The organism is Enterobacter cloacae complex sp. P38RS, assembly GCF_014930775.1.
GTDB lineage: Bacteria > Pseudomonadota > Gammaproteobacteria > Enterobacterales > Enterobacteriaceae > Enterobacter > Enterobacter bugandensis.
Genome location: NZ_JADBRS010000008.1, coordinates 172645 through 225438, shown reverse-complemented (window position 1 = coordinate 225438; position 52794 = coordinate 172645). Strand labels below are relative to the sequence as shown.

At 55.0% G+C, this 52794-nt stretch carries 49 protein-coding genes (1 of these 49 only partly in view); 18 read left to right on the top strand and 31 right to left on the bottom strand.

Annotation, left to right across the window (positions count from 1 at the left end; all coding sequences use genetic code 11):
• Positions 1–176 precede the first annotated feature (176 nt).
• Entirely contained in the window at positions 177–743 is a 567-nt protein-coding gene (gmhB, locus tag IM303_RS13185) for a D-glycero-beta-D-manno-heptose 1,7-bisphosphate 7-phosphatase (protein WP_028015601.1), read from the bottom strand.
• Positions 744–931: 188 nt separating this feature from the next.
• Between gmhB and metN the strand changes: the two genes are divergently transcribed.
• The 6 genes from metN to proS all read left to right on the top strand — a co-directional run bounded on the left by metN (position 932) and on the right by proS (position 6511).
• Positions 932–1963: a methionine ABC transporter ATP-binding protein MetN gene (gene metN, locus IM303_RS13180; protein ID WP_028015600.1), complete on the top strand. Its 1032-nt coding sequence runs from the start codon at positions 932–934 to the stop codon at positions 1961–1963.
• On the top strand, positions 1956–2609 hold the full coding sequence (locus tag IM303_RS13175; protein ID WP_003856130.1) for a methionine ABC transporter permease MetI: 654 nt from the start codon (positions 1956–1958) through the stop codon (positions 2607–2609). The genes metN and IM303_RS13175 overlap by 8 nt, the downstream gene beginning before the upstream one ends.
• Before the next feature lie 40 nt (positions 2610–2649).
• Entirely contained in the window at positions 2650–3465 is an 816-nt protein-coding gene (gene metQ, locus IM303_RS13170) for a methionine ABC transporter substrate-binding lipoprotein MetQ (RefSeq protein WP_014168729.1), read from the top strand.
• A gap of 106 nt (positions 3466–3571) precedes the next feature.
• Positions 3572–3976 (top strand): Rcs stress response system protein RcsF, encoded by a 405-nt coding sequence (gene rcsF / locus IM303_RS13165; protein WP_008501883.1) that lies wholly within the window; start codon positions 3572–3574, stop codon positions 3974–3976.
• Entirely contained in the window at positions 3973–4680 is a 708-nt protein-coding gene (gene tsaA, locus IM303_RS13160) for a tRNA (N6-threonylcarbamoyladenosine(37)-N6)-methyltransferase TrmO (protein ID WP_136343985.1), read from the top strand. Before rcsF ends, tsaA begins: the two co-directional genes overlap by 4 nt.
• Positions 4681–4792: 112 nt before the next feature.
• Positions 4793–6511: a proline--tRNA ligase gene (gene proS / locus IM303_RS13155; RefSeq protein ID WP_028015597.1), complete on the top strand. Its 1719-nt coding sequence runs from the start codon at positions 4793–4795 to the stop codon at positions 6509–6511.
• Between the two features lie 47 nt (positions 6512–6558).
• Here the strand turns inward: proS and nlpE are convergent, their stop codons facing one another.
• The 3 genes from nlpE to IM303_RS13140 are packed head-to-tail and all read right to left on the bottom strand — an operon-like array spanning position 6559 to position 8256.
• Entirely contained in the window at positions 6559–7257 is a 699-nt protein-coding gene (gene nlpE, locus IM303_RS13150; RefSeq protein WP_048960338.1) for an envelope stress response activation lipoprotein NlpE, read from the bottom strand.
• Between the two features lie 34 nt (positions 7258–7291).
• Positions 7292–7714, bottom strand: coding sequence for an alternative ribosome rescue aminoacyl-tRNA hydrolase ArfB (arfB, locus tag IM303_RS13145; protein WP_028015595.1), 423 nt, complete (start codon positions 7712–7714; stop codon positions 7292–7294).
• Positions 7711–8256 (bottom strand): YaeQ family protein, encoded by a 546-nt coding sequence (locus tag IM303_RS13140; protein WP_049000573.1) that lies wholly within the window; start codon positions 8254–8256, stop codon positions 7711–7713. The genes arfB and IM303_RS13140 overlap by 4 nt, the downstream gene beginning before the upstream one ends.
• 196 nt (positions 8257–8452) lie before the next feature.
• On the opposite strand from IM303_RS13140, the gene IM303_RS13135 reads away from it, so the two are divergent.
• Together IM303_RS13135 and rof are read left to right on the top strand one after the other, a co-directional pair.
• Positions 8453–8653: a YaeP family protein gene (locus IM303_RS13135; RefSeq protein ID WP_008501889.1), complete on the top strand. Its 201-nt coding sequence runs from the start codon at positions 8453–8455 to the stop codon at positions 8651–8653.
• Positions 8640–8900 carry a Rho-binding antiterminator gene (rof, locus tag IM303_RS13130; protein ID WP_028015593.1) on the top strand — a complete coding sequence of 87 codons (261 nt, stop codon included), beginning with the start codon at positions 8640–8642 and terminating at the stop codon, positions 8898–8900. Before IM303_RS13135 ends, rof begins: the two co-directional genes overlap by 14 nt.
• A gap of 28 nt (positions 8901–8928) precedes the next feature.
• Here the strand turns inward: rof and tilS are convergent, their stop codons facing one another.
• The 20 genes from tilS to rpsB form a co-directional block, all read right to left on the bottom strand.
• Positions 8929–10218 (bottom strand): tRNA lysidine(34) synthetase TilS, encoded by a 1290-nt coding sequence (gene tilS, locus IM303_RS13125; protein WP_049000572.1) that lies wholly within the window; start codon positions 10216–10218, stop codon positions 8929–8931.
• 58 nt (positions 10219–10276) lie between these two features.
• The gene (locus IM303_RS13120; protein WP_049000570.1) at positions 10277–10666 is read right to left on the bottom strand and encodes a VOC family protein; all 390 of its coding nucleotides are present in this window, start codon (positions 10664–10666) and stop codon (positions 10277–10279) included.
• 65 nt (positions 10667–10731) lie between these two features.
• Positions 10732–12864 (bottom strand): lysine decarboxylase LdcC, encoded by a 2133-nt coding sequence (locus IM303_RS13115; RefSeq protein WP_193360006.1) that lies wholly within the window; start codon positions 12862–12864, stop codon positions 10732–10734.
• Between the two features lie 100 nt (positions 12865–12964).
• Entirely contained in the window at positions 12965–13924 is a 960-nt protein-coding gene (gene accA, locus IM303_RS13110; protein WP_013095666.1) for an acetyl-CoA carboxylase carboxyl transferase subunit alpha, read from the bottom strand.
• 12 nt (positions 13925–13936) lie between these two features.
• Complete coding sequence (dnaE, locus tag IM303_RS13105) at positions 13937–17419, bottom strand: DNA polymerase III subunit alpha (RefSeq protein WP_041911187.1); 3483 nt, start codon at positions 17417–17419, stop codon at positions 13937–13939.
• A gap of 38 nt (positions 17420–17457) precedes the next feature.
• Positions 17458–18054, bottom strand: coding sequence for a ribonuclease HII (gene rnhB / locus IM303_RS13100; protein ID WP_028015588.1), 597 nt, complete (start codon positions 18052–18054; stop codon positions 17458–17460).
• On the bottom strand, positions 18051–19199 hold the full coding sequence (gene lpxB / locus IM303_RS13095) for a lipid-A-disaccharide synthase (protein WP_041911188.1): 1149 nt from the start codon (positions 19197–19199) through the stop codon (positions 18051–18053). Before lpxB ends, rnhB begins: the two co-directional genes overlap by 4 nt.
• Positions 19199–19987 carry an acyl-ACP--UDP-N-acetylglucosamine O-acyltransferase gene (gene lpxA, locus IM303_RS13090; protein ID WP_049000563.1) on the bottom strand — a complete coding sequence of 263 codons (789 nt, stop codon included), beginning with the start codon at positions 19985–19987 and terminating at the stop codon, positions 19199–19201. The genes lpxB and lpxA overlap by 1 nt, the downstream gene beginning before the upstream one ends.
• A 3-nt stretch (positions 19988–19990) precedes the next feature.
• On the bottom strand, positions 19991–20446 hold the full coding sequence (gene fabZ, locus IM303_RS13085) for a 3-hydroxyacyl-ACP dehydratase FabZ (protein ID WP_010426706.1): 456 nt from the start codon (positions 20444–20446) through the stop codon (positions 19991–19993).
• A 102-nt stretch (positions 20447–20548) separates the two neighbouring features.
• Complete coding sequence (lpxD, locus tag IM303_RS13080; protein ID WP_041911190.1) at positions 20549–21574, bottom strand: UDP-3-O-(3-hydroxymyristoyl)glucosamine N-acyltransferase; 1026 nt, start codon at positions 21572–21574, stop codon at positions 20549–20551.
• 3 nt (positions 21575–21577) lie between these two features.
• Complete coding sequence (gene skp / locus IM303_RS13075) at positions 21578–22072, bottom strand: molecular chaperone Skp (protein ID WP_014882635.1); 495 nt, start codon at positions 22070–22072, stop codon at positions 21578–21580.
• A gap of 122 nt (positions 22073–22194) precedes the next feature.
• The gene (bamA, locus tag IM303_RS13070; RefSeq protein WP_028015584.1) at positions 22195–24612 is read right to left on the bottom strand and encodes an outer membrane protein assembly factor BamA; all 2418 of its coding nucleotides are present in this window, start codon (positions 24610–24612) and stop codon (positions 22195–22197) included.
• A 31-nt stretch (positions 24613–24643) separates the two neighbouring features.
• Positions 24644–25996, bottom strand: coding sequence for a sigma E protease regulator RseP (rseP, locus tag IM303_RS13065; RefSeq protein WP_041911192.1), 1353 nt, complete (start codon positions 25994–25996; stop codon positions 24644–24646).
• Between the two features lie 11 nt (positions 25997–26007).
• Entirely contained in the window at positions 26008–26865 is an 858-nt protein-coding gene (cdsA, locus tag IM303_RS13060; protein WP_041911193.1) for a phosphatidate cytidylyltransferase, read from the bottom strand.
• A 12-nt stretch (positions 26866–26877) separates the two neighbouring features.
• Entirely contained in the window at positions 26878–27636 is a 759-nt protein-coding gene (gene ispU, locus IM303_RS13055; RefSeq protein ID WP_028015581.1) for a (2E,6E)-farnesyl-diphosphate-specific ditrans,polycis-undecaprenyl-diphosphate synthase, read from the bottom strand.
• A 185-nt stretch (positions 27637–27821) separates the two neighbouring features.
• A complete protein-coding gene (ispC, locus tag IM303_RS13050; protein WP_049000561.1) occupies positions 27822–29021 on the bottom strand; it encodes a 1-deoxy-D-xylulose-5-phosphate reductoisomerase in 1200 nt (399 codons plus the stop codon).
• 95 nt (positions 29022–29116) lie between these two features.
• A complete protein-coding gene (gene frr, locus IM303_RS13045; RefSeq protein WP_003856180.1) occupies positions 29117–29674 on the bottom strand; it encodes a ribosome recycling factor in 558 nt (185 codons plus the stop codon).
• A gap of 167 nt (positions 29675–29841) precedes the next feature.
• Positions 29842–30567: a UMP kinase gene (gene pyrH / locus IM303_RS13040; protein WP_008501910.1), complete on the bottom strand. Its 726-nt coding sequence runs from the start codon at positions 30565–30567 to the stop codon at positions 29842–29844.
• Between the two features lie 150 nt (positions 30568–30717).
• The gene (gene tsf, locus IM303_RS13035; RefSeq protein ID WP_028015579.1) at positions 30718–31569 is read right to left on the bottom strand and encodes a translation elongation factor Ts; all 852 of its coding nucleotides are present in this window, start codon (positions 31567–31569) and stop codon (positions 30718–30720) included.
• Between the two features lie 117 nt (positions 31570–31686).
• Positions 31687–32412: a 30S ribosomal protein S2 gene (gene rpsB / locus IM303_RS13030; RefSeq protein ID WP_003856207.1), complete on the bottom strand. Its 726-nt coding sequence runs from the start codon at positions 32410–32412 to the stop codon at positions 31687–31689.
• Between the two features lie 322 nt (positions 32413–32734).
• Between rpsB and map the strand changes: the two genes are divergently transcribed.
• From map to dapD, 3 genes are all read left to right on the top strand, one after another.
• Positions 32735–33529, top strand: coding sequence for a type I methionyl aminopeptidase (gene map / locus IM303_RS13025; RefSeq protein ID WP_028015578.1), 795 nt, complete (start codon positions 32735–32737; stop codon positions 33527–33529).
• 62 nt (positions 33530–33591) lie between these two features.
• Positions 33592–36267 carry a bifunctional uridylyltransferase/uridylyl-removing protein GlnD gene (gene glnD, locus IM303_RS13020; protein ID WP_008501914.1) on the top strand — a complete coding sequence of 892 codons (2676 nt, stop codon included), beginning with the start codon at positions 33592–33594 and terminating at the stop codon, positions 36265–36267.
• 32 nt (positions 36268–36299) lie between these two features.
• Positions 36300–37124 (top strand): 2,3,4,5-tetrahydropyridine-2,6-dicarboxylate N-succinyltransferase, encoded by an 825-nt coding sequence (gene dapD, locus IM303_RS13015; protein WP_008501915.1) that lies wholly within the window; start codon positions 36300–36302, stop codon positions 37122–37124.
• Here dapD and IM303_RS13010 read toward each other — a convergent pair.
• Positions 37121–37753 (bottom strand): DNA-binding protein, encoded by a 633-nt coding sequence (locus IM303_RS13010; RefSeq protein ID WP_041911197.1) that lies wholly within the window; start codon positions 37751–37753, stop codon positions 37121–37123. The two genes, dapD and IM303_RS13010, sit on opposite strands and share 4 nt — an antisense overlap.
• 251 nt (positions 37754–38004) lie before the next feature.
• Between IM303_RS13010 and IM303_RS13005 the strand changes: the two genes are divergently transcribed.
• From IM303_RS13005 to IM303_RS12995, 3 genes are all read left to right on the top strand, one after another.
• On the top strand, positions 38005–38541 hold the full coding sequence (locus IM303_RS13005; RefSeq protein WP_126326328.1) for a hypothetical protein: 537 nt from the start codon (positions 38005–38007) through the stop codon (positions 38539–38541).
• Positions 38542–38550: 9 nt separating this feature from the next.
• Positions 38551–40233 carry a hypothetical protein gene (locus IM303_RS13000; protein ID WP_193055584.1) on the top strand — a complete coding sequence of 561 codons (1683 nt, stop codon included), beginning with the start codon at positions 38551–38553 and terminating at the stop codon, positions 40231–40233.
• 213 nt (positions 40234–40446) lie between these two features.
• Positions 40447–40833 (top strand): DUF3461 family protein, encoded by a 387-nt coding sequence (locus IM303_RS12995; protein ID WP_014168696.1) that lies wholly within the window; start codon positions 40447–40449, stop codon positions 40831–40833.
• Between the two features lie 92 nt (positions 40834–40925).
• On the opposite strand, the gene cdaR is transcribed toward IM303_RS12995, so the two are convergent.
• From cdaR to dgt, 3 genes are all read right to left on the bottom strand, one after another.
• Positions 40926–42083, bottom strand: coding sequence for a DNA-binding transcriptional regulator CdaR (gene cdaR, locus IM303_RS12990; protein ID WP_032644978.1), 1158 nt, complete (start codon positions 42081–42083; stop codon positions 40926–40928).
• 146 nt (positions 42084–42229) lie between these two features.
• Positions 42230–43666, bottom strand: coding sequence for a serine endoprotease DegP (gene degP / locus IM303_RS12985; protein WP_028015572.1), 1437 nt, complete (start codon positions 43664–43666; stop codon positions 42230–42232).
• 131 nt (positions 43667–43797) lie between these two features.
• Entirely contained in the window at positions 43798–45312 is a 1515-nt protein-coding gene (gene dgt, locus IM303_RS12980; RefSeq protein WP_049000554.1) for a dGTPase, read from the bottom strand.
• Between the two features lie 82 nt (positions 45313–45394).
• Between dgt and mtnN the strand changes: the two genes are divergently transcribed.
• From mtnN to IM303_RS12965, 3 genes are read left to right on the top strand one after another with little or no spacing between them, the layout of a single operon-like run.
• On the top strand, positions 45395–46093 hold the full coding sequence (mtnN, locus tag IM303_RS12975; RefSeq protein WP_028015570.1) for a 5'-methylthioadenosine/S-adenosylhomocysteine nucleosidase: 699 nt from the start codon (positions 45395–45397) through the stop codon (positions 46091–46093).
• On the top strand, positions 46086–46886 hold the full coding sequence (gene btuF, locus IM303_RS12970) for a vitamin B12 ABC transporter substrate-binding protein BtuF (RefSeq protein ID WP_193360005.1): 801 nt from the start codon (positions 46086–46088) through the stop codon (positions 46884–46886). The genes mtnN and btuF overlap by 8 nt, the downstream gene beginning before the upstream one ends.
• A gap of 21 nt (positions 46887–46907) precedes the next feature.
• The gene (locus IM303_RS12965; RefSeq protein WP_023616579.1) at positions 46908–47531 is read left to right on the top strand and encodes a TRIC cation channel family protein; all 624 of its coding nucleotides are present in this window, start codon (positions 46908–46910) and stop codon (positions 47529–47531) included.
• A 58-nt stretch (positions 47532–47589) separates the two neighbouring features.
• Here the strand turns inward: IM303_RS12965 and erpA are convergent, their stop codons facing one another.
• Together erpA and clcA are read right to left on the bottom strand one after the other, a co-directional pair.
• Positions 47590–47934, bottom strand: coding sequence for an iron-sulfur cluster insertion protein ErpA (gene erpA, locus IM303_RS12960; RefSeq protein WP_008501923.1), 345 nt, complete (start codon positions 47932–47934; stop codon positions 47590–47592).
• 79 nt (positions 47935–48013) lie between these two features.
• Positions 48014–49414 carry a H(+)/Cl(-) exchange transporter ClcA gene (clcA, locus tag IM303_RS12955; RefSeq protein ID WP_192986851.1) on the bottom strand — a complete coding sequence of 467 codons (1401 nt, stop codon included), beginning with the start codon at positions 49412–49414 and terminating at the stop codon, positions 48014–48016.
• Between the two features lie 177 nt (positions 49415–49591).
• On the opposite strand from clcA, the gene hemL reads away from it, so the two are divergent.
• A complete protein-coding gene (hemL, locus tag IM303_RS12950; protein ID WP_193360004.1) occupies positions 49592–50872 on the top strand; it encodes a glutamate-1-semialdehyde 2,1-aminomutase in 1281 nt (426 codons plus the stop codon).
• 84 nt (positions 50873–50956) lie between these two features.
• Here the strand turns inward: hemL and fhuB are convergent, their stop codons facing one another.
• On the bottom strand, positions 50957–52794 hold the 3' portion of the coding sequence (gene fhuB / locus IM303_RS12945; RefSeq protein ID WP_192986847.1) for a Fe(3+)-hydroxamate ABC transporter permease FhuB. 145 nt of this gene lie beyond the right edge of the window; 1838 of the gene's 1983 nt are visible here — the last part of the coding sequence; its start codon lies off the right edge, out of view; its stop codon occupies positions 50957–50959.

The window sequence follows — 52794 nt, the reverse complement described above, 5'->3', positions numbered from 1 at the left end:
TTCCTCTTTCAGAGTCAACCCGTTATTTCAGGATTTTTTCTCTTCAACCGACCGGGTTAACTGTGAAGTGATTCATATCCGCCGTGTCGATGGAGGCGCATTATAGGGAGCTGCCGAGGAATGACAAGCGGAAATATGCATTTTTATTTCGACCGCTCACCTTTTCGCCAAAAAGGCTATTTCTGATGCTTTTTTATCTCTTTTGGCAGCTCTGCCAGACTATTAATCACCCAATCCGCTGCACTTTCTGCTTCTGGCGTTACGGGCTTACCGGTACGCACTAATATTTTGGTACCCACTCCCGCCGCTGCGGCCGCCTGCATATCTTCCAGCTTATCGCCCACCATATAAGAAGCAGCCATATCAATGTGCAAGAACTCCTGCGCTGAGTTAAACATGCCCGGATGCGGTTTACGACAGTCGCAGGTCTGACGATATTCTTCTACCGTTCCCTGCGGGTGGTGCGGGCAGTAGTAAATGCCATCAAGATCGACCCCGCGATCGGCCAGCGACCAGTCCATCCACTCCGTCAGCGTCTCAAACTGCGCTTCGGTGAACTTACCACGCGCGATGCCGGACTGGTTCGTTACGACCACCAGCGCATAGCCCATCTCTTTTAGCTGGCGCATTGCCTCTATAACGCCGTCGATAAATTCGAATTCATCGATCTCATGCACATAACCGTGATCCACATTAATAGTGCCATCACGGTCGAGAAAAATTGCGGGTACTGATTTTGCCACCGGTTTGCTCCTGAAAAAGGCCTGTTGAGCTAGTATCTCATGAATCGCAGCGCAATAAAGTGCTCATCGTACAGAGTTGGATTGATTTAGACGTCTGGATGCCTTAACATCCGTTTTGTTTACGGTCATCACCCGTATCTGGCAGAAGAAAATGCCACGGCTAACTTACATACGATAAAAATAATCTAATGATTAAACTTTCCAATATCACCAAAGTGTTCCAGCAGGGGAACCGAACCATTCAGGCGCTGAACAACGTCAGCCTGCATGTTCCTGCTGGTCAAATTTATGGCGTCATTGGCGCATCGGGTGCGGGTAAAAGCACGCTGATCCGTTGTGTTAACCTGCTTGAGCGCCCAACCCAGGGCAGCGTAGAAGTTGGCGGTCAGGAACTTACCGCCCTTTCAGAAAAAGAACTCACCAAAGCGCGCCGTCAAATTGGCATGATCTTCCAGCACTTTAACCTGCTGGCTTCCCGCACGGTGTTCGGCAACGTCGCCTTACCGCTGGAGCTGGATAACACGCCGAAAGAAGAAGTGAAGCGTCGCGTTACCGAACTGCTCGACCTCGTGGGTCTGGGTGATAAGCATGATAGCTACCCGGCAAATCTGTCCGGTGGGCAGAAGCAGCGTGTTGCTATTGCCCGCGCGCTGGCCAGCAACCCAAAAGTACTGCTGTGCGACGAAGCTACCAGCGCACTGGATCCGGCCACCACACGTTCTATTCTGGAACTGCTGAAGGACATTAACCGTCGCCTGGGCCTGACGATCCTCCTTATTACGCACGAGATGGACGTGGTGAAACGCATCTGCGACTGCGTGGCGGTCATTAGCAACGGTGAACTGATCGAGCAGGACACGGTAAGCGAAGTGTTTTCCCATCCGAAAACGCCGCTGGCGCAGCAGTTTATTCAGTCCACGCTGCATCTGGATATTCCAGAAGATTATCTGGAGCGTTTGAAAACCGAGGCAACGGCGGACAGCGTCCCGATGTTGCGTATGGAATTCACCGGTCAGTCCGTTGATGCCCCTCTGCTTTCCGAAACCGCGCGTCGCTTTAACGTGAACAACAACATTATTAGCGCGCAGATGGATTACGCCGGTGGCGTGAAGTTCGGCATCATGCTGACGGAAATGCACGGCACTCAAGAAGAAACCCAGGCCGCAATCGCCTGGCTGCAAGAACATCATGTAAAAGTAGAGGTACTGGGTTATGTCTGAGCCGATGATGTGGCTACTGGTTCGCGGCGTTTGGGAAACGCTGGCAATGACCTTTGTATCGGGTTTCTTTGGTTTTGTGATTGGCCTGCCGGTAGGCGTACTGCTGTACGTGACGCGTCCGGGTCAAATCATTGAGAACGCAAAGCTCTACCGTACGCTCTCCGCGCTGGTGAATATCTTCCGTTCCATCCCGTTTATTATTCTGCTGGTGTGGATGATTCCGTTTACCCGCGTGATCGTCGGCACATCGATTGGTCTGCAGGCGGCTATCGTTCCGCTGACCGTAGGCGCTGCGCCGTTTATCGCCCGTATGGTGGAGAACGCCCTGCTGGAGATCCCAACCGGTTTGATTGAAGCTTCTCGTGCAATGGGGGCAACACCTATGCAGATCGTCCGCAAGGTTCTGCTGCCTGAAGCACTGCCGGGCCTGGTGAACGCGGCAACGATTACGCTTATTACTCTGGTAGGGTATTCCGCGATGGGCGGTGCAGTTGGCGCTGGCGGTTTAGGACAGATTGGTTATCAGTACGGCTATATTGGATATAACGCTACCGTGATGAATACCGTTCTGGTATTGCTGGTTGTTCTGGTTTACTTAATCCAGTTCTCTGGCGATCGCATCGTCCGGGCTGTTACTCACAAATAACGTTACACACAACACAAACTCGACGAGTTAAGGATAAAACATGGCGTTTAAATTAAAGACCTTTGCAGCAGTAGGCGCGCTGATTGGCTCTCTGGCACTGGTGGGTTGCGGTCAGGACGAAAAAGATCCAAACCATATTAAAGTGGGCGTTATCGTAGGTGCAGAACAGCAGGTTGCTGAAGTTGCTCAGAAAGTGGCGAAAGAAAAATACGGTCTGGACGTTGAGCTCGTAACCTTCAACGATTACGTTCTGCCGAACGAAGCGCTGAGCAAAGGCGATATCGACGCCAACGCCTTCCAGCATAAGCCATACCTGGATCAGCAGATCAAAGATCGCGGCTATAAGCTGGTTGGCGTGGGTAACACCTTCGTCTACCCGATTGCAGGCTACTCCAAGAAAATTAAATCGCTGGACGAACTGCAGCCGGGTTCTCAGGTAGCCGTGCCTAACGATCCAACCAACCTCGGACGCTCCCTGCTGCTGCTGCAGAAAGTGGGCCTGATCAAACTGAAAGACGGCGTTGGCCTGCTGCCAACCGTTCTGGATGTCACCGAGAACCCGAAAAATCTGAAAATTGTTGAACTGGAAGCACCGCAACTGCCGCGTTCTCTGGACGATGCGCAGATTGCCCTGGCCGTTATCAACACCACTTACGCCAGCCAGATTGGCCTGACGCCAGCGAAAGACGGTATCTTCGTTGAAGATAAAGACTCTCCGTACGTTAACCTGATCGTGACTCGCGAAGATAACAAAGACGCGGAAAACGTGAAGAAGTTCGTCCAGGCCTATCAGTCAGACGAAGTTTACCAGGAAGCCAACAAAGTGTTTAACGGCGGCGCTGTTAAAGGCTGGTAATCTCACCTCAGTGTAATATCATCAGGACGGGCTTATGCCCGTCTTGTCATTTGTGCAGTCACCTGATTCAATATCTGACGTTTTGATTATCCATTGAGGAATTATTATGCGTGCTTTACCGATCTGTCTTTTAGCACTCATGCTGAGCGGCTGTTCTATGCTAAGCAGATCTCCTGTTGAACCCGTTCAAAGCACGGCAACCCCGCCAAAAACAGAGCCTGCAAAACCGAAAGTGGTTCGCCCTGCGCCGGTTCGCATTATCACCAAGGCTGACGAACTGGTCGGCAAACCGTTCCGTGAACTGGGTGAAGTGAGCGGTGAATCCTGTCAGGCAACCAATCAGGACTCTCCACCGAATATCCCGACTGCGCGTAAACGCATGCAGATTAACGCCGCAAAAATGAAAGCTAACGCGGTGCTGCTGCACAGCTGCGAAGTCACCAGCGGCACGCCGGGCTGCTACCGTCAGGCGGTTTGCATCGGTTCTGCGCTGAACATTACGGCGAAATGAGTGCATTTCAGTTTGAGCAAATAGGCGTTATCCACTCTCCGTATAAAGAGAAGTTCGCCGTGCCCCGCCAGCCCGGTCTGGTCACCAGCGGCAGCGGCGAGCTTCATCTTCAGGCACCTTATAACCAGGCCGATGCGGTACGCGGGCTCGAGTCTTTCAGTCACTTATGGGTGGTATTTGTTTTTCACCAGACAATGGAAGGCGGCTGGCGTCCCACCGTGCGTCCCCCGCGCCTGGGCGGAAATGCGAGAATGGGCGTGTTTGCGACTCGTTCGACCTTCCGCCCCAATCCGATCGGGATGTCGCTGGTTGAACTGAAAGGCATACGTTGCCAGAAGGATCAGGTCATCCTTGAGCTGGGCAGCCTGGACCTGGTTGACGGCACGCCGGTTATCGACATTAAACCCTATTTGCCTTTCGCCGAATCCCTCCCGGATGCGCGCGCAAGCTACGCTCAGGACGCACCGCAGGCGGATATGCCAGTCTCGTTTACGCCTGAGATAGCCTTACAGCTGAGTCAGCTGGAGAAACGCTATCCTCGCTTACGGCATTTCATCACTGAAGTTCTGGCACAGGACCCCCGTCCGGCCTACCGTAAAGAAGAGGAAGCAGGAAAGACGTACGCCGTCTGGCTGCTGGATTTTAACGTGCGCTGGCGCGTCACTGGGGCAGGTTTCGAAGTGTTTGCCCTTGAACCCAGGTAATTTTGTTCTCCTCTCTTTTGGCATCTTTGCCACACTGGTAAACTAAACCACTTTTTTTGTGTCAGGCTGGCGTTTCAGCCTGTTCCAATCGTCGAAATGGAACCGTAACAACATGCGTACTAGCCAATATCTGCTCTCCACTCTGAAGGAGACACCTGCCGACGCCGAAGTGATCAGCCATCAGCTGATGCTGCGCGCCGGGATGATCCGCAAGCTGGCCTCCGGGTTATACACCTGGCTGCCGACCGGCGTGCGCGTCCTGAAAAAAGTCGAAAACATCGTGCGTGAAGAGATGAACAACGCCGGTGCTATCGAGGTGTCCATGCCCGTGGTTCAGCCCGCTGACCTGTGGCAGGAGAGCGGTCGTTGGGAGCAATATGGCCCAGAACTGCTGCGCTTCGTCGATCGCGGCGAGCGTCCGTTCGTTCTCGGTCCAACGCATGAAGAAGTCATTACCGATCTGATTCGTAACGAGCTGAGCTCTTACAAACAGCTGCCGCTGAACTTCTTCCAGATCCAGACCAAGTTCCGTGACGAAGTGCGCCCACGTTTCGGCGTGATGCGCTCTCGCGAATTCCTGATGAAAGATGCCTACTCTTTCCATACGTCACAGGAATCGCTGCAAGAGACCTACGACAAAATGTACGAGGCTTACAGCAAAATCTTCTCCCGCATGGGTCTGGATTTCCGCGCTGTGCAGGCTGATACCGGCTCCATCGGCGGTAGCGCGTCCCATGAATTCCAGGTTCTGGCGCAGAGCGGTGAAGACGATGTGATCTTCTCTGACTCTTCAGACTACGCGGCAAACATCGAATTTGCAGAAGCGCTGGCACCAAAAGAACCTCGCGGCGCGGCAACGCAAGAGATGACGCTGGTTGATACGCCAAATGCGAAAACCATCGCCGAGCTGGTTGAGCAGTTCAGTCTGCCAGTCGAAAAAACCGTGAAAACGCTGCTGGTGAAATCCACCGAAGGCAGCGCTTACCCGCTGGTTGCCCTGCTGGTGCGTGGCGATCATGAACTGAACGAAGTGAAAGCCGAAAAGCTGCCGCAGGTCGCCAGCCCGCTGACGTTCGCCACGGAAGCGGAAATCCGCGCCGTCGTGAATGCCGGCCCAGGCTCTCTCGGTCCGGTGAATATGCCGGTTCCTGTCGTTATTGACCGCACGGTTGCTGCAATGAGCGACTTCTCCGCGGGTGCTAACATCGACGGTAAACATTACTTCGGCATTAACTGGGATCGCGACGTGGCGACGCCAGAAGTGGCAGACATCCGTAACGTGGTTGCAGGCGACCCAAGCCCGGACGGCCAGGGTACGCTGATGATCAAGCGCGGTATCGAAGTGGGCCACATCTTCCAGCTGGGTGATAAATACTCTCGTGCGCTGAACGCCGCCGTTCAGGGTGAAGATGGCCGTAACCAGATCCTGACCATGGGCTGCTACGGTATCGGGGTAACGCGCGTGGTGGCTGCGGCCATCGAGCAGAACTACGACGAGCGCGGCATCGTCTGGCCGGACAACATCGCGCCGTTCCAGGTGGCCATTCTGCCAATGAACATGCACAAGTCTTACCGCGTGCAGGAGCTGGCCGAGAAGCTGTACGCCGAGCTGCGCGCTCAGGGTATCGAAGTGCTGATGGATGACCGTAAAGAGCGTCCGGGCGTGATGTTTGCCGATATGGAACTGATCGGTATCCCGCACACCGTCGTCATCGGCGACCGTAACCTCGACAGCGATGAGATTGAATACAAATACCGTCGCAGCGGCGAAAAACAGATGATCAAGACCGGCGATATTCTTGATTACCTGGTGAAAGCCATCAAAGGCTAAACAAAAAACCCCGCTCTGGCGGGGTTTTTTAATGGCTCAACGTCAATTTACTTACTGTTACAGTCTTTACCCGCGACAAACTTCGCGTCTTTATCTGCCACCAGCGTTTTCACCATCTCCCCGCTATCCGGGTTTGGCTCCAGCGTAAAGTGGCCATCAACCGTCAGCAATACCGGCTTGCTGTCATTGCCGCGCGCCACGGCGTAATCACGTTCAAGCTGCGCATTGTTTGCCACGCTGACTTTCTTACCGGTAGCGCAGTCGGTAAAGATCGCCGCATCCGCCATATAGAAATACATCCCCCGCATCGCCATTGGCGTGGCTGGCAGCGCCGCTTTCACCGGCGTCAGCGTGTAGTTGAGCTGGGATTCAATCGGATTGCCTTCCCGGTCGAGCATTTCCATGTTCTCACCTTTAGGGCGGAACCAGGTTTTGTCACCGGAGGTATCCGTCAGGACCAGCTTCTCCGCCGTACGCGCCCATGTCCCGTAGGTGGCAAATGAAGAGGGTTCTTTCGCCCCCTGGTAGCGCTGGTTCATCACCCAGGTACCGTCTTTTTGCAGGAACAGTGACGTTTCAATGCCTTCGCAGTCCGCGCAAGGCAATACGCCGCGCCAGCTCTGCTGCATTGGCTTTAACTCTTCATTCTGCGCTGGCTGCAAAACCTGCGTTTCAGAACGGTTGTTACACCCGAAAAGCGCAAACAGTGTACTCACTGCCAGCGCTGAAAATAATGCTTTTTTCACAATGAATTCCTTATGAAAATTGTGTTCCCTTTCGTCACTCCATCGGGCGACGAACTTTACCGCGTAATGCTTTCACTGTGGATTTTTGGGCTTTCGAGGACAGCCGACGCTCTTTCGATGCGCGGGTTGGCCGCGTTGCCCGGCGGCTTTTTTGTACTGCCGTTAACTCTTTGATGACTGCCACCAGCCTGGCTAGCGCCGCTTCCCGGTTTAATTCCTGGCTGCGGTACTCCTGGGCTTTGATCACAATCACGCCATCGCTGGTAATCAGATGATGGCTGGCGGCAAGCAGGCTTTCTTTATAATACTCTGGCAGGCTTGATGCCCGAATGTCAAAACGCAAATGGATAGCCGTCGACGCCTTGTTGACGTGCTGCCCGCCCGCGCCCTGAGCACGGATGGCGGCGATCTCCAGCTCGCTATCAGGGATACTGACGCTTCGGGACAAGACGATCATGGCGCAGGCTGCCAGGCTGCCAGATGAATTTCCAGATTATTCTGAGAATCAGAAAGCCAGATGGCTCCGTCCTGGATCGTTGCCTGCAGCGCCATCGTCCGGCTGGCGAACTCGCTCAGCTGCGCCAGCTGTTCATCATCCAGATACCAGACGGCGAGATTTTTAAACTGCGCGCATTTATTCTTATTTTGCTGCCACCAAATCTCCGCCGCGCGCTGGTTATAGGCGAATAACGCCACTTCCGCAGACTGAGTACACGCCTTTTTAATTCTGCGCTCGTCCGGCAGACCGAGTTCAATCCATAAATCGATCCCCAGATGGTCGTTGCGCAGCCAGGCTTCAGGCTCGTCTTCCGCGCTTAACCCACGGGTAAACTGCAGACGTTCATCAGCATACTTAATCCACGCCAGCAGGCGCAGCATCATACGCTCCTGTGTTTCGGAGGGGTGGCGTGCCAGCGTAAGCGACGCGTCCAGAAACTGGTTGCGATCAAGATCGGCCACGTTGACCACTGCTTTATAAATTGTCGCTTTCAGCGCCATGAGAGAACTCCATTCGAATCAGCCGCACATTGTAGCGAAAACGGAGGCAAAAGGCTGTTACGGAGTAATAAATACACCGCTATCAAGGCGCTGATATTGCTTAGATGAGTATGGTATAGTCACCTTGCTAAACCGAGTTTATCTTCGTAGGCTTAATGATATCTCACAGTAAGTCAGTGCGCTGGCGGGAGGGGATGTGAATAATTATTGTGAGTTAATTCGCAAACGGTATGCGGAAATCGCCAGCGGAGATCTGGGGTATGTCCCGGACGCGTTGGGCTGTGTATTGAAGGTGCTTAATGAAGTGGCCTCTGATGAGAGCCTTTCAGAGTCGGTCAGGGAAAAAGCAGCGTATGCTGCGGCGAATTTACTGGTGAGCGATTATGTCGATGAATGATACTTATCAACCCATCAATTGTGATGACTATGACAACCTCGAACTCGCCTGCCAGCATCATTTAATACTGACGCTGGAGCTAAAAGATGGCGAAGTGTTGAAGGCGAAGGCCAGCGATCTGCTTTCACGCAAGAATGTGGAATACCTGGTCGTGGAAGATGCTGGTGCGACGCGCGAGCTGCGTCTGGACAAAATAGCCAGCTTCAGCCACCCGCAAATCGGCACCGTCGTGGTGAGCGAATCCTGATGACACTAACGGGCAGCCGGGCTGCCCGTTACGCTTTCCGCCACTCGAAGCTGGCACCCTCTTCTGTCCACCCCTCTTCCGTGATGAACACCCCTGCAGCAGCAATCAGCGTTTCACCGTAGAACAGCAGCGGCGTGGTGTCGCGCAGCCACGGCGGCACGGTGTACTCTTGCCATATCTTTTTCAGCTTCCGTCCCCCGTTGCGTCCGACGATATGCAGCAAGCCGCCAGCCTTAAAGCGCACGCTGACGGGTTCACCGGGCTTTGGCAGACGCACATGACCAGTCGGCATCAGAGAGACACTCCCCGCGTCCTGGGGCAATATCAGCGGTGCCTCTGGTGAGGTCCAGTGAAGCACCACATCGGTCAGCGAGGGGGAGTATTTTACCCACCAGAGTTTGCCTTTATAGCGTCTGACCTCATATCCACTCAGGTGTACGCAGGGGGAAGCATCTTCCCGCGCCTGCGCGACTTCGTCCCAGATACGGCTCAGCATTGCCCGCGACGGCATCGCAGCATGATGAGTGGCGAGCCAGCGACGTAACAGCGCGGCCCGACGCGCCGGGCTTATCGCCTCCAGAGGCGCAATTGCCAGCGCTCCGTCTTCTGAAATCAGGTCAGACAGCTCCTCGCTGAGTAACTCATCCAGCAGGCTTTCCTGTTCGGCACACAGCATGGCGCTTCTTGCCGTCGCGTCGGCGAAATGCGGCCAGCGCTCGCTTAAAAGCGGGAGGACGCGCAGACGCAGGAAGTTACGATCGTAGCTATCGTCCCGGTTGCTCTCATCTTCGATCCAGCTCAGCTGATGTTCCCGCGCCCAGGCTTCCAGCGACGCGCGTGTCTCGCCAAGCAGCGGCCGTAATAATTGCGTTCCGGCAAACTCTGAACGCGCCGGCATGGCGGAAAGCCCCGCGGGTCCGCTGCCCCGCTTAAGCGCCAGCAAAAAGGTTTCGCACTGATCGTCCAGATGCTGCGCCGTGACCAGCGCTTCGCCGGGCAGCAATACGCCGGCAAAAGCGGTATAGCGGGCTTTACGCGCCTGCGCCTCAATACCCAATCCTTCATCAGCAAGCGTGACGCGCTCAACGATGAGCGGGATAGCCCACGCCTCACACAAGGCTTCACAGTGCGCTACCCAATCCTCTGCATGACGGCTTAGGCCGTGGTGGATATGTATAGCCCGAAGCTGGACGCCAGGGTCCCGGTCGCGCCAGAGCTTAAGGCGATGTAGCAACACGGTGGAATCCAGGCCACCGCTAAACCCCACCAGCAGCTGGCGGTACGGTGAAACGGCTTGTGCGATAGCAGGTAAGGTCATAGGAAATTACACATAAAAAATGCCCGAACTGAGCGGGCATTATCACACAGGACAAACATTACTGCTGGTAAAGCTCCAGCGGCAGGCCGTCCGGATCGTTAAAAAAGGTAAACCGCTTGTTGGTAAACGGATCGACGCGAATCGCCTCGCACGTCACGCCGTGCGCTTCCAGGTGTTTTACTGCGCTATCAAGGTCATCAACGCTGAAAGCCAGATGACGCAGGCCGCAGGCTTCCGGGCGGGACGGACGTGAAGGCGGGAAAGGAAAAGAGAACAGCTCAATCACATACTGCCCGTTTAGCGCGAGATCGCCCTTCCAGGAGTCACGCTCCTCGCGGTAGGCCTCGCTCATGAGCGTAAACCCAAGAATGTCGCAGTAGAAGGCCTTACTTTTCGCATAATCGGTGGCGATAATCGCAATATGGTGAACCGCTTTTAAACCCAGCATAGCTTCTCCTTTTTATGATGCCTGAACGTTACAACCGAAAACCCACACCTGGCAAGCGGTCACCTTTATTTTAGGACTCGCACCCAGTAAACGCCGTTTTCGTCGCGTTTCGCGCCGTGAATATCCGTTTCAAAGCCCGGGTAGTGACGCCCCACCGAACAGAGCATCAGCAGGAAATCGAGCACCGCCCGGCTCTCCTCGGTGATCATCTCACCCGGCATCAGCAGCGGCACGCCCGGCGGATACGGCAGGATCATGTTGGCCGATACCCGCCCGACCAGATTTTCCAGCTCAACGGTTTCGACTTCGCCTTTCACCTGCCGCTGCCAGGCCTTGTGCGGCGTCAGCTTCATGTCAGGCAGGACGTCAAACGCCTGTAGCATCAGGCGCGGCAGATCGTGCTGGCGAATCAGCCGGTGGATCCCCTGAGCCAGATCCTGAATGCGCATGTTGCGGTAAAAGTCAGGATCTTCCGCGTAGAGATCCGGCAGCATGTTCTTCACCCCCAGGTTGAGATCGTAGGCGCGCTTGAACTCCATCAGCCCGCGGAGCAAACCCATCGCCCGTGTTTTATCGATCCCGATGCTGAACAGGAACAGCAGATTGTAAGGACCGGTTTTTTCCACCACCACGCCGCGCTCGTCAAGGAACTTCGCTACCAGTGCTGCAGGGATCCCCTCCTCGCCCATCACGCCCTGTTCGTCCATGCCCGGCGTCAGGATCGTCACCTTAACCGGATCGAGGAACATATGGTCCGCATCAGCATCCCGGAAGCCGTGCCAGCTCTCACCCGGCGCGACGGGCCAGCACTCCGCCTCATCGATCTCTTCCGGCTGCCAGATATCGAAGAACCAGCCGTCGGCCTCATCCTTCAGCCGCTGGACCTCTTTACGGAAATGCAGCGCCCGTTCCACCGAGCGGTTAATCAGGCGCTTACCCGGATTGCCGCGCAGCATCGCAGCCGCCGTCTCGATAGAGGCCACCAGCGGATAGCTCGGTGAGGTAGTGGTGTGCATCATAAAGGCTTCGTTAAACGTATCCTCGTCGTACTCGCCTTTAATATGGATTAACGAAGCCTGCGAAAACGCGGCCAGCATTTTGTGCGTCGACTGCGTTTCGAAAAATACCTTGCCCGGCACGCGCTCGCCGCTCATCCCGCTTTTGCCCGAGTAAATCGGGTGGAAGTTGGTATAGGGCACCCACGCGGAATCGAAGTGGATCGACGGTACGTCCAGCGTCTGCTTGATCCAGTTCGTGTTATACAGCAGACCGTCATAGGTGGAGTTGGTGATTACCGCATGGACAGGCCAGCTTGCATCGGGGATCGCCGCAACCTTACTTTCGATGGCCTGGTGCGTGAACTCCCGGCGCGGAATGCCGCCGAGGATACCGAGCGCGTTACGCGTGGGTGACAGCCAGATCGGGACGACGTCGCTCATCATCAGCAGGTGCGCCAGCGATTTATGGCAGTTACGGTCAATCAGCAACGTGCTTCCGGTTGGCGCGGCGTACATCCCGACGATTTTGTTCGAGGTCGAGGTGCCATTGGTCACCATATAGCTCTGCTCGGCGCCAAAGGTGCGGGCGATATACTCTTCGGCTTCCAGATGCGGGCCGGTGTGATCCAGCAGAGAACCCAGTTCTGTCACTGAAATCGACACGTCTGCTTTCAGGGTGTTGCCGCCGAAGAAATCATAGAACAGGCACCCCACCGGGCTTTTTTGATAGGCCGTTCCGGCCATGTGTCCCGGCGTACAGAAGGTGTATTTCCCCTCTTTCACATAGGTGAAAAGCGCGCGCGTAAACGGCGGCGTGATGTTATCCAGGTATTCACCGGTGTACTGCTGAATGCGGGTCGCAATGTCCTCGGCCACGCCGAGCGCGTATTCGAAGAACCACAGCGCCATGCGCATATCGTGCGCGCTGACGTCCATGGTCGAGTGAGTGTTGATAAAGGCGTAGAGCGGAAGGTATTCATTCAGCCTGTTGATCTCGCTGCACAGCTCCATGTCGTATTCGTCCCAGTCGAATATCACGCCACAGATGCGCGGATTATGTTCGATGAATTTCAGCAGATCGGCGCTGTTTTGCGGCCAGATCAGCTGATAACCGCGTGCTTTAAGGGCTTGCTCCAGCTCCTTGATGGGCTCGTCTTTATAAAAGACGCCGTGTGGCCCCATGATGGCAATGATGTTCATGGTTTACCTCCTTGAAAAACATCAGATAAGCATAGTTAAGGTAAACGGCAGGTATAAAAAAAGCCGCAACAATGTGCGGCTTTTCAGATAATTGTGAAGCTTACGCGTAACCGTAGGTCATCAGACGCTGGTAACGACGGTTGAGCAGGTCTTCTTTGCTCAGGACGTCCAGATCGGCCAGGTCGGCCAGCAGCTGTGCTTTCAGGGAAGCAGCCATCACTTCCGGCTTACGATGCGCGCCGCCCAGCGGTTCCGGGATAACGGTGTCGATCAGCTTCAGCTCTTTCAGACGCGGCGCAATGATGCCCATCGCTTCAGCGGCCAGCGGCGCTTTGTCGGCGCTTTTCCACAGAATGGACGCACAGCCTTCCGGGGAGATAACGGAATAGGTGCTGTACTGCAGCATATTCACTTTATCGCCCACGCCAATCGCCAGCGCGCCGCCGGAACCACCCTCACCGATAACGGTACAGATGACCGGAACCTTCAGGCGAGACATCTCGCGCAGGTTGCGTGCGATAGCTTCAGACTGGCCGCGCTCTTCCGCGCCTACGCCTGGGTATGCACCCGGGGTGTCGATGAAGGTGATGATTGGCATGTTGAAACGCTCAGCCATCTCCATCAGACGCAGGGCCTTACGATAGCCTTCTGGTGCTGGCATACCGAAGTTACGACGGATCTTCTCTTTGGTTTCACGGCCTTTCTGGTGACCAATGATCATCACCGGACGTCCGTCCAGACGCGCGATACCGCCAACGATAGCTTTATCGTCAGCGTATGCGCGGTCGCCTGCCAGTTCGTCAAATTCGTCAAACGCCAGGCGGACATAATCCAGGGTGTACGGACGCTGTGGATGACGCGCCAGCTGCGCGATCTGCCATGCGCCGAGATCGGCAAAGATTTTGCGCGTCAGCTCTACGCTTTTTTCGCGCAGACGATGCACTTCTTCGTCGATGTTAATATCCAGTTTTTCATCCTGACGGCTTACCGCTGTCAGAGAATCGATTTTCGCTTCCAGCTCAGCAATCGGCTGTTCGAAATCAAGGAAATTCAGACTCATAGTATTCCTGTATTAGTCAAACTCCAGTTCCACCTGCTCCGAACCAATGAGGCCACGGAGATCGTTCAGTAAACGATCGCTCGGAGAGACACGCCACGTTGCACCAAAGCGCAACCGCGCACGTGCATCCGCCCTCTGATAGTAGAGATGTACTGGAATGGTCCCCGAGCGGTGGGGTTCCAGAGACTGACGGAGTCGGTTTAAAAGCTGGTCATCAATTTGCCTGTCCGTCAGCGAGATAGCAAGCCCGCGAGCATATTTTTCCCGGGCTTCGTCAATGTCCATCACTTCGCGGGCGGTCATTTTAAGCCCCCCGCTGAAGTCATCAAAGCTGACCTGTCCGCTGACGATAAGTATGCGGTCTTTTTCCAGCAATTGCTGGTATTTATCCAGCGCGTCGGTGAACAGCATCACCTCCAGACGCCCGGAACGGTCATCTAACGTACAGATGCCGATACGATTGCCGCGCTTGGTGACCATTACCCTTGCAGCAATCACGAGCCCCGCAGCCGTGGTGATCTTACCACGTTCTGTCGGATGCATGTCTTTAAGCCTGTGGCCGCCGACATAGCGCTCAATTTCTTTAAGATACTGGTTGATCGGGTGCCCCGTCAGGTACAGACCTAACGTTTCCCGCTCTCCATCCAGTACCACCTGTTCTGGCCACGGCTGGCAGTTGGAATAGGACTGCTCGATCTGCTCTGGCTCTTCCGCCAGCACGCCGAACATATCCGCCTGGCCAATGGCTTCCGCTTTTGCATGCTGATCGGCCGCCTTCAACGCATCGCCGAGCGAGTTCATCAGCGCGGCACGATGCGGCCCCAGCCTGTCAAACGCGCCGGACATGATCAGTTTTTCCAGCACGCGGCGGTTCAGTTTTTTGGTATCGGTACGGGCGCACAGATCGAACAGCTCACGGAAGTAGCCGCCGTTATTACGCGCTTCGATGATCGCCTCGATCGGCCCCTCACCCACGCCTTTGATCGCGCCGATCCCGTAGACGATCTCCCCATCATCGTTAACGTGGAAATGGTACAGACCCGAGTTAATATCCGGCGGCAGGATCTTCAGCCCCATGCGCCAGCACTCGTCCACCAGGCCAACCACCTTCTCAGTGTTGTCCATATCGGCGGTCATTACCGCCGCCATAAACTCAGCGGGATAGTGGGCCTTGAGCCACAGCGTTTGATAAGAAACCAAAGCATAGGCGGCGGAGTGAGATTTGTTAAATCCGTACCCGGCGAATTTCTCCACCAGGTCGAAGATTTTCATCGCCAGTTCGCCATCGACGCCGTTTTTCTTCGCCCCATCTTCAAAGATGGAGCGCTGCTTGGCCATCTCTTCCGGCTTTTTCTTACCCATCGCACGACGCAGCATGTCCGCGCCGCCAAGGGTATAGCCGGAAAGCACCTGGGCGATCTGCATGACCTGTTCCTGATACAGGATGATGCCGTAGGTCGGCTCCAGCACCGGTTTCAGGCTTTCATGCTGCCACTGCACGTCCGGGTAGGAAATCTCTTCGCGCCCGTGTTTACGGTCGATAAAGTTATCCACCATCCCTGACTGCAGCGGGCCCGGACGGAACAGGGCCACCAGCGCGATCATATCTTCGAAGCAGTCGGGCTGCAGGCGTTTAATCAGATCTTTCATGCCGCGGGATTCAAGCTGGAAGACGGCTGTCGTCTCCGAGCGCTGCAGCATGTCGAAACTTTTCTTGTCATCAAGCGGGATGGCCGCAATATCCAGCGGCGGCTCGCCGTTCTTCTCGCGGCGGGCGTTGATCATCTCCAGCGCCCAGTTGATGATGGTCAGCGTACGCAGGCCGAGGAAGTCGAACTTCACCAGCCCGGCGTATTCCACGTCGTTTTTATCGAACTGGGTGACCGGGTGCTGGCCCGCTTCGTCGCAGTAGAGCGGCGCAAAGTCGGTGATTTTGGTCGGGGCGATAACCACGCCCCCCGCATGCTTACCGGCGTTACGCGTCACGCCTTCAAGCTTACGCGCCATGTCGATCAGCGCTTTTACCTCTTCATCAGCTTCGTAGATTTCCGGCAGCTGAGGTTCAGCTTCAAAGGCTTTTGCCAGCGTCATGCCCGGATCGGGCGGCACCAGCTTTGAAATACGATCGACAAAACCGTACGGATGACCCAGCACGCGGCCCACGTCGCGGATAACCGCTTTCGCCGCCATGGTACCGAAGGTAATGATCTGCGAAACCGCGTCACGACCGTACATATCGGCCACGTGCTCAATCACCTGGTCGCGTTTTTCCATGCAGAAGTCGACGTCGAAGTCGGGCATGGAGACACGTTCCGGGTTAAGGAAACGTTCGAACAGCAGGTCAAATTCCAGCGGATCGAGGTCGGTAATTTTCAGCGCATACGCCACCAGTGAGCCCGCACCCGAGCCACGGCCCGGACCTACCGGCACGCCGTTATCCTTCGACCACTGGATAAACTCCATTACAATGAGGAAGTAGCCCGGGAAGCCCATCTGGTTAATCACCTGGAGTTCAATATCCAGGCGTTCGTCATACTCCGGACGACGTTTTTTACGCTCTTCTTCATCCGGGAACAGGAATTCGAGACGCTCTTCCAGACCTTCTTTCGATTTCATGACCAGGAAATCTTCCGTGGTCATGTCCCCGGTCGGGAACTGCGGCAGGAAGTATTCGCCGAGGCGCACGGTCACGTTACAGCGCTTGGCAATCTCTACGCTGTTTTCCAGCGCTTCCGGAATGTCGGAGAAGAGCTCGCACATCTCCTCTTCGCTGCGCATATACTGCTGCGATGAGTAGTTCCGCGGACGCTTTGGATCGTCGAGAGTGAAGCCATCGTGGATAGCGACGCGAATTTCATGCGCGTCAAAATCGCCGGACTCCAGGAAACGCACGTCATTCGTTGCCACCACGGGCAAGCCGCGCTCTTCTGCCAGCGCGACAGCAGCGTGCAGATAGTTCTCTTCATCCTGGCGGCCGGTGCGAATCAGCTCCAGATAGTAACGATTCGGGAAGTACTCTTCATAGAACGAGACGCACTGATCCACCAGCGCGCTGTTACCGCGCAGCAGGGATTTACCGACATCGCCCATGCGGCCGCCGGAGATCAGCAGCAGCCCTTCGTTCAGCTCAGCCAGCCATTCCCTGTCAATCCACGGACCCAGCGCCCCATAACCGCGCTGATAGGCTTTTGAGATAAGCAGAGTGAGGTTTTGGTAACCCGTATTGTTCATCGCCAACACGGAGATTTGCGTCAGTTCATCGCCGATGAGATCGCTCTGCACATGGAAATCCGCACCGACGATAGGCTTCATCCCCGCGCCATGCGCCGTCCCGTAGAACTTAACCAGGCCGCACAGGTTGGTAAAATCGGTGATCGCCAGCGCAGGCATGCCAAGCGAGGCCGCCTTTTTTACCAGCGGCCCGGTCTTTGCCAGCCCATCGATCATGGAGTAGTCGCTATGCACCCGCAGGTGTACGAAACGTGGTTCAGCCATCTTCAGATCCCGCGTTACTTAATTGCTTGCGTCTTGATTCAGGACACCAGTCCCAGCGCGCGCTTCACCGGGCCAAAGCTGCGCCGATGATGTTCAGTTGCGCCATGTTCAGCCAGCTTTTCCAGATGGAAAGCCGTTGGATATCCCTTATGCTGGGCGAAACCATACGCGGGATAAGTGAGGTCCAGCGCGGCCATTTCGGCGTCGCGCGTCACTTTGGCAATAATAGAAGCTGCACTGATCTCTGCGACGCGGCTGTCGCCTTTAACGACGGCCATCGAAGGCATCGGCAGCGCCGGGCAACGGTTACCGTCGATCAGCACATATTCAGGCACAACCTTCAGGCCAGCAACGGCTCGCTGCATTGCCAGCATTGTGGCGTGCAGAATATTCAGATCGTCGATTTCATTCGGCTCTGCGCGCCCTACGCTCCACGCCAGCGCCTTCTCTTTAATTTCATCGAACAGCGCCAGGCGGCGCTTCTCACTGAGTTTTTTTGAGTCGTTCAGACCCATAATCGGGCGCGTTGGATCGAGGATCACCGCCGCGGTCACCACGGCACCGACCAACGGGCCGCGCCCGACTTCATCCACTCCGGCAACAAGGTGCGTGTGGGGATAAGTAAATTCCATCATTTTGCTAACTCCAGCACTGCATCAGCCGCCTGCTCATCAGCATTACAGCGGATCTGCTGATGCAGTTCACGGAAAGTATCGTGCATCTGGTGGCTGGTCTTGCCGTTGGCCAGCAGCGGCAGCAGGGCATCCGCAAGCGCCTGCGGCTGGCACTCATCCTGCAACAGCTCTTTCACCAGCTCGCGCCCGGCAAGCAGGTTTGGCAGGGAGACATAATCCGTTTTCACCAGACGTTTTGCCAGCCAGAAGGTAAACGGCTTCATGCGATAACCGACCACCATCGGGCATTTCGCCAGCATACACTCCAGCGCTGCCGTGCCGGAAGCCAGCAGTGCGGCATCGCTTGCATACATGGCTTCCCGCCCTTTCCCGTCGAGAAGACGAACGTGAAGATCCGGGGCAACGTCGGCTTTGATACGCTCGAACTGCTCGCGGCGTTTGGCATTCACCAGCGGCACAACCACTTCAAGATCGGGCCAGGTCTGGCGAAGAATCTGCGCGGTCTTCAGGAAATCAGCGCTCAGCATCTCGACCTCTGCGCCACGGCTGCCCGGCAGCAACGCCAGACAGTGCACATCATGCGGGATACCCAGCACGTCTCGCGCCGCGTTTTTATCCGGATCCAGCGGCATCGCATCCGCCATGGTATGACCGATAAAACGGCACGGAACATTAAATCTGTCATAAAACGCTTTTTCGAAAGGCAGGAAAGCCAGCACCAGGTTGGTGGACCGTCCGATTTTGAAAACGCGTTTCTGTCGCCACGCCCACACGGACGGACTGACATAGTGAATGGTTTTGATGCCCTGCTTTTTCAGATTACCTTCGAGGGTAATGTTGAAATCAGGTGCATCGATACCGACAAACACATCGGGTTTGAGTTCGGTAAAGCGGCGGGTGAGATCGGCACGAATATGCAGCAGGCGTCGCAGGCGCCCCAGCACCTCGACGATGCCCATCACGGCCAGCTCTTCCATTTCATACCAGGCTTCACAGCCTTCGGCCTGCATCAGCGGGCCAGCCACGCCAACAAAGCGAGCATTGGGTACGCGCGCCTTAAGCGCCCGGATGAGACCTGCACCAAGAATATCGCCGGAGGTTTCTCCGGCGACCAGGGCTATCGTAAGCGGACGACTGTCGACCATTAACGAATCAGACCCCTCGTGGAACGGTCAAAGAATTCAATGAACGCGTTCACTTCAGGATGCTTATTCGCCAGCTCGGCAATTTCCGGCTTCGCCTCTTCCAGCGTTTTACCGCTACGGTACAGCAGCTTGTACGCGTTGCGGATAGCAGTAATCGCTTCGCGGCTAAAGCCACGACGCTTGAGGCCTTCGATGTTCACGCCAAACGGCGTGGCATGGTTGCCCTGCGCAATCACATACGGCGGGACGTCCTGCGCCACACCGGAGCATCCGCCGACCATCACGTGTGCACCAATGATGCAGAACTGATGGACTGCGGTCATGCCGCCAATAATTGCGAAGTCATCAACCGATACGTGTCCTGCCAGCGTTGCGTTGTTGGCAAGAATACAGCGATCGCCCACGGCACAGTCGTGCGCAATGTGCGCATTTACCATGAACAGGTTGTCGCTGCCCACCTTCGTCAACCCACCACCCTGTACTGTTCCACGATGAATGGTGACGCTTTCGCGAATACGGTTACGATCGCCAATTTCCAGACGGGTCGACTCACCAGCATATTTCAGATCCTGGTTAACTTCGCCGATGGAAGCGAACTGATAGATCTCGTTATTGCAGCCAATGGTCGTGTGACCATTCACGACAACGTGAGATTTCAGTACTGTACCCTCACCAATTTCGACATGGGGTCCAACAATACAGAACGGGCCAATGTGGACGTTTGCGCCAATGATGGCACCAGTTTCCACAATAGCGGTAGGATGAATAAAGGCGGATTTATCAATCACGTATCAGGACTCCCGGCTACGAGCACACATCATCGTCGCTTCGCAAACAACTTTGCCGTCAACCAGCGCTACGCCTTTGAAGCGAGTCAGGCCACGACGCGTTTTTTCAAAAGTGACTTCCATGATCATCTGATCACCAGGCACGACAGGACGCTTGAAGCGTGCTTCATCAATACCTGCGAAGTAATACAGTTCACCCGGCTCCAGCTTACCGACGCTTTTAAACGCCAGAATCCCGGTAGCCTGAGCCATCGCTTCCAGAATCAACACACCCGGGAAGATAGGCTTACCCGGGAAGTGTCCCTGGAAGAACGGCTCGTTCACGGAAACATTTTTCACTGCGCGCAGAAAACGACCTTCTTCAAAATCCAGCACACGGTCTACCAGCAAAAACGGGTAGCGGTGCGGCAGAAGTTCTAAAATCTCTTCAATATGCAGAGTATGAGTGTCAGTAGTCAAAATACTCTTCCTGTCAAAATGTACTGATAACAATAATAACACGGCCTGCCGGTTTATTAGAAAGCCGACAGGCCGGGAAAGATAGCGTTAAACGGGTGACGTTTAGTCTTGTTGATCGATCTTACGCTCAAGAGACTTGAGTCGCTTGCTCATATCATCAATGTTCATCACCAGAGCTGCTGTTTTACGCCATACCTTGTTGGGTTGCAGCGGAATACCGGAGGAATAGACGCCAGGTTCAGTGATAGGACGCATTACCATGCCCATGCCCGTCACCGTCACCTTGTCGCATATTTCCATATGGCCATTAATCACGCTCGCGCCGCCAATCATGCAGTAACGACCAATTTTCAGGCTGCCCGCCATGATGACGCCCCCCGCAACCGCGGTATTGTCGCCAATCACAACGTTATGCGCAATCTGGCACTGGTTATCGATGATAACACCATTGCCAATGATCGTGTCGTCGAGTGCACCACGATCGATCGTGGTACAGGCCCCGATCTCCACGCGATCGCCAATAATAACGCGACCAAGCTGCGGGATCTTAACCCAGTTACCGCGATCGTTCGCGTAACCAAAGCCATCAGAACCAATCACGGTACTGGACTGGACGAGGCAATTTTCGCCGATTTCAACTTCATGATAAACGGACACATTGGCCCATAAACGGGTGCCAGCGCCGATTTTCGTATTTTTCCCAACGAAACATCCAGGGCCAATGACGACGTTATCGCCCAGCTCAACGCCAGATTCAATAACCGCATTCGCGCCAACGGCCACGTTGTTACCCAGCTTAGCCGTCGGATCAATCGCTGCACTGGCAGCAATGTTCTGCGCCGGCTGCGGCGTGGTATCTAGAATTTGAGCCATGCGTGCATACGTCAGGTAGGGATTTTTCACTACCAGCGCGCTTCCAGTGGCAAAAGGAAGATCGTCCTGCGTCAGAACAACAGCTGACGCCTGGCATTGAGCCAGTTGTTCACGGTACTTAGGGCTTACCATGAAGGTAATCGTGCCAGCTTTAGCAGATTGCATGGACGCAACAGCGGTGATGACGATATCGCCATCACCGTGTAATTCTGCATCCAACTGCTGAGCTAAATCAGCCAGTCGAATTGAAGGCATTACTTATTTAACCTGTTTCAGAACATCAGCGGTGATGTCTTTAACATCGCTGCTGTTGAAAGCAACGGCGTTCGCATCAACAACCAGATCGATGCTCTGATCGGCAGCAACTGCTTTAACAGCAGTCTGAATGCGAGTCACCAGCTTGCCACGCTCTTCGTTAGAACGACGCTGACGATCCTGCTCGAAAGCCTGCGCTTTCTGGGAGAAGGTCTGGCGCTGAGCCATAACGTCTTTTTCCAGTTTGCTGCGATCGCTTGCTTTCATGGTAGAACCATCACGCTGCAGACGCTGCATTTTGGACTGAAGATCGCCTTCCATACGCTGCAGTTCGCTCGCACGGCCTTTGAATTCGTTTTCCAGAGTCGCAGAAACACCTGTTTTCTGAGCGACCTGCTGGAACAAATTACCCATGTTGACGATTGCGATTTTGTCTGCTGCCTGAGCAGAAGTTGCCATCGCTAAACCGAGACCTGCAGCTAATAACCACTTTTTCACAATTAACTCCTTACCATCCCATTGGCACCAGAAGGTACCGTTCTTTGCGTGGCAAGGCGACCGTTTTACCGATCGCCGGTTGTCAGCGCTACACTGCCAACGCATTCCATTGCAGCGGATTATTACCAGGTTTTACCAATGTTAAACTGGAATTGCTCCGCTTTGTCTCCATCGTATTTCTTAAACGGCTGGGCGTAGGAGAAGACCAACGGCCCCAGCGGTGACATCCATTGTAATGCGATACCGGCAGACATGCGAATATTGCCCGGATCGCTATAGTCTGGAACGCCAGCCGCGCGCATCTGGGCAGTATTCTCCCAGTTGGTATCCCACACCGTACCCGCATCCCAGAAGAAGGACGTACGTACGGAGTTCGCGTATTTATCACTGATAAATGGCGTTGGGGTGATGAACTCCAGGCTGGCCACGGCCATGGCGTTACCGCCTACCGCATCATCAGAGCTACATACTTGTTTTGGATCACGGCTTGCGCAGTTATCTTCATCATTACCGCCGTAATAAACCGCTTTCGGACCAATGTTGTTAGACTGGAAGCCACGCACGGTGCTTGAACCACCCGCGTAGAAGTTCTCATAGAACGGCAACTCTTTACTGCCGATACCGTCACCATAGCCCCAACGGGTACGACCCAGCACCACCCACTTGTGATCGTCATCAATCGGGAAGTAGGACGCGGTATCCAGCGTCACCTTGTAGAACTCGTTATCGGAACCAGGAATGGTCACCTTACCGTTCAGGTTAACGCGAGAGCCTTCCGTTGGGAAGAAACCGCGGTCAAGACGGTTGTAGGTCCAGCCATAGTTGAAGGTGAAGTCATCTGCAGCAAAACCGTTGTCATCGCTGGAGGTACTCGCCGACTGGCCGATGGAATCCAGATAACGCCACATCGCCACCTGCGGCTGCATGTTGGACAGGTCGTTATGTACGTAACCTAAGCCCGCTCGCAGGGTGTTGTATTCGTTAACCGGGAAGCCAAGCGTTCCGTCCACACCGTAACTTTTGTTGGTGTAGGAAGACAGATCTGCATCATCCGCTTTAAAGTCGTTATAGAAGATACGACCGCCCAGGCTCACACCGTCAACGGTGAAGTATGGGTTGGTAACGGAGAACTCAGAGTAGGTCTGGTAGTCGTTTTTGGTACCGTTAATACCAACAGAGTAACCCGTACCCAGCCAGTTATCCTGCTGGACGCCTACCTGGAAACTCACGCCGCTTTCCGTGCCGTAGCCCACGCCGAAGTTAAAGCTACCGGTGTTACGCTCTTTCACTTTATAAACGACATCAACCTGATCCGGGCTGCCCGGTACACGCTGAGTTTCAGTATCTACGGTTTCAAAATAGCCCAGACGGTTCAGACGCTCTTTACCCTGGTCGACCAGGTCGCTGCCCAGCCACGCCCCTTCCATCTGACGCATTTCACGACGCAGAACGGAGTCTTTAGAGGTGTCGTTACCGACGAAGCGGATCTTACGCACGTAGAAACGGTTACCCGCATCAACGTTAACGTGCAGCTTAACGGTTTTATCCGCATCGTTGATTTCCGGCTGAGTTTGTACGCGCGGATAGGCATAACCATAGCGGCCGAGCAGCTTCTTAATGCTGTCTTCCATTTTGGTGACTTTGGATCCGCTGTACAGATCGCCCGGCTGAATTTTGGTCAGCGATTCGATCTCAGCAGAATGCCCCGCCAGGTTACCACTCACTTCAACACCAGAAAGCTTGTACTGATCGCCTTCAGTAATGTTAACCGTAATGTAGATACCTTTCTTGTCCGGAGTCAGACTGACCTGAGTCGAGTCGATGTTGAAGCGGGCATAACCGCGATCCAGATAGTAGCTGCGCAGGGTTTCAAGGTCGCCCGCCAGCTTCTGTTTCTGGTATTTACGATCGCCAACCACGTTCCACCACGGCACTTCATCGCGCAGCTGGAAGGTCGAGATCAGTTCGTCGGTGCTGAACGCGTGGTTACCCACGATGTTGATCTGCTGGATCTTCGCAGAAACACCTTCCTGGAAGACCAGCTTCAGGTCAACACGGTTACGCGGGAGCGGAGTGACAACCGCTTTCACGCTGGCGCTGTATTTACCGACGCTGTAGTAGAAGTCTTCCAGACCTTTTTCAATGTCTGAAAGGGTTGTGCGGTCCAGAGATTCACCCACACGAACACCCGATGCTTCAAGGTTTTGCTTGAGCATGTCATCTTTCACCGACTTGTTGCCGGAGAAAGTGATACTGGCGATCGTTGGACGTTCTTTTACCTGTACCAGCAGCGTATCACCATCGCGCAGGACGCGGACGTCCTCGAAGTTGCCGGTGGCAAACAGAGCACGGATGGTGTTACTGATATCTTCATCATTAACCGTATCGCCGGGGCGGACAGGCATACTGAGGAGGGCCGCACCAACGGCGACACGCTGAAGGCCTTCGAAATGAATATCTTTCACTACGAACCCGTCAGCACCGTATACGGTGGCGCTGCTAAACAGCAGCGACGCTATGAGCAACTTTTTCATCGCCATCGTTATTATGCGTTCTTCCTAACTAACTCTCTTACAACCGAGAGAAATCATTGAAAAGTGCAAGCCCCATTAACAGCACCAGCAAAATCGAGCCAATGCGATAACTAAAGTCTTGAACTCGCTCGGATACCGGCCCGCCTTTTAGCTTTTCAATCGCTAAAAACAGCAGATGACCCCCGTCTAAAACGGGAAGCGGGAACAGGTTGATAATCCCAAGGTTCACGCTAATAAGCGCGAGGAACATGAGATAGTAAATCACCCCGAACTCCGCTGACATCCCAGCCCCCTGAGCAATCGAGATTGGCCCACTGAGGTTGTTCAGTTTCACATCACCGGTTATCAATTTCCCCAACATGTTGACCGTCAGCTTCATCAGTTGCCATGTTTTATCCGTGGCTTCAAGAATGGCGCTGAACGGCCCATACTGGCGTATTGTCTTGTACTCATCTGGCAGCGGGATCACTTTTGGCACAACGCCTGCAAACCCTTCTGCCTTTTTGCCGACCGACTTCGTATCCGGGATCAGCGTCAGCGAAAGCGGACTGCCTTGCCTTTCAACTTCCAGCGCGAGGGACGTCCCCGGATTATCGCGCACCAGAGTAACAAAGGTCATCCACTCTGTTAATGGTTGACCATCGACTTTAACGATCCTGTCGCCAGCTTGCAAACCCGCTTTGCTCGCCGCCGAATTTGCCTGTACTTCGGCTAATACCGGCTCAATCTGCGCGCCGCGGGGACGAATGCCCAGCGCAGCGACGGGATCCTCTTTGTCTGGCTCGAAACGCCAGTGGCGTAAATCCAGTACTTTGTCCTGACGCGCGTCTGACCCAAACGGCGATACGCTGATAGTTGTCTGCGGATCGCCAATTTTGGCTACCAGCTGCAGTCGCACGGCATCCCAATCAGGGGTTTCGATGCCATCAATCGCTTTAAGTTCCATCCCGGAGGTAATTTGCGCACTCGCCGCGATGGAGTCAGGGGCAATATCCCCCACTACCGGACGCACGCCAGGGACGCCGATGATAAACACCAGCCAGTAAGCGAAAATCGCAAAGATGAAGTTGGCTACCGGTCCGGCAGCGATGATAGCGGCGCGTTGTCCAACGGTTTTGTTGTTAAACGCACTGTGTCGCAGTTCGGGAGCGACAGGCTCAACACGTTCGTCGAGCATTTTGACGTAGCCGCCAAGCGGGATAAGGGCGATGACAAATTCCGTGCCGTGACGGTCGGTGCGCGTCCAGAGTGATTTGCCAAAACCAATGGAGAATCGCTCTACCCGCACACCACAACGGCGAGCAACCCAGAAATGGCCAAATTCATGCACGGTAATCAGTACACCAAGTGCAACAATGAATGCCGCCAGATTCCAGAGAATGCTCAGCATAAAACCTTCCGTTAAATCGTCCCGAATACCAGTAAAAGCAGGCAAGCAAATACTGGAACAGCCGCTGTCAGGCTGTCAATGCGATCCAGTATACCGCCATGCCCTGGAATAAGATGTCCGCTGTCCTTAATCCCTGCTTCACGCTTAAACATACTTTCGGTTAAATCACCGAGCACTGAGGCAAGTGCAGCAAAAATCGAGCACACCAGCAGTATTGATGGTGCCACGGCCAGATCTGCCCAGACGCCATAGCCCCAGGAGATGATCGCTGCCGTAAACAAGCCGCCGATGAAGCCTTGCCAGGTTTTCCCCGGCGAAACTTTTGGTGCCAGCTTATGTTTGCCAAACAGTTTACCAAACATATAGGCCCCGGAGTCAGCCCCCCAGACGAGAATCATCACATAAAGCAGCCAGATCGCACCGCTGTAGTGATTTTCGTCATAGTGCCAGGCGCGCAGCGCGACCATGCCCCAGAAAAACGGAACAATGGTGAGCAAACCAAAAATCAGTCGCAGCACTTTTGAATGACGCCAGATTGCGGCCGAGCCTGGATAAAAAAGCACCAGTAACAGCGCAACAACCCACCAGGCCAACGACATCCACAAGGAGCCGGCAACCAGCGGTTGATGAATATCATGGTGATATTCAGGCAACGTAAACAGCATTATGGCCAGGATAAAGCCACAGAGTACCGCAAGCCATACTCGCTGGCTGCGCGAGGTAAAGCCGCTAAACTGTCCCCATTCCCACGCGGCAAGCATGCACACTACCAGCGTGACAATGGCGAATCCCACCGGGGGCAGTAAAAACAGCGCCGCAATGACAATGGGTATTAAAACAAAAGCGGAAATCAGGCGATACTTCAGCAAAAGCTACCCCCATCAGGCTTTGTCGCCACCTGGCTCGGTGCCGCCGAAACGACGCTCTCGATTGGCAAAGGCATGCAGCGCACCTTCAAAGTCTTGTTCATCAAAATCGGGCCAGAGAACATCTGTAAAGTAAAGTTCAGCATAGGCAATTTGCCATATCAGAAAGTTACTTATGCGATGTTCCCCCCCTGTCCTAATTACCAAATCCACAGGTGCCAGTTCATTCATGCAGATTTGCTTGCTCAGCGCCTCTTCATCAATCTGGTCGGGTCTCAACAGCCCTTCCTGAACCTGTTCGGCCAGATGCCGAACGCCCTGGATAATATCCCAGCGTCCACCGTAATTCGCCGCAACGTTGAGCGTCAGACCGGTATTATTTTCCGTCAGCGCTTCTGCTTTACGAATCCGCTCCTGCAAACGTGAGTTAAAACGACTGGTATCGCCAATGATGCGCAGGCGAACGTTGTGGCGGTGCAGGCTTTTTACTTCGCTGTCTAGCGCCCACACGAACAATTCCATCAACGCAGTCACTTCCTGCGGAGGTCGATTCCAGTTTTCACTGCTAAAAGCATAGAGCGTTAACGCATCAATGCCGTTATTGGCGGCAAAAGAGACGGCGCGGCGAACAGATTTCGCTCCCGCTTTATGCCCAAAGGCTCGTATTTTCCCTTGTCTTTTCGCCCAGCGCCCGTTGCCATCCATAATGATTGCTACATGACGGCAGCCATGAGCTGGCAAGTTTTCGCTTATTGGTTGATTCGCAGACAACATAACGCGTTTTTTGTCCCTGAAAGGATTTAACGGTACTCAGGAATACTTAAGCCTGTACATAAAAAAGCCGTGTCAAACCACGGCTTACCTGACCACATAAAGTCAAATTCCTGCGATCAGGTGGCGCAGACTATATCACTGAAGCCCAACGCTAACAAATAGCACGACCACTAGTGCTTGCTTTATCACCAGCTTGCGAGACGTGTCACCTGTTTACGCGCAATATCACGAGCAGCTGTATCCACCGCCAGCACCTCTTCCACGCTTTGTGGCTCACGCAAATCAATCATTTCCAGTACCGATAAATTTAAGGTCGCGATATCGGTAAAACGGATCTGCTGATTCAGAAATGCGTCAACGGTAATTTCATTGGCTGCATTCAGTGCCGTCGTCGCCGCCTGCCCCTGGTCAAAGGCGTTCATTGCAAGCTTCAGACAAGGATAACGATCGTAGTCTGGTTCACTGAACGTCAGAGAACTGAGCTTACAGAAATCAAGCGGCTTCACGCCGGATTTCACCCGGTTCGGCCATGCCATTGAATGGGCAATAGGCGTACGCATATCCGGCTCGCCGAGCTGTGCCAGCACGCTGCCATCCTGATAGCGCACCATCGAGTGAATCACCGACTGCGGGTGGATCAGTACTTCCATCTGTTTCGCCGACGCATTAAACAGCCAGCGCGCTTCAATGTATTCCAGACCTTTGTTCATCATGGTGGCAGAATCCACGGAGATTTTACGCCCCATTGACCAGTTCGGATGACGGCACGCCTGATCCGGCGTCATTGCGCGCAGTTCAGACAGTGGCGTTTCACGGAACGGGCCACCAGACCCGGTAAGCAGAATCGACACAACGCCATTCTGCTCCAGGTCAGCGTACCCCAGGTTCTGTTGAAAAGGTTGCGGTAAACTCTGAAAAATGGCGTTGTGCTCGCTGTCGACCGGTAAAAGACGCGCCCCGCGCTGTTTTACCGCGTCCATGAACAGACGTCCGCAGGTCACCAGCGACTCTTTATTGGCGAGCAAAACATCTTTACCGGCATCGATCGCAGCAAGTGTCGGCAGCAGCCCGGCTGCGCCGACAATGGCCGCCATAACCTGGTCAACCTCATCCAGCGCCGCCATCTCGCAGGCCGCCTGCTGGCCACTCAGCACCTCGGTTCGGCTGCCCTTCTCACGCAGTTGGGCTTTTAGCAGGCGCGCGCTCTCTTCGTCATCCATCACAACATAGCGGGGCATAAACTCCAGGCACTGCTCGACCATACGCTGCACATTCTTACCGGCCACCAGCGCCGTCACGGTGTAAAGTTCAGGATTATGGCGGACGACGTCGAGGGTACTGCAACCAATGGAACCGGTTGAGCCGAGGAGTGTTAAATGCTTCATGAGATGCCCGAAAAAAGTTAGACCAGATAAAAGCAAAACGCCGCCAGCAAGACCCGAAGTCCCTCTGAACGGCGTTTATCAGTGTACGACAGAAATCAGAACTGCATCAGTTCCGCTTCTTTTTCTGCCAGCGCCGCATCAATTTTCTTGATGGCAGCGTCGGTCATTTTCTGAATGTCGTCCTGAGAACGACGATCGTCATCTTCGCTGATCTCTTTTTCTTTCAGCAGTGCTTTCACTTTATCGTTCGCATCGCGACGCACGTTACGCACGGAGACACGACCCTGCTCAGCTTCACCGCGAACCACTTTGATGAGATCTTTACGACGCTCTTCCGTCAGCGGAGGCAGCGGAACGCGGATGTCAGCACCCGCTGAGCTAGGGTTCAAACCCAGGTCAGAAGCCATGATCGCTTTCTCAACGGCCGGGCTCATAGAGCGATCGAAGACGTTGATTTTCAGCGTACGGGTATCTTCAACCGTCACGCTCGCAAGCTGACGCAGAGGGGTTGGCGTACCGTAGTATTCTACGATGATGCCATCCAGCAGGCTTGGGGAAGCACGGCCAGTACGGATTTTGCTGATTTGGTTTTTGAACGCTTCTACGCATTTGTCCATGCGTACTTCAGCATCTTTTCTGATGTCGTTAATCACGTTACGAATCCTTGAAAACTTGTCTCAGGCAGACTATCCGCCAGCACAGCGCTACAGGTGTGCTAAGTATAGTCGCGTTTAATTCATGACAACGCCAAAGGCGCGTCCAGGTAAGATACCACTACAAAGTAAAGCGGAATCTTACCTGTATTTATCGTCGACGGAAATTATTCCGTGATCAAAGTGCCTTCTTTTTCGCCCATGACCACGCGACGCAGTGCGCCAGGCTTGTTCATGTTGAAGACACGGATCGGCAGTTTGTGGTCGCGAGCCAGCGTGAAGGCAGCAAGATCCATCACTTTCAGCTCTTTATCCAGCACTTCGCTGTAGCTCAGCTGATCGTACATGGTCGCAGAAGGATCTTTTGCCGGGTCGGCAGTAAACACGCCGTCTACTTTGGTCGCTTTCAGCACCACATCGGCTTCAATTTCGATACCGCGCAGGCAGGCAGCGGAATCGGTGGTAAAGAACGGGTTACCCGTACCGGCGGAGAGGATCACCACGCGGTTGTTGCGCAGCAGGCTGATGGCCTCTGCCCAGCTGTAATTATCGCATACGCCATTCAGGGGAATCGCGGACATCAGGCGGGCATTCACGTAGGCGCGATGGAGCGCATCACGCATTGCCAGGCCATTCATCACGGTTGCCAGCATACCCATGTGGTCGCCCACAACGCGGTTCATCCCCGCTTTCGCCAGACCAGCACCACGGAAAAGGTTGCCACCGCCAATGACCACGCCAACCTGGATACCCAGTTCGACCAGTTCTTTGATTTCCTGTGCCATGCGATCAAGGATGCTTGCGTCAATACCGAAGCCTTCCGATCCCTGCAGCGCTTCGCCACTCAGCTTAAGCAGAATGCGTTTGTACACGGGTTTTGCATTGGTAGCCATGTTTCTTTCCTGAGACTGTCAACGATTAAGATGGGAGTTAATTCTGGCGACATAATATGCCGCAAATCAGCACGGCGATACTGGAGCCTGTCTGATTTCCTGTGACGGGTGACAAAAAGAAGCCGCCCTCAGGCGGCTCCTTTTCAATCATTAAGACTGCTTGGACATTGCAGCAACTTCTGCTGCGAAGTCAGTCTCAACTTTCTCGATGCCTTCGCCCACTTCGAAGCGGATGAAGCCAGTTACGTCAGCGTTGTGCTCTTTCAGCAGCTGAGCAACAGACTTGCTTGGATCCATAACGAAAGGCTGGCCAGTCAGAGAAACTTCGCCGGTGAATTTCTTCATGCGGCCTTCAACCATTTTCTCTGCGATTTCTTTTGGCTTACCAGACTGCATCGCGATGTCCAGCTGAACCTGGTACTCTTTTTCTACCACTTCAGCAGACACGTCTTCTGGCTTAACGAATTCTGGTTTGCTTGCAGCGATGTGCATTGCCAGCTGTTTAACCAGCTCTTCGTCAGCGCCTTTAGCCGCAACCAGAACACCGATACGTGCGCCGTGCTGGTAAGAACCCAGTACTTCGCCTTCCAGGGAAGATACGCGACGGATGTTGATGTTCTCACCGATTTTAGCAACCAGCGCAACACGTTCTTCTTCGAACTGTGCTTTCAGAACTTCAACGTCAGTGATTTTGCCAGCAACAGCTGCGTCCAGAACTTTGTTCGCAAATGCCTGGAAACCGCCATCTTTAGCAACGAAGTCAGTCTGGCAGTTAACTTCCAGAATGATGCCGTAGGTGCCGTCGATTTTAGTGATGATCACGCCGTCAGCAGCAACGTTGCCTGCTTTCTTAGCTGCTTTGATCGCACCGGATTTACGCATGTTTTCGATTGCCAGCTCGATGTCGCCGTTCGCTTCAGTCAGCGCTTTTTTGCAATCCATCATGCCTGCGCCAGTACGCTCGCGCAGCTCTTTTACCAGGGATGCGGTAATTTCAGCCATTCTTAAATCCTCGGGAGATGTGAACTGCCCGGCCGGAGGCCAAACAGTGTAAATTGAAAAAAGGGGCCGATAATGGGCCCCTATTCATACACGGTACTAATAAGGGGTAAAACCTTATTATTCAGCTTCTACGAAGCTTTCTTCCGCCTGAGAAGCCAGATCCTGGGAACGGCCTTCACGAACGGTAGCAGCTACAGCGCTCAGGTACAGGCTAACAGCACGGATTGCGTCGTCGTTACCCGGGATAACGAAGTCAACACCGTCCGGATCGGAGTTGGTATCAACGATAGCGAATACCGGGATACCCAGGTTGTTAGCTTCTTTGATAGCGATGTGCTCGTGGTCTGCATCGATTACGAACAGCGCGTCTGGCAGGCCGCCCATATCTTTGATACCGCCCAGGCTGTTTTCCAGCTTGTCCAGTTCACGAGTGCGCATCAGCGCTTCTTTCTTAGTCAGCTTGTCGAAAGTACCGTCCTGAGACTGGGTTTCCAGATCTTTCAGGCGCTTGATGGACTGACGAACAGTTTTCCAGTTGGTCAGCATGCCGCCCAACCAGCGATGGTTCACGAAGAACTGGTCGCAGCTGTTAGCAGCATCTTTCACAGCTTCGCTTGCAGCGCGCTTAGTACCAACGAACAGAATCTTACCTTTACGGGAAGAGATCTTGTTCAGCTCAGCCAGGGCTTCGTTGAACATTGGTACAGTTTTCTCAAGGTTGATGATGTGAACTTTGTTACGCGCGCCGAAGATGAAAGGCTTCATTTTCGGGTTCCAGTAACGGGTCTGGTGACCAAAGTGAACACCAGCCTTGAGCATGTCGCGCATGGAAACAGTTGCCATGTTTTAAAACCTCTATATTGAAAGTTGGGGTTATGCCTCCACGTATCCCATATTACCGACCCCGAAGGGCACCCCGGAATATGTGCCGATACGTGTGTGTTGTTACACAAAGTGAGATTTGTCGCTTCCGTCCAGCCTGTGTATCTGAGATGGATCGGAAGTCCGGCGCGCTTTATACCACAAAACACGACCAGAAACCAACAGTTGTTGGCGGAGTGTGCTGTTAATGATTCTCAATTTGGCACGGGGCGTGCCTGACTGATACCATTGACGACACTTAGACTAGTATTGTCGAAAAAATCGACACCGATGGACAGATTACATGGCTATCTCTATTAAGACACCTGAAGAAATTGAAAAGATGCGCGTCGCCGGTCGTCTGGCCGCGGAAGTGCTGGAAATGATCGAGCCGTTCGTGAAGCCGGGCGTCAGCACCGGCGAACTGGATCGCATCTGTAATGACTATATCGTTAACGAGCAGCACGCGGTTTCCGCCTGTCTCGGCTACCACGGTTTCCCGAAATCCGTCTGCATCTCTATTAATGAAGTGGTTTGCCACGGTATTCCGGACGACGAAAAACTGCTGAAAGATGGCGATATCGTCAATATCGACGTGACCGTCATTAAAGACGAGTACCACGGTGACACCTCGAAGATGTTCATCGTTGGCAAACCAACGATTCTGGGCGAGCGTCTGTGCAAAGTGACGCAAGAGAGCCTGTACCTGGCGCTGAAAATGGTTAAGCCGGGTATTCGCCTGCGCACTCTCGGTGCCGCAATTCAGAAATTCGTGGAAGCGGAAGGTTTCTCCGTGGTGCGCGAATACTGCGGTCACGGCATTGGCCGCGTCTTCCATGAAGAGCCGCAGGTTCTGCACTATGATGCCGATGACGGCGGCGTGGTGCTGCAAAAAGGGATGACCTTCACCATCGAACCGATGGTCAACGCCGGTGACTACCGCATTCGCACTATGAAAGACGGCTGGACGGTGAAAACCAAAGACAGAAGCTTGTCTGCCCAGTACGAGCATACTATTGTGGTAACGGACAACGGCTGCGAAATTATGACGTTGCGCAAGGATGACACCATCCCGGCGATACTGACGAACATTGAGTGATAAGAAGCCGGCAAATGCCGGCTTTTTTAATGGCGATAGCTTTTTCTTATGGGTGGCGCACGATGAGCAATCTATTACCCGAACAGTATGCTAACACAGCACTTCCCACCCTCCCCGACCAGCCCGATAACCCGGGCGTCTGGCCGCCGCACGAGCTGACCTGCGCGCACATAAAAGCCCATATGGATGTTTTCCACCGCTGGCTGGGCAGCGCGTTCGACGCGGGCGTCTCTGCCGAGCAGCTCATCGAAGCGCGCACCGAATTTATCGATCAGCTCCTGCAGCGTCTGTGGATCGACTACGGTTTCGGGCAGGTGAGCGACGTCGCGCTGGTTGCCGTCGGGGGCTATGGCCGCGGGGAGCTGCATCCGCTTTCCGATATCGACCTGCTGATCCTAAGCCGCAAAAAGCTTCCGGACGAACAGGCGCAGAAAATAGGCGAGCTGCTGACTCTGCTGTGGGACGTCAAGCTTGAAGTGGGCCACAGCGTGCGCACCCTGGAAGAGTGTCTGCTGGAGGGGCTCTCGGACCTGACCGTCGCCACCAACCTGATTGAAACCCGCCTGCTGATTGGCGACGTCGCGCTGTTCCTGGAGCTGCAAAAGCATATTTTCAGCGACGGCTTCTGGCCATCCGAGAAATTCTTCGCCGCCAAGGTCGAGGAGCAAAACCAGCGCCACCAGCGCTACCACGGCACCAGCTATAATCTTGAACCCGATATTAAAAGCAGCCCCGGCGGCCTGCGCGACATCCACACGTTACAGTGGGTCGCCCGTCGTCACTTTGGCGCCACCTCGATGGACGAGATGGTCGGCTTTGGCTTCCTGACCGAGGCCGAGCGTAACGAGCTAAACGAGTGTCTGCACCTGCTGTGGCGCATCCGTTTTGCCCTGCATCTGGAAGTTACCCGCTACGATAACCGCCTGCTGTTTGACCGTCAGCTCAGCGTAGCGCAGCGGCTGAACTATCAGGGCGAAGGCAACGAGCCGGTTGAGCAGATGATGAAGGATTTCTTCCGCGTCACCCGCCGGGTCACCGAGCTGAACCAGATGCTGTTGCAGCTGTTCGACGAGGCCATTCTGGCCCTGACTGCCGACGAAAAGCCGCGCCCGATTGACGATGAATTCCAGCTGCGCGGCACGCTGATCGATCTGCGCGACGAAACGCTGTTTATCCGCGAGCCGGAAGCGATCCTGCGGATGTTCTATACCATGGTGCGCAACAGCACCATCACCGGGATCTACTCCACCACCCTGCGCCATCTGCGCCACGCGCGCCGCCATCTGACGCAGCCTTTGTGTTACATCCCGGAAGCGCGCTCGCTGTTCCTCAGCATGCTCCGCCATCCGGGTGCCGTCAGCCGCGGGCTGCTGCCGATGCACCGTCACAGCGTGCTGTGGGCCTATATGCCGCAGTGGTCGCACATCGTCGGGCAGATGCAGTTCGATCTGTTCCACGCCTACACGGTGGATGAACACACCATCCGCGTGATGCTCAAGCTGGAAAGCTTTGCCAAAGAAGAGACGCGCTCCCGCCACCCGCTGTGCGTGGAGCTGTGGCCGCGCCTGACCCATCCGGAACTGATCCTGATTGCCGCTCTGTTCCACGACATCGCCAAGGGCCGCGGCGGCGATCACTCGGTGCTGGGCGCACAGGACGTGCTGAAATTTGCCGAACTGCACGGTCTCAATTCGCGCGAAACGCAGCTGGTCGCCTGGCTGGTGCGCCATCACCTGCTGATGTCGGTCACCGCCCAGCGTCGCGATATTCAGGACCCTGAGGTTATTAAGCAGTTCGCCGAAGAAGTTCAAACGGAAAACCGTCTGCGCTATCTGGTCTGCCTGACGGTGGCCGATATTTGCGCCACCAACGAAACCCTGTGGAACAGCTGGAAGCAGAGCCTGCTGCGCGAGCTGTACTTCGCCACCGAAAAACAGCTGCGACGCGGGATGCAAAACACCCCGGACATGCGCGAGCGCGTGCGTCATCACCAGCTGCAGGCGCTGGCGCTGCTGCGGATGGATAACATTGATGAAGAAGCGCTGCATCAGATTTGGGCCCGCTGCCGTGCGAACTATTTTGTGCGCCACAGCCCAAACCAGCTTGCCTGGCACGCGCGGCACCTGCTGAAGCACGATCTGTCTCAACCGATGATCCTGCTGAGCCCGCAGGCCACGCGCGGCGGAACGGAGATATTCATCTGGAGCCCGGACCGGCCTTATCTGTTTGCTGCCGTCTGCGCCGAGCTGGACAGGCGTAACCTGAGCGTTCACGACGCGCAGATTTTTACCACCCGCGACGGCATGGCGATGGATACCTTTATTGTGCTGGAGCCGGACGGCAGCCCGCTGTCCTCGGACAGGCATGAAGGGATTCGCTTCGGTCTGGAGCAGGCGATCACGCAGCGCAGCTGGCAGCCACCGCAGCCGCGCCGTCAGCCGGCGAAACTGCGTCATTTTACTGTCGATACCGAGGTCAATTTCCTGCCGACCCACACCGACCGTAAATCGTTCCTGGAGCTGATCGCGCTCGACCAGCCAGGGCTGCTTGCTCGCGTCGGCCAGGTTTTTGCCGATCTGGGAATTTCGCTTCATGGGGCCCGAATTACAACCATTGGCGAGCGAGTAGAAGATTTATTTATAATCGCCACCGCAGACCGGCGTGCCCTTAATAATGACCTGCAGCTTGAAGTGCAACAACGGTTGACAGCAGCCCTCAATCCAAACGATAAAGGGTGACGTGTTTTTTAGTGAAATGGAAAGAGTAAACAATGCAGCAGTTACAGAACGTTATTGAGTCCGCTTTTGAGCGTCGCGCCGAGATCACTCCGGCAAATGTGGATACCGTGACCCGTGAAGCGGTAAACCAGGTTATTTCCCTGCTGGATTCCGGCGCCCTGCGCGTGGCAGAAAAAATCGACGGTCAGTGGGTCACTCATCAATGGCTGAAGAAGGCCGTGCTGCTCTCTTTCCGCATCAACGATAACCAGGTTATCGACGGAGCAGAAAGCCGCTACTTCGATAAAGTGCCAATGAAATTCGCGGATTACGACGAAGCGCGTTTCCAGAAAGAAGGCTTCCGCGTGGTACCACCAGCGGCAGTACGTCAGGGTGCATTCATCGCACGCAACACCGTGCTGATGCCATCCTATGTGAACATCGGTGCGTACGTTGACGAAGGCACCATGGTCGATACCTGGGCAACCGTCGGTTCCTGCGCGCAGATCGGTAAAAACGTTCACCTGTCCGGCGGCGTCGGCATCGGTGGCGTTCTGGAGCCACTGCAGGCTAACCCGACCATCATCGAAGACAACTGCTTCATCGGCGCGCGTTCAGAAGTGGTTGAAGGCGTGATCGTGGAAGAAGGCTCCGTGATCTCCATGGGCGTTTACATCGGCCAGAGCACCCGCATTTACGATCGCGAAACCGGCGAAGTGCACTACGGTCGCGTTCCGGCGGGCTCCGTGGTCGTTTCCGGTAACCTGCCGTCAAAAGACGGTAAATACAGCCTGTACTGTGCCGTTATCGTGAAGAAAGTGGATGCGAAAACCCGCGGTAAAGTGGGCATCAACGAACTGCTGCGCACCATCGACTAATCCCCGACGCGTTGATAAACCGGGACGCGCCTGTGCGTCCCGGTATAATCATCAAAAACGTCCGTTTCCGCAGTGGCGATTGCCATTCCCTTTTTTCTCAACCCTGCGATATCCGCCGCCATACGCTGGCTCCCCAGCCAGAAAAGCCCGTCGAGAGCCGTCACGGCCAGACCCGACTCCAGCGCCAGCTTCAGTCGCTCACGCGGCGCTTTTACCTCTTTGGCGATCTGCCGGAAGGGCTCTGCAGTAAGCCCGGTGGGATCGATCCGCCGAATGCGGGTGCTCATGCGGTACTGAAAAGCCTCAGGAATCGCATTGAGATCGGCTTTCAGGCTGTAGACGCAGCCAAAGCGCTTGCCGTTAAAGATGACGTTCTTCTGGCTTAGCTGAAACTCATCGCGCAGCCCGGCGATAAGCTGAGGGGCGCGGGTCAGCACCAGTCGGAACGGCAGTTCGAAGCTGGTGACATAATCCACGTTCAGTAAGGCAATACGTAAACGCTCTTCCGCACCCGCCTTTAGCTGGCGGCACTCTGCGGCAACTTCTGCCCACTGGTGCGTGAGCCTTGGGCTCTCATCTGCGGCGCCAAAGCTGTATTTTTCGATCTGATAATCAATGCGTCCTGACATGTCATTATCCCCGCGGGCTACGCTTTCGTGCGATAACTTTGCCTCATTTCCCCGCTTTTGAATACCCGTCTCGCTCGCCTTTTCTCAGCTGAAGTAACAATGATGAATCTCTTTACAAGCAAGTTTGCCTCGTTACTTAATGCAAATTTTTTCTTTTAAAACATAGGTTTGTTGAAAAACAGGATTAACGATATTATTCGTGAACAGCAAATAATAATCTGGCCTTGCGGGCAATAAACGGGAATCGTGCAATGAGTAGTTACGGCAAAATAATTGGTGCGGGGATCGCAGGTCTGGTCACTCTGGCCGGGACGTATTTATTGGGAAAAAATAACGGCAAAGACGAAGGGATTGCCGAAGGGCAGCAGATCGCAAAAGCTGAATACGCCGAAAAGATCAAAAAACTCCAGACTGAACTGGCGGACAAGATGCGCGATATCAGTAAACGGGATGACTTTATCCTCGCGGCGTATGCGCTGGGGACATGCTGCATCAAGGCTAATGGCAAGCCCCCGGCGGAAAATATCGCCCTGCTGGATGATGCAGTGTCTGGTCTTGTTCCGCGTGAAAAGTTACCTCAAGCCGTTCAGCAGAAGATCGTCGAGATGGTCGAAACACCGCCCAATCTACCAACGGTTTGGTCACTTATAAATGAATATCAGCTTAACGATGCGAAAAGTCTGGAGAGGTTTAGCCTCATTGTTGGCATGATGGCAAGTCAGGATGAGCTAAGAACACAAAGCGAAAGTGATTTTATGGCCTCCTGGAACTTACTGGTTGCGGCCTGAGGACGACGGATGACAAATCTTAATGCACATCTCGCCAGAATGAAAAAGCTGCAACAGGTGCGGAATGCCCCTGCGCTAAAATCCGTGGCGACGGCGTCCGCCATCGAAGCTCATCTGACCGGAGAAGTCGATGCTGCATTTATAAAGGGGTGCGATACCGGCAGCATTTACCGCGAAGCGATCATGGGGGCCAACCTGACGGTCAGCAACGACGACGTTATGGCCCGCCTGGAGGTAATCTCAACGGGCAGCGCCATCGACAATATCCTCGAACCCGTGTTTCTCAGCCTGCTCGACGGCACAATGCGCGCCTGCAATATCGGCACCCGACAAGGTGTTACCCCGTCCCGCCTGTACCAGGAGTGCCGGGCGTTCAGTTACGAAGCGCCCGAAAGAAATGCCTTTATGCTGGATAGCTACAGCGAGCACTTGAACGAGCGTCAAAACATTGACCGTTTTTCTGAACAATCGTCGTTTAACGGCGGCGAAATGACGCGCAACAACGACTCTCTGAACATGCGCGATGGTGCAAAAATGAAGGCCCGTAAAGAGAACCATTTCTCCGGTAATCTGCGCGCTGAGGATGAATATGGTAACGGCACGATCTACCAGTACAAAAAACATGCGAAAAGCGAGGGAGAGCAGAAGCAGGCTGCCGAAGTCGATCATGTCGTCTCGTGCGCCGAAGTATGCAACAACCTCAAAAGCAACAAGGCTCTGAAGCTTGATGACATCAAAAATATTCTCAATATTGACGAAAATTATGCTGTTACCAGCATGCAAAACAACCGTGGCGAGAAAACCGGTAAGTTCGCTAAAACCCGCGAAGAAATCCAGCAGGAGATCGATCAGGGCTTTGTAGTTGTCAAAAAAGGGAAAAAAGATGTCGCGCATCCGCTGACAGAAGAGGAAATCAAAACGCGGCAGGTGATGGTCGAGAAAATGGACATCGCGCAGCAAACGATGGATACCAAAACCAATGAAACCGTATTTGATAATATCCGCAAGGATCGCGACGTCCAAAAAGTTCTGGCGAAAGATGCGGCCCAGGCATCAGGTCATCAGTCGCTGGGCGATCTCATTCTCTTCATTATCAAGCCTCTTTACTATGAGCTGCGCAGCTGTTTAACGCACGGTATTGAAGCTGGCGTAGGTGCGAGCGATTTTTCGCAGGCTCTGTCGATTCGTCTTGGTCGCATGAAAGATTACATTCTCAAAAACGCTGTCGTTTTATTAAAAGATGTTGCCGTCGGCTTTATTAAAAATTTCGTGTCGATGCTGCTGGAAGGGATGGTTAACTGCTTCGTTGGCGTGTTCAAAAACATCATGCGGATGGTAAAAGAAGGCTTTAAGGTCCTGATGCAGACGGTACCGATCCTCAGGGATAAACACAGCAGTATGGCCCAAAAAGGCGATGCCATTCTTAAGCTTGTAGCAGGTTCTCTTTCCGTCTTTGCGGCTATTGGCCTTGAGTCATGGCTCAGCGGCCTTGGTCTACCAGGACCGCTTCCCATTTTACTCTCATCGGTCCTGACCGCCGTGATTACGGCGCTGGTGATGTTCCTGCTGGATAAGCTCGATCTGTTCGGCGTCAATCAGGCAATCAAAAAACAGCGGATCGACGAACTGTTGGAACAGGAAATTACCACCACGGAAAGCGAAATGCTGGCCTCCATCGCCTTACTGCGCTAGCGCTCAGATCGTCAGGTTTTGGTATTAAAATGATTTCCACTTGACGTAGTCGTTAAAAACAACAATAAACGAGTGGGGGCAATGCACCTTCCCTGCCCGGTAATTTCAGTGAAATGTAATCAGGATCGACCCCGCTTTTTTTATATATGAGGGTGGCAAAAAGGAATTTTTTCATTAATTATTCAAAGGTTATGTTGAGATAAGGGTACCGCTATGTACGATAATCTGAAAAGTCTGGGCATTACCAATCCTGATGAAATCGATCGTTACAGCCTTCGCCAGGAAGCCAACAACGACATTTTAAAAATCTATTTTCACAAGGATAAAGGAGAGTTTTTCGCCAAGAGCGTGAAGTTTAAATATCCACGCCAGCGTAAGACCGTCGTCGCTGACGGCGTAGGACAAGGGTACAAAGAGGTGCAGGAAATCAGCCCTAACCTGCGCTATGTGATCGATGAACTCGATCAGATTTGCCAGCGCGATCGCACCGAAGTCGATCTCAAGCGTAAGATCCTCGACGATCTGCGTCACCTTGAAAGCGTTGTCACCAACAAGATCAGCGAGATTGAAGCAGATCTTGAGAAATTAACGCGGAAATAAAAGCAAAACGGCAATCCCTGATTGCCGTTTTTAGTGTTTGCGCCCTCTCCCCGTGGGAGAGGGATGGGGTGAGGGCACCAGACCGCACTCAGTCATCTCTGTTCGTCCAGCTGCAACGCGACATAGAGCAGCAGCCTGTCGTCAAAGTTCCCCAAATCCAGCCCCGTCAGCTCCGAGATCCGGTTTAGCCGGTACTCAAGCGTATTGCGGTGAATAAACAGCGCTTTTGAGGTCGCCAGCGGTTGCACGTTATGGCGAAACCACGCCTGCAGCGTCCGGCGCAGCAACCCATTGTTGTCCATCGCCTTCAGGCGCGCTAATGGCCGCGCCAGCTCATTGGCCTGCCAGCCGCCGCGCAGGCTGTCGAGCAGCACCGGCAGCATCAGATCCTGATAGAAATAACTGCGGCTCTCCGGCATCCGCTGCTTGCCCACCATCATGGTGGTGCGCGCGGTACGCCAGGACCGGGCGATGCTGCCCGGCCCGGTAAAGTAATTGCCCAGGGCAACGCGAAAACGCAACTGGCCGTTCTCCTGCATACGGGAAATCAGCAGTTCCACGCGACGACGATGATCTTCCGCATCCCAGCGGCCGAACGCATTGAGCGCGGGTTTGAGTACCACCATTTCCGTCAGCGAGACTATTGCCACCAGGTTGTCGCGCTCCGGCGTCGCCAGCGCATTTTGCAGCTGCTGCAGCTCGGCCATCGCGCTGTCGACGCCAAGCTGTCCGCTATCGACCTCAATCACTGCCACCACGCGCGGCTGGTTCAGGTCGATCCCCAGACGCTGCGCCCATTCGCTGAGTGCAGGCGTATGTTCTTCCGCCTGAATCAGGTTCATCACCAGCTCCTCGCGTAAACGGCTGTCCTGAGCAAGCAGATGCATCAGGCGAGACTGCTCCAGCATCATTTCCGCCGTCATGCAGACCAGCTCGCCGTATTTACGCAGGGATTCCGGTTCGCCCGTCAGGCCGATGACGCCAACAATTTCCCCTTCCAGACGCAGCGGCAGGTTGATCCCCTGACGCACGCCGTGCAGGTGTTTCGCTACCGCATCATCGATATCAACCACGCGACCCTGAGAGAGCACCAGCAGGGCTCCTTCGTGCAATTCCCCAATACGCTCGCGATCGCCGCTGCCAATAATGCGCCCGCGGGCATCCATTACGTTGATATTGGTATCAATGATGCGCATGGTGCGCGCCACAATATCCTGCGCCATTTTGGTATCAAGATGCCAGCCAGCCATGTAACCCTCCTGTGAGCAGAGCTCAAGCATAGGGAAGTTCAGCAGCGACTGCATTGTGCGAATGCACAAAGTGAGAGGGGGAAGTATGGAGTTGCGGTAGGCGTCACAGAAACAAGAAAGCCCCTGCGAACAGGGGCTTAAAAGGATTACTGCATCAGCAGGTAAATTGAGGTGTCACCGCGCTGGATATTCAGCGCCAGTACGGACGGTTTGCTGTCGAGAATTTTGCGCAGTTCAGCGATGTTTTTCACCGGTTGCTGGTTAGCCCCCATGATCACATCGCCTTTTTTCAGGCCGATACGGGCAGCAGGTGAATTTGCTTTCACGTTGTTCACCACCACGCCTTTGTCCTGGCCCTTGTTACTCATCTCTGCGCCTTCAATTCCGCTGAAGATGGTGCTGGAGTCCACCTGATTCTGGCTGCTCTGCTGCAGCTCCAGGCTTACGTTAACCGGTTTGCCGTCACGCAGCAGGCCAAGGGTCACTTTGCTGCCAATTGGCATCGAGCCCACTTCAGCACGCAGGGCGGCAAAGCTGCTGATCGGTTTACCGTTCAGAGAGGTGATCACATCACCCGCTTTAATGCCCGCCTTCGCTGCAGAGGAGTTCGGCATAACCTGGCTGACGAACGCACCGCGCTGCGCATCCACCTTCATCGCTTTCGCCAGCTCGGAGTTCAGCTCGGTACCCATAATACCCAGCTCACCGCGTTTCACCTGGCCATACTGCACCATCTGAGCAGTCAGGTTTTTCACCATGTTGCTCGGAATAGCAAAGCCGATACCGATGTTGCCGCCGTCCGGTGCCAGAATAGCGGTGTTGATACCGATCAGCTCGCCGTTCAGGTTCACCAGCGCACCGCCGGAGTTACCACGGTTAATGGCCGCATCCGTCTGGATGAAGTTTTCATAGTTTTCCGCATTCAGGCCGCTACGGCCCAGCGCAGAGACAATACCGGAGGTCACGGTTTCACCCAGACCGAACGGGTTACCGATAGCGACGGTGTAATCGCCCACGCGCAGCGCATCGGAGTCGGCAATTTTAATCGCCGTCAGGTTCTTCGGATCCTGAATCTGGATCAGCGCGATGTCGGAGCGCGGATCTTTACCCACCACTTTAGCGTCGAATTTACGACCATCGCTCAGCTGTACTTTAATGGTGCTGGCGTTATCCACAACGTGGTTGTTGGTGACCACGTAGCCTTTTGCGGCATCAATAATCACACCGGAACCAAGCGCCATGAATTTCTGTTGCTGGCCGCCGCCCTGGCCGTCATCCCCTGCGCCACCGCCCTGACAGAACGGAGAACTCTGGAATGGCGAACCGTCCTGGCAGAACGGTGAATTGTCACCGAAGAACTGCTGGAAGTTACGCGGCATGCGCGGCGTATTGACGGTCGTGCTGCCCTCAACGTTAATACTCACCACCGATGGCATCACTTTTTCGAGCATCGGTGCCAGGCTTGGCATCTGCTGCGCGGTTGCTGCCGACGACGCGGTCTCGGCTGCAGTAGCAGTCAGAGGAGACAGCGCTAAACCTAAACTCAGAGCCAGTGCACTCATTGCTAATGTGGTTTTTTTCATGTTTCTCAATCTCGATTTACAGGTAACGCAAAATTGCTGTGTAACTCAGATTCATTTTATACCGCTTAGTTCCGGCCATAAGTTTATGGAAAAGGTAAAAATTTATTGGCCTTCTTTACAAAACTCCGGAATTATTCCACGGCCATGAGCTTCCGGTATTCATCCCAGGCATACAAATCGGTCATGCCGCTGATATAGTCCTGGATTAGACGGCAGCGATAATAATATTCCATCACCGGCCATTCCAGAGCGTGGCGATCCAGCTTACCCATCGCTTCGACATACGCCAGCCGATGGCGGGTAGAAAGTTTCTGATAAAGCCGGGATTCGATAGGAATGCGTCGCACGCGTTCTTTTTCCACCAGCTCGCTAAACTCCTCGACGGAGAGCTGAAGCAACGGGGAATAAATTTCCAGTAATCCACTAATTACACGGTATCCCTGCAGTTCCAGTTGCTCGACATCAGGATGGCTGAACACATGCCGCATCGCCACATGTTTATAAAGCTCAAGGAGTTGGCTGAAACTGCTGTCATCTTCCAATAGCGCGTGATTGAATTCCCCGCTAAAGATTTGCGGTAAATTATCAATAAAGCGCGAGGCGGCATACGGCACCAGTTTATTTAATGTATTGACCCGCAAATACATAAAGAACTGATCTTCCGTACTGCGGCTCAACGTATTTGAGCGCGATTTTTCCCAGGCATTTTCGACAACCTGGGCAAACAGCGATCCTTTTTCATGGGTTCCCCATGCCGCATAAAGATGCTGATAAAGCTCCTCGACGCTGAATATTCTTTTCTCAACGGCATCTTCCAGGTCAGCCACGCAATAGGAAATATCGTCGGCGGCTTCCATAATCCACGTCAATGGGAATCGGCCGTTTGGCGTCAGGGAAAGTTCTTTACGCAGCCGTTCTATATAGGCCTCTTCGGAAAGGTAATAGCCCGGTTTTTTCATTAAATAGCTGTGGGATGCGGGCGTCTCCCCCATCCACCACGCGGGACGCGTGTATTTCAAAATGCAGCCAACCTGCGCCCAGGTCAGGTTCATGCGCATCAGGGAGTGCACCAGCCGGATCCCCTGCGCGTTGCCCTCAAAGTGACAGAGATCCTGGCGCACTTTGCGCCGCAGATCGTTCAGCCCTTCTTCGCCTTCGCGCAGGCGTAAATCGCGCACGATGCAGCAGTCATCGCTGAGCGGCTGACTTGCCGCATCCGACGGATAAAGCCGTTGTTTAAACCAGTCATTAATAGCCGCCTCGCCAAAATGGCCAAAAGGCGGGTTGCCGATGTCATGCATCAGGCAGGCCATCTCAACGATGCTCTCGAAAGGCCCCGTCAGCTCATCCAGGCCATAGGTTTCCAGTAAACGCTGCTCTTTGAGGCGGCTTAAAATCTCTTTGGCAATATAACGCCCGACCTGCTGCACTTCCATGGAGTGGGTTAAGCGCGTGCGCACCGCGGCGTTACGCTCCAGCGGGAATACCTGGGTCTTTTGCTGCAGACGCCGGATGGCGGGCGAGTTAATAATCCTGCCGCGATCGCTTTCGAAGATGCGCAGGATCTCATGTTCGCTCTTTTCGCCCTGTGGCGAACGGAAACGACGGTGCCAGTTAATTTTGGTACGAAAATCGATTGGTGACATGTGCTCCCCCGCGTGAGAATGCGTTTCCCCTTAACCGCATGATAGACTATGCCTCTTAACAAGGCACATCGCGAGTAAATCTATGAAAATCGGCATTATTGGTGCAATGGAAGAAGAAGTTACGCTCCTGCGTGACAAAATTGAGAACCGTCAGACCCTCTCTCTCGGGGGTTGTGAGATCTACACCGGACAGCTGAACGGTGTTGAGGTGGCTCTGCTGAAATCAGGCATCGGTAAAGTGGCTGCTGCGCTGGGTGCGACCCTGCTGCTTGAGCGCTGCAAGCCGGACGTCATCATTAACACGGGCTCGGCGGGCGGTCTGGCACCGACGCTGAAAGTGGGTGATATCGTTGTCTCCGACGAAGCGCGTTACCACGATGCCGACGTCACCGCGTTCGGCTACGAATACGGCCAGCTTCCGGGGTGCCCGGCAGGGTTTAAAGCTGACGATAAACTGATTGCGGCGGCTGAAGCCTGCATAGCTGAGCTCAACCTCAACGCGGTACGCGGCCTGATTGTCAGCGGTGATGCGTTCATCAATGGCTCCGTCGGTCTGGCGAAAATCCGTCATAACTTCCCGCAGGCGGTTGCCGTAGAGATGGAAGCGACCGCGATTGCGCACGTTTGCCACAATTTCAGCGTACCGTTCGTGGTGGTTCGCGCCATCTCTGACGTGGCAGACCAGCAGTCTCACATCAGCTTCGACGAGTTCCTGGCCGTTGCGGCAAAACAGTCCACCGTGATGGTGGAACGCCTGGTGCAGAACCTGGCGCGTGGCTAAACGGTCTATCAGGGCGCTGGCCGCCCTGCTGCTGCTTGCACCGGCGTGGCTGTTAGCCGCGCCGCGTGTGATTACCCTTTCTCCCGCTAATACCGAACTGGCGTTTGCCGCCGGGATCACCCCCGTTGGCGTCAGCAGCTTTTCAGATTACCCCCCACAGGCGGCCGGCATTGAGCAAGTGGCCACCTGGCAAGGGATGAACCTTGAGCGCATTGTGGCGCTTAAGCCGGATCTCGTGCTGGCCTGGCGCGGCGGTAACGCCGAGCGGCAGGTTAACCAGCTCACCTCGCTTGGCATCAAGGTCATGTGGGTTGACGCGGTAAGTATTGAGCAGGTCGCTCAGGCTCTGCGCGCCCTGGCCCCTTATAGTCCTGCGCCTCAAAAAGCCGAGAGTGCGGCGAACCAGATGCTCAGCGACTATGCCGCGCTGAAAGCCCAATACGATACGCCTGTTAAAAAGCGCATCTTCCTGCAGTTCGGCAGCCAGCCGCTGTTTACCACCGGAAAAGGCTCGATTCAGAACCAGGTGCTGGAAGTGTGCGGCGGTGAAAATATCTTTGCTGCCAGCCGGGTACCGTGGCCTCAGGTGAGCCGTGAGCAGGTTCTGGCGCGCCAGCCGCAGGCTATCGTCGTGGTCGGAAATGCGAGCGAGATTCCTAAAATTAAACAATTCTGGCAGAGCCAGCTAAAAATTCCGGTGATCCCACTCAACGGTGACTGGTTTGAACGCGCCAGCCCGCGTATTATCCTCGCCGCAAAACAGCTCTGTGCCGCCCTGGCAGAGGGTCATTAACATACGTTCGAGGATTTAACGATGCTCGTTTATTGGCTGGATATTCTTGGTACAGCCGTTTTTGCTATCTCCGGCGTCCTGCTCGCCGGAAAACTACGCATGGATCCGTTTGGCGTGCTGGTGCTTGGCGTGGTGACCGCCGTTGGCGGCGGGACAATCCGCGATATGGCGCTGGCAAATGGCCCGGTGTTTTGGGTGAAAGATCCTACCGATCTTGTGGTCGCGATGGTCACCTGTCTGTTAACCATTGTGCTGGTTCGCCAGCCCCGCCGATTACCCAAATGGATATTGCCGGTGCTGGATGCCGTGGGTCTGGCCGTGTTTGTCGGTATTGGCGTCAATAAGGCGTTTAATGCGGGTACCGGCCCGATGGTGGCGATCTGCATGGGCGTGTTAACCGGCGTGGGCGGCGGCATCATTCGCGACATTCTGGCGCGTGAGGTGCCGATGATCCTGCGTACTGAAATTTACGCAACGGCCTGTATTGCGGGCGGCATTGTCCACGCGACCGCGTACTACACGTTTGCAATTCCGCTGGAAAACGCCGCGATGCTGGGGATGGTCGTGACGCTGGTGATACGTTTAGCGGCGATACGCTGGCACCTGAAGCTGCCGACGTTTGCGCTGGATGAAACTTCAAGATAGGCGTCGTTTATAAGCCCGGTGGCGCTTCGCTTACCGGGCCTACAATCCGCATTCAGGCTTAAATGCTGAACGAAGAACCACACCCGCAGGTGCTTGTTGCGTTCGGGTTGGTCACCACAAAACGCGAACCTTCCAGACCTTCGGTGTAATCCACCGAACCGCCCACCAGATACTGCAGGCTCATCGGGTCAACTACCAGCGCGACGCCTTGCTTCTCGATGGTCATATCGCCGTCGTTCACCTGATCGTCAAAGGTAAAACCGTACTGGAAGCCGCTGCAGCCGCCACCGGTAATATAGACACGCAGTTTCAGATCCGGATTGTCTTCGTCGGCAATCAGGGTTTTCACTTTATTGGCTGCTGCTTCGGTAAACTCCAGCGGCACAGCTACGTCATCACTCATCTTATGCTCCCATGAATACTGCTATTGGGTAAAATTCACCCAATTCTTTTCGTCATTATCTAATACCCTGGTAATTCATTCAAGTATTCTGCGTGGCGGCCCGCTCCGCCTCTTGTTTTGCCAGGGTACGCGCGAGGATGGTGGAGTATAGCGGTTTTCCACCCAGGAATTGGGCTAATAGTGTCGCGCCGAGACAGGTAATGATCATTGGCAAAATGAGCTGGTAATTATCCGTCATCTCCAGCACCAGCACGATGCCGGTTAACGGCGCGCGCAGGGAGGCGGCCAGCAGCGCCCCCATCCCGGCTACCGCAAAGGTCCCTGCATCAAGGTGATAGGCGGGAAAGCCCGCTTCAGCCGCCATACCAAATGCGGTGCCCAACAAGGTTCCCAGCGCCAGCATCGGGGCAAAAATTCCGCCGGGCGCGCCGGAGGAGAAGCACAGTACCGTCGTAATGACCCTGGAGAAAAACATAAACAGCAGCAAACCCACGCTGAAATTCCCGGCTGCGGCAATGGGAATCAGCCCGAAACCGCCGCCCGCGGCATTCGGTTCGATAAAGCCGAGCACGCCACAAATGCCGCCCAGCAGGCCGCCCATCAGCACCCATTTCGTGGTATTGCCGCCGTGAACGCGCTGGAACATATCCTGAGCGCGTAAGATAAAGGTGTTAAACAGCGGGCCCACCACACCAAAAATCATGCCGAGGATCAGGTACAGCCACAGGGTGTTAACCGGTGCGTTGGTCAGTTTACCGACTTCAATCACCGCCCCTTCGCCATTAAAGATGCGAAAGACGATGCTCGACATAATGACGCCGGTAAACACCGCTTTAATGGAGATCAGGTTGTAGCGGAACTGCGCGCGCATCTCTTCGATGATGAACAAAATACCGGCCAGCGGCGCGTTAAACGCCGCAGAAAGCCCCGCCGCTGCACCGGTGGCCAGCAGCGTATGGCGCGCCTCGGCGCTGCGCATGCGGAACAGATCGCTCACCATGCGGCCGACGTTCCCCCCCAGCTGCACCGTTGGCCCTTCCCGGCCGAGCACCATCCCTGCGCCCAACGTCCCCATGCCGCCAATAAACTTAACCGGGATCACCCGCCACCAGCGCACCGGGCGCAGCTCCTCCAGCGCGCCTTCAATTTCCGGGATGCCAGACCCGCCCGCCTCCGGGGCGAATTTACGCACCAGAAAATACCCCACCATGGCAAACAGCGCAGACAGGCCGAATGCCGCTACCCAGACCAGCCATTCACGATCGGCAAAACCGGCTACGGTACCCACTCGCCAGTTGAGTACGGCGTTAACCGCTTTTTCAAACGCCACGCCAACCAGCCCTGCAAGGGTACCCACCACGGCAGCGGCCAGCAGGATCGCCAGCGGCGTTTTATCGCGATTGAGCAGCCGCCGAATGCTGATTCGGTGCTGGGCGCGCGTAAACTGTTGTTCTTCAAAAGACGGGGAATCTGATTTCATGTCCTGTTCTTATTCGTCATACAAAAAGCCGCGAAGATTTTACCAGAGACCTTCCCTGCGACGCCTGAAAAATACTTAACAAATCTTAAAGCAATAACAGGCTAAAAATTTCATAACCTTCTGCGGATCACTTAGAATAGTGTGCTTAATCATTTTATACGAACCAGGAACGACGCCATGAGCAAGTCTGAAAACCTCTACAGTGCAGCCCGCGAGCTAATCCCCGGTGGCGTGAACTCGCCAGTACGCGCCTTTACCGGCGTGGGCGGCACGCCGCTGTTTATTGAACGTGCTAACGGCGCGTATCTGTATGATGTCGATGGCAAAGCCTATATCGATTACGTCGGTTCCTGGGGGCCGATGGTTCTCGGACATAACCATCCTGCCATTCGTAACGCGGTCATCGAAGCCGCGCAGCGCGGCCTGAGCTTCGGTGCGCCGACCGAGATGGAAGTGAAAATGGCGGAGCTGGTTACCGAACTGGTGCCGACCATGGACATGGTGCGTATGGTGAACTCCGGTACCGAAGCCACCATGAGTGCCATCCGTCTGGCGCGCGGCTTTACCGGTCGCGACAAAATCATCAAATTCGAAGGCTGCTACCACGGCCATGCGGACTGCCTGCTGGTGAAAGCGGGCTCCGGCGCGCTGACCCTCGGCCAGCCAAACTCGCCTGGCGTACCTGCTGATTTTGCGAAGCACACCCTGACCTGCACCTACAACGATCTGAACACCGTTCGCGCGGCGTTCGAGCAGTATCCGCAGGAGATCGCCTGCATTATCGTTGAACCGGTTGCGGGCAATATGAACTGCATCCCACCGCAGCCTGACTTCCTGCCGGGCCTGCGCGCGCTGTGCGATGAGTTCGGCGCGCTGCTGATCATCGATGAAGTGATGACCGGCTTCCGCGTGGCACTGGCGGGCGCCCAGTCTTATTATGAGGTTGAGCCGGACCTGACCTGCCTCGGCAAAATCATCGGCGGCGGCATGCCGGTCGGTGCTTTCGGCGGTCGTAAGGACGTGATGGAAGCCCTGGCACCAACCGGCCCGGTTTACCAGGCGGGCACGCTCTCCGGTAACCCAATTGCCATGGCTGCGGGCTTCGCCTGTCTGACCGAAGTGGCGCAGCCGGGTATTCATGAAACCCTGACGGACCGCACCACGCAGCTGGCAAACGGTCTGCTGGAAGCCGCAGAAGAAGCGGGAATTCCGCTGGTTGTTAACCACGTGGGCGGCATGTTCGGGATTTTCTTCACCGATGCGAAAACCGTGACCCGCTATCAGGACGTGGTGAAGTGCGACGTTGAACGCTTCAAGCGCTTCTTCCACCTGATGCTGGAAGAAGGCGTGTACCTGGCACCGTCCGCGTTCGAAGCGGGCTTTATGTCCGTGGCGCACAGCGAAGAAGATATCAATAACACCATCGACGCGGCGCGTAAGGTGTTTGCGAAGCTTTAAGGGCATTGCCGGGTGGCGCTAACGCTTACCCGGCCAACGATGTTCTCCCTCTCCCCGTGGGAGAGGGTATCAGGCCGCACCTGACTACCGACTCTGCTTTCTCAACAGATAGATAAAGTAAGGCGCTCCGATAAAGGTCGACAACAGGCCCGCCGGGATCTGATACGGGAACAGCACCATCCTTCCACACCAGTCGGCAAACACCAGAATGACCCCGCCCGTCAGGGCCGACATCACAATATGTGGCATCGTCCGTCGGAAACCCATCATTCTGGCGATATGCGGCGCCATCAACCCTACAAAGCTTAGTGGACCGATGGTCATGGTGGCGGTTGCCGTCAGACACGCCGCCAGCAGAAGAAGCGCGACGCGCGTTGGCGTCAGCGCTAAGCCAACCGCACGCGCGGTTTCGCCCCCCAGCGGCAGAATGGTCATCCAGCGACGGCACAGCGGTACTATCGCCAGCAGCACGATCATAACGCTTCCTGACCAGGCAACCTGGCTGGAGGTGGCGTTGTACGTTGAGCCGGAAATCCAGGTCAGGATCTTCGCCATGCGCGGATCGCCGCTCGCCTGCAGCATCATCAGTAGCATAGTAAAGGCGGTGCTGAGCGCCATACCAGCCAACAGCATGCGGTGCGGAGAAAATCCGCCGCGGCCAGAGGCAACCAGAATAATCATCAGCGTGGCCGCCGCACCGATACTCCCGGCAGGCATCAGCCAGCCAAACGCATTGCCCGGCACCAGGAAGAGCATCAGCACCACGCCAAAGGCCGCGCCGGAGCTGATCCCCAGCACTTCAGGGCTTGCCATCGGGTTACCGGTCAGACGCTGAATAATACAGCCCGCCACCGCCAGCATCACCCCGGCAATCAGCGCGGAGAGAATACGCGGCCAGCGCCACTGCAGCAGTTCGTTGAGTAAGTCTCCCGTTGCCCAGTGCCAGCCTGCGGCATCGCGCCCAAACGCGAGGGCGGCAAACGAGGCGATAAGCAACACCGCCAGACCGGCAAGGCTGAACCACAGCACCGACTGACGTTCAGCGTAGACCTTATCGCCCGCGTCCATCGCTGGGGCGCTGATGCTGCGCAGACGCGGGAGCAGCCACAGCAGCAGCGGCGCACCGATAAGCGCCGTTGCCGACCCGGTAGACACTTCCATCCAGACGCGCGCCAGCCAGAGAATGATCTGATCGGAAAGCCAGAGGAGCAGCGCCCCGATCAGCGGCGCCAGCAGCAGACGTGCCAGAAGGCGACGCGCCCCGAGCATTTTCGCCAGCAGCGGCGCAAAGAGGCCGATAAACCCGATGATGCCAACCGCGTTAACCAGCAGAGCGCTCAGCACAATCGCCAGCGTGAGCGCCGCCAGACGAGCCAGCGACAGCGCCAGCCCCAGGTTGCGCGCCACGCCATCATCCAGCCCCATCAGAGTGAGCGGGCGCAGCAGCAGCAGCGTGAGCACCACGCCGCCAAACAATTGTGGCCACAGGCGCTGGACGATACTCCAGTCGGTCTGGGTGAGCGTGCCGGTGCTCCACATAAACATGCTTTGCAGCTGGTCGTGGTGAAACAGCACCAGCAGTTGGTTGATCGCGCCGCAGTAGAGGCTGACGACCAGCCCGGCGAGGATCAGCGTGACCGGCGAGAGACGTTTTCCCCAGGCCACGCCAAAGACCAGCGCGCCCACGACGCAGGCGCCTGCCAGCGCGGCAAACTGCGAGGTTAATGCCCCCGGCAGGGTCCAGAGGGTGGTGATGGTGATCCCCAGCTGTGCCCCCGTCGCCACGCCCAGCGTGGTTGGCTCCGCCAGCGGGTTACGCAGCACCTGCTGGAACAGCACGCCCACCAGCCCCAGCCCCGCTCCGACCAGCAGGGAGATGCTAAGACGCGGCAGCAGGCTGTAGTGGAACAACATCTGCTGAA

What these genes read in the sequence shown, in the direction of transcription:
- IM303_RS13000 (WP_193055584.1), top strand. Translation starts at nt 38,551, where the DNA reads ATGACAAATCTTAATGCACATCTCGCCAGAATGAAAAAGCTGCAACAG.
- tsaA (WP_136343985.1), top strand. Translation starts at nt 3,973, where the DNA reads ATGAGTGCATTTCAGTTTGAGCAAATAGGCGTTATCCACTCTCCGTAT.
- rseP (WP_041911192.1), bottom strand. Translation starts at nt 25,996, where the DNA reads ATGCTGAGCATTCTCTGGAATCTGGCGGCATTCATTGTTGCACTTGGT.
- rcsF (WP_008501883.1), top strand. Translation starts at nt 3,572, where the DNA reads ATGCGTGCTTTACCGATCTGTCTTTTAGCACTCATGCTGAGCGGCTGT.
- mtnN (WP_028015570.1), top strand. Translation starts at nt 45,395, where the DNA reads ATGAAAATCGGCATTATTGGTGCAATGGAAGAAGAAGTTACGCTCCTG.
- map (WP_028015578.1), top strand. Translation starts at nt 32,735, where the DNA reads ATGGCTATCTCTATTAAGACACCTGAAGAAATTGAAAAGATGCGCGTC.
- dgt (WP_049000554.1), bottom strand. Translation starts at nt 45,312, where the DNA reads ATGTCACCAATCGATTTTCGTACCAAAATTAACTGGCACCGTCGTTTC.
- proS (WP_028015597.1), top strand. Translation starts at nt 4,793, where the DNA reads ATGCGTACTAGCCAATATCTGCTCTCCACTCTGAAGGAGACACCTGCC.
- rpsB (WP_003856207.1), bottom strand. Translation starts at nt 32,412, where the DNA reads ATGGCAACTGTTTCCATGCGCGACATGCTCAAGGCTGGTGTTCACTTT.
- tsf (WP_028015579.1), bottom strand. Translation starts at nt 31,569, where the DNA reads ATGGCTGAAATTACCGCATCCCTGGTAAAAGAGCTGCGCGAGCGTACT.
- IM303_RS12995 (WP_014168696.1), top strand. Translation starts at nt 40,447, where the DNA reads ATGTACGATAATCTGAAAAGTCTGGGCATTACCAATCCTGATGAAATC.
- lpxB (WP_041911188.1), bottom strand. Translation starts at nt 19,199, where the DNA reads ATGGTCGACAGTCGTCCGCTTACGATAGCCCTGGTCGCCGGAGAAACC.
- cdaR (WP_032644978.1), bottom strand. Translation starts at nt 42,083, where the DNA reads ATGGCTGGCTGGCATCTTGATACCAAAATGGCGCAGGATATTGTGGCG.
- hemL (WP_193360004.1), top strand. Translation starts at nt 49,592, where the DNA reads ATGAGCAAGTCTGAAAACCTCTACAGTGCAGCCCGCGAGCTAATCCCC.
- bamA (WP_028015584.1), bottom strand. Translation starts at nt 24,612, where the DNA reads ATGGCGATGAAAAAGTTGCTCATAGCGTCGCTGCTGTTTAGCAGCGCC.
- IM303_RS13140 (WP_049000573.1), bottom strand. Translation starts at nt 8,256, where the DNA reads ATGGCGCTGAAAGCGACAATTTATAAAGCAGTGGTCAACGTGGCCGAT.
- dnaE (WP_041911187.1), bottom strand. Translation starts at nt 17,419, where the DNA reads ATGGCTGAACCACGTTTCGTACACCTGCGGGTGCATAGCGACTACTCC.
- IM303_RS13010 (WP_041911197.1), bottom strand. Translation starts at nt 37,753, where the DNA reads ATGTCAGGACGCATTGATTATCAGATCGAAAAATACAGCTTTGGCGCC.
- accA (WP_013095666.1), bottom strand. Translation starts at nt 13,924, where the DNA reads ATGAGTCTGAATTTCCTTGATTTCGAACAGCCGATTGCTGAGCTGGAA.
- rof (WP_028015593.1), top strand. Translation starts at nt 8,640, where the DNA reads ATGTCGATGAATGATACTTATCAACCCATCAATTGTGATGACTATGAC.
- clcA (WP_192986851.1), bottom strand. Translation starts at nt 49,414, where the DNA reads ATGAAATCAGATTCCCCGTCTTTTGAAGAACAACAGTTTACGCGCGCC.
- metQ (WP_014168729.1), top strand. Translation starts at nt 2,650, where the DNA reads ATGGCGTTTAAATTAAAGACCTTTGCAGCAGTAGGCGCGCTGATTGGC.
- IM303_RS12965 (WP_023616579.1), top strand. Translation starts at nt 46,908, where the DNA reads ATGCTCGTTTATTGGCTGGATATTCTTGGTACAGCCGTTTTTGCTATC.
- pyrH (WP_008501910.1), bottom strand. Translation starts at nt 30,567, where the DNA reads ATGGCTACCAATGCAAAACCCGTGTACAAACGCATTCTGCTTAAGCTG.
- lpxD (WP_041911190.1), bottom strand. Translation starts at nt 21,574, where the DNA reads ATGCCTTCAATTCGACTGGCTGATTTAGCTCAGCAGTTGGATGCAGAA.
- erpA (WP_008501923.1), bottom strand. Translation starts at nt 47,934, where the DNA reads ATGAGTGATGACGTAGCTGTGCCGCTGGAGTTTACCGAAGCAGCAGCC.
- ispC (WP_049000561.1), bottom strand. Translation starts at nt 29,021, where the DNA reads ATGAAGCATTTAACACTCCTCGGCTCAACCGGTTCCATTGGTTGCAGT.
- metN (WP_028015600.1), top strand. Translation starts at nt 932, where the DNA reads ATGATTAAACTTTCCAATATCACCAAAGTGTTCCAGCAGGGGAACCGA.
- IM303_RS13175 (WP_003856130.1), top strand. Translation starts at nt 1,956, where the DNA reads ATGTCTGAGCCGATGATGTGGCTACTGGTTCGCGGCGTTTGGGAAACG.
- degP (WP_028015572.1), bottom strand. Translation starts at nt 43,666, where the DNA reads ATGAAAAAAACCACATTAGCAATGAGTGCACTGGCTCTGAGTTTAGGT.
- arfB (WP_028015595.1), bottom strand. Translation starts at nt 7,714, where the DNA reads ATGATCGTCTTGTCCCGAAGCGTCAGTATCCCTGATAGCGAGCTGGAG.
- IM303_RS13005 (WP_126326328.1), top strand. Translation starts at nt 38,005, where the DNA reads ATGAGTAGTTACGGCAAAATAATTGGTGCGGGGATCGCAGGTCTGGTC.
- IM303_RS13120 (WP_049000570.1), bottom strand. Translation starts at nt 10,666, where the DNA reads ATGCTGGGTTTAAAAGCGGTTCACCATATTGCGATTATCGCCACCGAT.
- ispU (WP_028015581.1), bottom strand. Translation starts at nt 27,636, where the DNA reads ATGTTGTCTGCGAATCAACCAATAAGCGAAAACTTGCCAGCTCATGGC.
- dapD (WP_008501915.1), top strand. Translation starts at nt 36,300, where the DNA reads ATGCAGCAGTTACAGAACGTTATTGAGTCCGCTTTTGAGCGTCGCGCC.
- glnD (WP_008501914.1), top strand. Translation starts at nt 33,592, where the DNA reads ATGAGCAATCTATTACCCGAACAGTATGCTAACACAGCACTTCCCACC.
- tilS (WP_049000572.1), bottom strand. Translation starts at nt 10,218, where the DNA reads ATGACCTTACCTGCTATCGCACAAGCCGTTTCACCGTACCGCCAGCTG.
- rnhB (WP_028015588.1), bottom strand. Translation starts at nt 18,054, where the DNA reads ATGATGGAATTTACTTATCCCCACACGCACCTTGTTGCCGGAGTGGAT.
- IM303_RS13115 (WP_193360006.1), bottom strand. Translation starts at nt 12,864, where the DNA reads ATGAACATCATTGCCATCATGGGGCCACACGGCGTCTTTTATAAAGAC.